General features: G+C 52.7%; 54 protein-coding genes, 2 tRNA genes and 1 pseudogene (2 of these 57 only partly in view). 35 read left to right on the plus strand and 22 right to left on the minus strand.

The window, feature by feature from the left end:
* The 4 genes and pseudogenes from codB to gltB all read right to left on the minus strand — a co-directional run.
* Positions 1-937, minus strand: partial view of a cytosine permease gene (gene codB / locus OGV57_RS08705; protein WP_003844832.1) — the 5' portion only. Its footprint begins 314 nt before the window's first position; 937 of the gene's 1251 nt are visible here — the first part of the coding sequence; the start codon lies at positions 935-937; its stop codon lies beyond the left edge, outside the window.
* A gap of 102 nt (positions 938-1039) precedes the next feature.
* Positions 1040-1195: pseudogene (locus OGV57_RS08710) on the minus strand (DUF1016 domain-containing protein); the annotation flags it as partial.
* 95 nt (positions 1196-1290) lie between these two features.
* Positions 1291-2709 carry a glutamate synthase small subunit gene (locus OGV57_RS08715; RefSeq protein ID WP_003025096.1) on the minus strand — a complete coding sequence of 473 codons (1419 nt, stop codon included), beginning with the start codon at positions 2707-2709 and terminating at the stop codon, positions 1291-1293.
* 12 nt (positions 2710-2721) lie between these two features.
* Positions 2722-7182 carry a glutamate synthase large subunit gene (gene gltB / locus OGV57_RS08720; protein ID WP_003839922.1) on the minus strand — a complete coding sequence of 1487 codons (4461 nt, stop codon included), beginning with the start codon at positions 7180-7182 and terminating at the stop codon, positions 2722-2724.
* Positions 7183-7866: 684 nt separating this feature from the next.
* On the opposite strand from gltB, the gene mnmL reads away from it, so the two are divergent.
* The 4 genes from mnmL (at position 7867) to mtgA (ending at position 12927) form a co-directional block, all read left to right on the plus strand.
* Positions 7867-8796 (plus strand): tRNA modification radical SAM protein MnmL/YtqA, encoded by a 930-nt coding sequence (gene mnmL, locus OGV57_RS08725; protein WP_003839924.1) that lies wholly within the window; start codon positions 7867-7869, stop codon positions 8794-8796.
* A 195-nt stretch (positions 8797-8991) separates the two neighbouring features.
* On the plus strand, positions 8992-11328 hold the full coding sequence (arcB, locus tag OGV57_RS08730; RefSeq protein ID WP_049015921.1) for an aerobic respiration two-component sensor histidine kinase ArcB: 2337 nt from the start codon (positions 8992-8994) through the stop codon (positions 11326-11328).
* A 229-nt stretch (positions 11329-11557) separates the two neighbouring features.
* Positions 11558-12211: an isoprenoid biosynthesis glyoxalase ElbB gene (gene elbB / locus OGV57_RS08735; RefSeq protein ID WP_016151059.1), complete on the plus strand. Its 654-nt coding sequence runs from the start codon at positions 11558-11560 to the stop codon at positions 12209-12211.
* Complete coding sequence (mtgA, locus tag OGV57_RS08740) at positions 12208-12927, plus strand: monofunctional biosynthetic peptidoglycan transglycosylase (protein WP_054528828.1); 720 nt, start codon at positions 12208-12210, stop codon at positions 12925-12927. Before elbB ends, mtgA begins: the two co-directional genes overlap by 4 nt.
* A gap of 130 nt (positions 12928-13057) precedes the next feature.
* Here mtgA and npr read toward each other — a convergent pair whose 3' ends face one another.
* The 11 genes from npr to OGV57_RS08795 all read right to left on the minus strand — a co-directional run bounded on the left by npr (position 13058) and on the right by OGV57_RS08795 (position 20977).
* Positions 13058-13330: a PTS phosphocarrier protein NPr gene (gene npr, locus OGV57_RS08745; RefSeq protein WP_003025086.1), complete on the minus strand. Its 273-nt coding sequence runs from the start codon at positions 13328-13330 to the stop codon at positions 13058-13060.
* Positions 13327-14181: an RNase adapter RapZ gene (rapZ, locus tag OGV57_RS08750; protein ID WP_003025085.1), complete on the minus strand. Its 855-nt coding sequence runs from the start codon at positions 14179-14181 to the stop codon at positions 13327-13329. The genes npr and rapZ overlap by 4 nt, the downstream gene beginning before the upstream one ends.
* Before the next feature lie 45 nt (positions 14182-14226).
* On the minus strand, positions 14227-14718 hold the full coding sequence (ptsN, locus tag OGV57_RS08755) for a PTS IIA-like nitrogen regulatory protein PtsN (protein ID WP_003025083.1): 492 nt from the start codon (positions 14716-14718) through the stop codon (positions 14227-14229).
* Positions 14719-14801: 83 nt separating this feature from the next.
* Positions 14802-15089: a ribosome hibernation promoting factor gene (hpf, locus tag OGV57_RS08760; protein ID WP_003025078.1), complete on the minus strand. Its 288-nt coding sequence runs from the start codon at positions 15087-15089 to the stop codon at positions 14802-14804.
* 22 nt (positions 15090-15111) lie between these two features.
* Entirely contained in the window at positions 15112-16545 is a 1434-nt protein-coding gene (rpoN, locus tag OGV57_RS08765) for an RNA polymerase factor sigma-54 (protein WP_003025074.1), read from the minus strand.
* Between the two features lie 46 nt (positions 16546-16591).
* Positions 16592-17317 carry an LPS export ABC transporter ATP-binding protein gene (lptB, locus tag OGV57_RS08770; RefSeq protein WP_003025073.1) on the minus strand — a complete coding sequence of 242 codons (726 nt, stop codon included), beginning with the start codon at positions 17315-17317 and terminating at the stop codon, positions 16592-16594.
* 6 nt (positions 17318-17323) lie between these two features.
* Complete coding sequence (gene lptA / locus OGV57_RS08775) at positions 17324-17872, minus strand: lipopolysaccharide ABC transporter substrate-binding protein LptA (protein ID WP_003025070.1); 549 nt, start codon at positions 17870-17872, stop codon at positions 17324-17326.
* The gene (gene lptC, locus OGV57_RS08780; RefSeq protein ID WP_003025068.1) at positions 17841-18416 is read right to left on the minus strand and encodes an LPS export ABC transporter periplasmic protein LptC; all 576 of its coding nucleotides are present in this window, start codon (positions 18414-18416) and stop codon (positions 17841-17843) included. The genes lptA and lptC overlap by 32 nt, the downstream gene beginning before the upstream one ends.
* Positions 18413-18979, minus strand: coding sequence for a 3-deoxy-manno-octulosonate-8-phosphatase KdsC (kdsC, locus tag OGV57_RS08785; protein WP_003025065.1), 567 nt, complete (start codon positions 18977-18979; stop codon positions 18413-18415). The genes lptC and kdsC overlap by 4 nt, the downstream gene beginning before the upstream one ends.
* A gap of 20 nt (positions 18980-18999) precedes the next feature.
* Positions 19000-19986, minus strand: coding sequence for an arabinose-5-phosphate isomerase KdsD (gene kdsD, locus OGV57_RS08790; RefSeq protein ID WP_003025063.1), 987 nt, complete (start codon positions 19984-19986; stop codon positions 19000-19002).
* Between the two features lie 13 nt (positions 19987-19999).
* Positions 20000-20977 (minus strand): calcium/sodium antiporter, encoded by a 978-nt coding sequence (locus tag OGV57_RS08795; RefSeq protein ID WP_003839941.1) that lies wholly within the window; start codon positions 20975-20977, stop codon positions 20000-20002.
* A 215-nt stretch (positions 20978-21192) separates the two neighbouring features.
* Between OGV57_RS08795 and mlaF the strand changes: the two genes are divergently transcribed.
* The 7 genes from mlaF (at position 21193) to murA (ending at position 26041) form a co-directional block, all read left to right on the plus strand.
* Positions 21193-21993 carry a phospholipid ABC transporter ATP-binding protein MlaF gene (mlaF, locus tag OGV57_RS08800; RefSeq protein ID WP_003025057.1) on the plus strand — a complete coding sequence of 267 codons (801 nt, stop codon included), beginning with the start codon at positions 21193-21195 and terminating at the stop codon, positions 21991-21993.
* Between the two features lie 19 nt (positions 21994-22012).
* A complete protein-coding gene (gene mlaE / locus OGV57_RS08805; RefSeq protein WP_003025053.1) occupies positions 22013-22795 on the plus strand; it encodes a lipid asymmetry maintenance ABC transporter permease subunit MlaE in 783 nt (260 codons plus the stop codon).
* Between the two features lie 4 nt (positions 22796-22799).
* Positions 22800-23357 carry an outer membrane lipid asymmetry maintenance protein MlaD gene (gene mlaD, locus OGV57_RS08810; protein WP_003025050.1) on the plus strand — a complete coding sequence of 186 codons (558 nt, stop codon included), beginning with the start codon at positions 22800-22802 and terminating at the stop codon, positions 23355-23357.
* Positions 23358-23375: 18 nt separating this feature from the next.
* Complete coding sequence (mlaC, locus tag OGV57_RS08815) at positions 23376-24011, plus strand: phospholipid-binding protein MlaC (RefSeq protein WP_003025047.1); 636 nt, start codon at positions 23376-23378, stop codon at positions 24009-24011.
* Positions 24011-24304, plus strand: coding sequence for a lipid asymmetry maintenance protein MlaB (gene mlaB / locus OGV57_RS08820; protein ID WP_003025045.1), 294 nt, complete (start codon positions 24011-24013; stop codon positions 24302-24304). Before mlaC ends, mlaB begins: the two co-directional genes overlap by 1 nt.
* Before the next feature lie 169 nt (positions 24305-24473).
* Complete coding sequence (ibaG, locus tag OGV57_RS08825) at positions 24474-24728, plus strand: BolA family iron metabolism protein IbaG (protein WP_003025040.1); 255 nt, start codon at positions 24474-24476, stop codon at positions 24726-24728.
* A 53-nt stretch (positions 24729-24781) separates the two neighbouring features.
* Positions 24782-26041 (plus strand): UDP-N-acetylglucosamine 1-carboxyvinyltransferase, encoded by a 1260-nt coding sequence (murA, locus tag OGV57_RS08830; protein WP_003839949.1) that lies wholly within the window; start codon positions 24782-24784, stop codon positions 26039-26041.
* A 56-nt stretch (positions 26042-26097) separates the two neighbouring features.
* Here the strand turns inward: murA and sfsB are convergent, their stop codons facing one another.
* Positions 26098-26382 (minus strand): DNA-binding transcriptional regulator SfsB, encoded by a 285-nt coding sequence (gene sfsB, locus OGV57_RS08835; protein WP_003839952.1) that lies wholly within the window; start codon positions 26380-26382, stop codon positions 26098-26100.
* Positions 26383-26604: 222 nt separating this feature from the next.
* Positions 26605-27576 (minus strand): octaprenyl diphosphate synthase, encoded by a 972-nt coding sequence (ispB, locus tag OGV57_RS08840; RefSeq protein WP_003025033.1) that lies wholly within the window; start codon positions 27574-27576, stop codon positions 26605-26607.
* 258 nt (positions 27577-27834) lie between these two features.
* On the opposite strand from ispB, the gene rplU reads away from it, so the two are divergent.
* From rplU to cgtA, 4 genes are all read left to right on the plus strand, one after another.
* A complete protein-coding gene (gene rplU / locus OGV57_RS08845) occupies positions 27835-28146 on the plus strand; it encodes a 50S ribosomal protein L21 (RefSeq protein WP_003025032.1) in 312 nt (103 codons plus the stop codon).
* Between the two features lie 19 nt (positions 28147-28165).
* Positions 28166-28423, plus strand: coding sequence for a 50S ribosomal protein L27 (rpmA, locus tag OGV57_RS08850; protein WP_003025030.1), 258 nt, complete (start codon positions 28166-28168; stop codon positions 28421-28423).
* A 127-nt stretch (positions 28424-28550) separates the two neighbouring features.
* Positions 28551-29516 carry a DMT family transporter gene (locus tag OGV57_RS08855; RefSeq protein ID WP_054528827.1) on the plus strand — a complete coding sequence of 322 codons (966 nt, stop codon included), beginning with the start codon at positions 28551-28553 and terminating at the stop codon, positions 29514-29516.
* Positions 29517-29531: 15 nt separating this feature from the next.
* Positions 29532-30704 (plus strand): Obg family GTPase CgtA, encoded by a 1173-nt coding sequence (gene cgtA, locus OGV57_RS08860; protein ID WP_003025024.1) that lies wholly within the window; start codon positions 29532-29534, stop codon positions 30702-30704.
* 105 nt (positions 30705-30809) lie between these two features.
* Here cgtA and dacB read toward each other — a convergent pair whose 3' ends face one another.
* The gene (dacB, locus tag OGV57_RS08865) at positions 30810-32243 is read right to left on the minus strand and encodes a serine-type D-Ala-D-Ala carboxypeptidase (RefSeq protein WP_003839958.1); all 1434 of its coding nucleotides are present in this window, start codon (positions 32241-32243) and stop codon (positions 30810-30812) included.
* Between the two features lie 248 nt (positions 32244-32491).
* On the opposite strand from dacB, the gene greA reads away from it, so the two are divergent.
* Entirely contained in the window at positions 32492-32968 is a 477-nt protein-coding gene (gene greA, locus OGV57_RS08870; protein WP_003025019.1) for a transcription elongation factor GreA, read from the plus strand.
* Positions 32969-33121: 153 nt separating this feature from the next.
* On the opposite strand, the gene yhbY is transcribed toward greA, so the two are convergent.
* The gene (gene yhbY / locus OGV57_RS08875; protein ID WP_003025016.1) at positions 33122-33415 is read right to left on the minus strand and encodes a ribosome assembly RNA-binding protein YhbY; all 294 of its coding nucleotides are present in this window, start codon (positions 33413-33415) and stop codon (positions 33122-33124) included.
* Positions 33416-33540: 125 nt separating this feature from the next.
* On the opposite strand from yhbY, the gene rlmE reads away from it, so the two are divergent.
* From rlmE to glmM, 4 genes are all read left to right on the plus strand, one after another.
* Complete coding sequence (rlmE, locus tag OGV57_RS08880) at positions 33541-34170, plus strand: 23S rRNA (uridine(2552)-2'-O)-methyltransferase RlmE (RefSeq protein ID WP_003025015.1); 630 nt, start codon at positions 33541-33543, stop codon at positions 34168-34170.
* Positions 34171-34269: 99 nt separating this feature from the next.
* Positions 34270-36204 carry an ATP-dependent zinc metalloprotease FtsH gene (gene ftsH, locus OGV57_RS08885; protein WP_003025013.1) on the plus strand — a complete coding sequence of 645 codons (1935 nt, stop codon included), beginning with the start codon at positions 34270-34272 and terminating at the stop codon, positions 36202-36204.
* Between the two features lie 98 nt (positions 36205-36302).
* Positions 36303-37151: a dihydropteroate synthase gene (gene folP / locus OGV57_RS08890; RefSeq protein WP_003025010.1), complete on the plus strand. Its 849-nt coding sequence runs from the start codon at positions 36303-36305 to the stop codon at positions 37149-37151.
* On the plus strand, positions 37144-38481 hold the full coding sequence (gene glmM / locus OGV57_RS08895) for a phosphoglucosamine mutase (RefSeq protein WP_003025008.1): 1338 nt from the start codon (positions 37144-37146) through the stop codon (positions 38479-38481). Before folP ends, glmM begins: the two co-directional genes overlap by 8 nt.
* 47 nt (positions 38482-38528) lie before the next feature.
* On the opposite strand, the gene dcuC is transcribed toward glmM, so the two are convergent.
* Together dcuC and iadA are read right to left on the minus strand one after the other, a co-directional pair.
* A complete protein-coding gene (dcuC, locus tag OGV57_RS08900; RefSeq protein ID WP_048217104.1) occupies positions 38529-39992 on the minus strand; it encodes a C4-dicarboxylate transporter DcuC in 1464 nt (487 codons plus the stop codon).
* 10 nt (positions 39993-40002) lie between these two features.
* Positions 40003-41136, minus strand: a complete 1134-nt coding sequence (gene iadA, locus OGV57_RS08905; RefSeq protein WP_048217105.1) for a beta-aspartyl-peptidase — start codon at positions 41134-41136, stop codon at positions 40003-40005.
* A gap of 148 nt (positions 41137-41284) precedes the next feature.
* Here iadA and OGV57_RS08910 point away from each other — a divergent pair, with 148 nt between their 5' ends.
* The 3 genes from OGV57_RS08910 to OGV57_RS08920 all read left to right on the plus strand — a co-directional run bounded on the left by OGV57_RS08910 (position 41285) and on the right by OGV57_RS08920 (position 42774).
* Entirely contained in the window at positions 41285-42178 is an 894-nt protein-coding gene (locus OGV57_RS08910) for a LysR family transcriptional regulator (protein ID WP_054528826.1), read from the plus strand.
* Between the two features lie 167 nt (positions 42179-42345).
* The gene (secG, locus tag OGV57_RS08915) at positions 42346-42678 is read left to right on the plus strand and encodes a preprotein translocase subunit SecG (protein WP_003025000.1); all 333 of its coding nucleotides are present in this window, start codon (positions 42346-42348) and stop codon (positions 42676-42678) included.
* A 9-nt stretch (positions 42679-42687) separates the two neighbouring features.
* Positions 42688-42774 (plus strand) — tRNA-Leu (locus tag OGV57_RS08920).
* 202 nt (positions 42775-42976) lie between these two features.
* Here the strand turns inward: OGV57_RS08920 and argG are convergent.
* Positions 42977-44320 carry an argininosuccinate synthase gene (gene argG, locus OGV57_RS08925; protein WP_003024998.1) on the minus strand — a complete coding sequence of 448 codons (1344 nt, stop codon included), beginning with the start codon at positions 44318-44320 and terminating at the stop codon, positions 42977-42979.
* Positions 44321-44653: 333 nt separating this feature from the next.
* Between argG and OGV57_RS08930 the strand changes: the two genes are divergently transcribed.
* The 12 genes from OGV57_RS08930 to mtr form a co-directional block, all read left to right on the plus strand.
* Positions 44654-44730, plus strand: a tRNA-Met gene (locus OGV57_RS08930).
* A 207-nt stretch (positions 44731-44937) separates the two neighbouring features.
* A complete protein-coding gene (gene rimP / locus OGV57_RS08935; RefSeq protein ID WP_003024996.1) occupies positions 44938-45390 on the plus strand; it encodes a ribosome maturation factor RimP in 453 nt (150 codons plus the stop codon).
* Positions 45391-45418: 28 nt separating this feature from the next.
* Positions 45419-46906 (plus strand): transcription termination factor NusA, encoded by a 1488-nt coding sequence (nusA, locus tag OGV57_RS08940; protein ID WP_003024992.1) that lies wholly within the window; start codon positions 45419-45421, stop codon positions 46904-46906.
* A gap of 24 nt (positions 46907-46930) precedes the next feature.
* Positions 46931-49621: a translation initiation factor IF-2 gene (infB, locus tag OGV57_RS08945; protein WP_286530969.1), complete on the plus strand. Its 2691-nt coding sequence runs from the start codon at positions 46931-46933 to the stop codon at positions 49619-49621.
* A gap of 146 nt (positions 49622-49767) precedes the next feature.
* Positions 49768-50172 (plus strand): 30S ribosome-binding factor RbfA, encoded by a 405-nt coding sequence (gene rbfA, locus OGV57_RS08950; RefSeq protein ID WP_003024988.1) that lies wholly within the window; start codon positions 49768-49770, stop codon positions 50170-50172.
* Complete coding sequence (truB, locus tag OGV57_RS08955) at positions 50172-51116, plus strand: tRNA pseudouridine(55) synthase TruB (RefSeq protein ID WP_003024986.1); 945 nt, start codon at positions 50172-50174, stop codon at positions 51114-51116. The genes rbfA and truB overlap by 1 nt, the downstream gene beginning before the upstream one ends.
* Positions 51117-51389: 273 nt before the next feature.
* Positions 51390-51659 carry a 30S ribosomal protein S15 gene (gene rpsO, locus OGV57_RS08960; protein ID WP_000059465.1) on the plus strand — a complete coding sequence of 90 codons (270 nt, stop codon included), beginning with the start codon at positions 51390-51392 and terminating at the stop codon, positions 51657-51659.
* Between the two features lie 246 nt (positions 51660-51905).
* Positions 51906-54035, plus strand: a complete 2130-nt coding sequence (pnp, locus tag OGV57_RS08965; protein ID WP_054528825.1) for a polyribonucleotide nucleotidyltransferase — start codon at positions 51906-51908, stop codon at positions 54033-54035.
* A gap of 112 nt (positions 54036-54147) precedes the next feature.
* A complete protein-coding gene (gene nlpI / locus OGV57_RS08970) occupies positions 54148-55032 on the plus strand; it encodes a lipoprotein NlpI (RefSeq protein ID WP_003024982.1) in 885 nt (294 codons plus the stop codon).
* A gap of 106 nt (positions 55033-55138) precedes the next feature.
* A complete protein-coding gene (gene yrbN, locus OGV57_RS08975; protein ID WP_010723222.1) occupies positions 55139-55219 on the plus strand; it encodes a protein YrbN in 81 nt (26 codons plus the stop codon).
* A complete protein-coding gene (locus OGV57_RS08980; protein ID WP_016151048.1) occupies positions 55212-57140 on the plus strand; it encodes a DEAD/DEAH family ATP-dependent RNA helicase in 1929 nt (642 codons plus the stop codon). Before yrbN ends, OGV57_RS08980 begins: the two co-directional genes overlap by 8 nt.
* A gap of 137 nt (positions 57141-57277) precedes the next feature.
* Positions 57278-57403: the start of a tryptophan permease gene (gene mtr / locus OGV57_RS08985; RefSeq protein ID WP_054528824.1), read on the plus strand. It continues 1119 nt past the right edge of the window; only the first 126 of its 1245 coding nucleotides appear in the window; it begins with the start codon at positions 57278-57280; the stop codon falls past the right edge of the window.

The raw sequence follows: 57403 nt of genomic DNA on the forward strand, positions 1-57403 counted from the left end.
ACAATGTGCCGATAATACCGTTAGCCACCGACAGCGTACGGCTGGAAAGGCCGGTAATATTGGCAAATCCCAGACCTGAGGCATACAGCGCATTGTCGTTAGTCGTCCAGATGTTCAGACCGAGCACTACAATCGCGGGCAGCAGCAGTCCCTGGGCAATCATCACGTCAGAGATATCCGCCTGTCCAACCGCAGCCGCGCCCGCAGCGCCGAAGATGAACATCAAGGAGTTGCCAAGGAAAAACGCCACCATGGCAATCAGCACCGCGCCTTTGGCGTTGCGACCAAAGCGCACGAAGTCGGCGGTTAATGTTCCTGCGCTGACAAACGAACCGACCACCAGCGCCAGGGCGGTGGAGAAATTCAGCGGCGTCTGCGGCACTATCGCTTTTAAATGGTCTAAACCGCCGACATCACTCACCGCCAGCCAGACGGAGTAGCTGCCAAGAACGACGATGGCAGGCACGGCGATGATAGATAAAACGGTCAGCGCCGAGATGCCAAAAAAGATGGTCAGGGTCATCAACAGACCGGAAACCGCAATCAGGATATTGACGTCAATTCCTGTCGCTTTGCCCACCGGGATAGCAAACATAGCCACACCCACGCCAAACCAGCCTACCTGCGTACCGCCTAACAACAGTGAGGGAAGCCATGAACCTTTCAAACCAAATGAGTAACGCGCCAGAAGGTGGGTTGAGAGCCCTGTTTTTGCGCCGATAAAACCGAGAAATGCAGTGTAAATACCGAGGAGAAGATTACCGAAGAGAACTGCCAGGAAGAAATCATTATAGGAAAGACCGGTACCGAGTGTGCCACCGGTCCACATACTGGCGGAAAAAAATGTAAGCCCCAACATGACAAATGTTAGTGGAACCACGCCTTTCCGCGCCGCCAGAGGGACGGGGCCCTGGCTATAATTGTTGTCCTGCGACACAACGCCTCCATGAATTTTGCCCAAAAAATCCGCCGCATAATATACAGTTCTCAGAATAAAGCAAACGATTACGTATAATCTTTACATGGTTATTATTTATGGTGTTGATGATTGCGTTGATTTTCGGGCATCGGCATTTTTAACCGACAAGAGGCGGACATACACCGACCAGGGTTGTGTGAAAGATTTAGCCAGTTGCGCCAAATGGTAAGATTCTGCAGACACTGTCTGCGGAATTTCAATGTACTGAATATACAGCTGTATTTGTGAGCGGTTTTCGAAAAATGATACCGCATGTATTTAGTGGAGGAATATTGGCTCCCCATCGATCAGCGTCAGGGGAGCCAGATGTATTACACTTCCAGGTAATTCAGAATCCCGTCTGCCGCTTTACGACCTTCGGCAATCGCGGTGACCACCAGATCCGAACCGCGTACGATGTCGCCGCCTGCGAAGATTTTCGGGTTGCTGGTCTGGAAAGCGTTGTCGCTACGTTCCGGGGCAATAATGCGCCCCTGTGAATCCAGCTCGACGCTGTGCTCTTTCAACCATTCCATGCTATGTGGGCGGAAACCAAACGCCAGGACCACGGCATCAGCCGGAACAACGTGCTCGGAGCCAGCGACGATCTCCGCACGGCGACGTCCCTTCGCATCCGGTTCGCCCATTTCAGTGCGCGCCATTTTCACGCCGCACACTTTCCCGTTGGCATTCACTTCCACACCTAAAGGCTGGACGTTGAACTGGAACTCGACGCCTTCTTCGCGCGCGTTTTTCACTTCGCGTTTCGAACCCGGCATGTTCTCTTCATCGCGACGATAGGCGCAGATAACGTGCGATGCTTCCTGACGTACGGAGGTGCGCACGCAGTCCATCGCGGTATCGCCACCGCCGAGCACGACGACACGTTTGCCTTCCATGCTGATATATGGCTCATTGCTGCTTTCGCCAAAGCCCATCAACTGTTTGGTATTGGCAATCAGGAACGGCAGGGCATCAAACACGCCATCAGCGTCTTCGTTTTCCAGCCCGCCGCGCATCGACTGATAGGTTCCTACGCCAAGGAACACGGCGTCGTAATCCTTCAGCAAATCATTGAGCTGTACGTCACGGCCTACTTCCACGTTGAGTTTGAACTCAATGCCCATGCCGGTGAAGATTTCACGGCGACGGGTCATGACCTCTTTTTCCAGCTTGAAGGCTGGGATACCGAAGGTCAGCAAGCCGCCGATTTCCGGGTGACGGTCAAATACCACCGCCTTTACGCCGTTGCGGGTCAGCACATCAGCACAGGCCAGGCCCGCTGGCCCCGCACCGATAATCGCCACGCGCTTGTCCGTCTGGCGAACGCCGGTCATATCCGGACGCCAGCCCATCTCGAACGCTTTATCGTTGATATAGCGCTCGATGTTGCCAATGGTTACCGCGCCAAACTCATCGTTCAACGTACAGGATCCTTCACACAGTCGATCCTGCGGGCATACACGGCCACAGACTTCCGGCAAGGTGTTGGTCTGGTGCGAAAGCTCTGCCGCTTCAAAAATACGTCCCTCATTCGCCAACTTCAGCCAGTTCGGGATGTAGTTATGCACCGGACACTTCCACTCGCAGTACGGGTTACCGCAGGACAGGCAGCGATCTGCCTGTGCTTTGGCCTGACCTTCAGAAAACGGCTCGTAGATCTCGATAAATTCGATCTTACGGATCTTCAGCGGCTTCTTCGGCGGATCAACACGCTGCAGGTCGATAAATTGGTATACGTTCTGACTCATTGCTGCTACCCCTTACTGCGCCTGCACACGCAGCTCTGCTGCGCTACGACTACGGTGACCCAACAGTGCTTTCACATCACTGGATTTTGGTTTTACCAGCGCGAATTTCGCCGAGAATGCTGGCCAGTTCGCCAGGATCTCTTCGCCGTGAGAAGAACCGGTATGCTGTACGTGCTCGGTAATCAGGCCACGCAGGTGCTCTTCGTGGATCGCCAGCGAGTCCACGCTCAGCACTTCGACCAGTTCCGGGTTTACGCGTTTGCGGAATTCACCGTCTTCGTCGAGCACGTAGGCGAATCCGCCGGTCATGCCCGCGCCGAAGTTAACGCCGGTTTTGCCGAGAATACAGACGATGCCGCCGGTCATGTATTCACAGCCGTTGTCGCCAATACCTTCAACCACGGTGATTGCGCCAGAGTTACGCACTGCAAAGCGCTCACCCGCACGACCCGCAGCAAACAGGCGACCACCGGTGGCGCCATACAGGCAGGTGTTACCGATGATGCTCGCCTCATGGCTACGGAAAGCAGAGCCAACCGGAGGACGTACCGCCAGCAGGCCGCCCGCCATGCCTTTACCGACATAGTCGTTGGCATCGCCGGTCAGATACAACTCCACGCCGCCCGCGTTCCATACGCCAAAGCTCTGGCCTGCAGTACCGCTGAAGTGCGCTTTGATCGGGTCAGACGCCAGCCCCTGATCGCCATGCGTCTGAGCGATATAGCCCGACAGCGATGCGCCGACGGAACGGTCGGTGTTGCGGATATCGAACCAGAAGGTTTTGCTCTGGCGCTCGTCGACGAACGGCTTCGCCTGCTGTAACAGCTGGGCGTTCAGCACGCCATTATCAAACGGCGGGTTGTTCTCGGTGCAATGCAGCGCTTTACCCGGATGCGGTTCGGCGGTTTCCAGCAGACGAGACAGCTCCAGCTTTTGCTGCTTGGCGGTAAACCCTTCCAGCTCTTTGAGCAGGTCGGTGCGACCAATCAGATCCACCAGGCGGGTAACGCCCAGCGAGGCCATCAGCTCGCGCACTTCACGGGCGATAAATTCAAAGTAGTTGGTCACTTTGAACGGCAGGCCGTGATAGTGATTCTTACGCAGTTTCTCATCCTGAGTTGCAACACCGGTTGCGCAGTTGTTCAGGTGGCAAATACGCAGATATTTACAGCCCAGCGCCACCATCGGGCCGGTACCGAAGCCAAAGCTTTCTGCACCCAGAATTGCCGCTTTAATGATATCGACGCCGGTTTTCAGACCGCCATCGACCTGCAGACGAATCTTGTGACGCAGACCGTTAGCCACCAGCGCCTGCTGGGTTTCCACCAGGCCGAGTTCCCACGGGCAGCCCGCATATTTCACTGATGAGAGCGGGCTTGCGCCAGTGCCGCCATCGTAGCCAGCAATGGTGATCAGATCCGCATAGGCTTTCGCTACGCCAGTGGCGATGGTACCAACGCCTGGTTCGGAAACCAGCTTCACCGAGATCATCGCCTTCGGGTTGACCTGTTTCAGGTCGAAAATCAGCTGCGCTAAATCCTCGATAGAGTAGATATCGTGGTGCGGCGGCGGGGAGATCAGCGTCACACCCGGTACGGAATAGCGTAGTTTGGCGATGTACGGGGTGACTTTATCACCCGGTAACTGACCACCTTCGCCAGGTTTCGCGCCCTGAGCGACTTTAATCTGAATGACATCGGCATTGACCAGGTATGCCGGGGTTACGCCAAAGCGACCGGAAGCAACCTGCTTAATCCGTGACACTTTATTGGTGCCATAGCGCGCCGGGTCTTCGCCGCCTTCACCGGAGTTCGAATTGCCGCCGATGCTGTTCATGGCTTCGGCCAGCGCTTCGTGTGCTTCCGGGCTTAATGCGCCGATAGACATGGCGGCGGTATCAAAGCGTTTAAACAGTTCGGTCGCGGGTTCTACTTCGCTAATGCTTACGGCTTCATCGCCAGGCGTAATCGCCAGCAGATCGCGCAGCGTGGCCGCCGGACGCTCATTAACCAGCTTGGCGTATTCCTGATAGTCGCTGTACTCGCCGCTTTGTACCGCCTGCTGCAGAGTGCGTACCACGTCCGGGTTGTAGGCGTGGTATTCGCCGCCGTGGACGTACTTCAGCAAACCGCCCTGGCTGATAGGTTTACGCGCCAGCCATGCATGTTTGGAGAGGTTCAGCAGATCCTGCTGGAAGTCGGTAAACCCTGCACCGCTAATACGGCTGACCACGCCCTGGAAGCACAACGCAACCACATCATCGTGCAGACCAACGGCTTCAAACAGCTTCGAGCAGCGGTAGGAGGCAATGGTCGAGATGCCCATTTTGGACATGATTTTGTACAGACCTTTGTTGATGCCGTTACGGTAGTTCAGCATCACGGTCCGGTAATCTTTGGCAATCGCCTGAGTGTCGATCAGACGTCCCAATGTTTCATACGCGAGATACGGATAGATTGCCGTCGCGCCAAAGCCGAGCAGGACGGCAAAATGGTGCGGATCGCGGGCACTGGCGGTTTCAACGATGATGTTGGCGTCGCAGCGCAGGCTTTGTTCTACCAGACGCGTTTGCACTGCGCCCACGGCCATCGGCGCCGGAACCGGCAGACGATTTTTAGCGATGTTGCGGTCAGAGAGTACCAGTAGTACCGTGCCGTTGCGCACCATCTGTTCCGCCTTATCGCACAATGCTTTGACGGTCTCTTCGAGCGTAGTTTCGGTCGCGTCGAAGGTGATATCCAGACGGTCAGCGCGATAATGCTCCTCTTTCATGGTGGTGAGCTGGGTGAAATCGGAGTACAGCAGGATCGGCGATTTAAAGCTCAGGCGGTGTGCCTGACCTTCAGCTTCGCAGAAGACGTTCATCTCACGACCGATGCTGGTGGCCAGCGACATGACGTGCGCTTCACGCAGCGGGTCGATCGGCGGGTTGGTGACCTGCGCGAACTGCTGGCGGAAGTAGTCATAAATGATGCGCGGCTGGCTGGAGAGTACGGCAAACGGGGTATCGTCACCCATTGAACCGACCGCTTCCTGGCCGTTTTCACCGAGCACGCGGATCACGGAATCCAGCTCTTCAGCGCTGTAGTTAAACTGTTTCTGATAGCTGGCGAGGGTGTCATCGTCCAGTTCACGGCTGCCGACCTGATCGTCAGCCAGGTCTTCGAACGGTACCAGGCGGCGGACGTTTTTCTCCATCCACTCTTTGTATGGGTGACGACTTTTCAGGTCATCATCGGTTTCGGCGGAGTGGAGAATGCGCCCGCTGCGAGTATCGATAACCATCAGCTCGCCAGGGCCGACGCGGCCTTTCTCTACCACTTCATCCGGCTGATAATCCCAGATCCCGACTTCAGAGGCGCAGGTAATCAGCTTGTCTTTGGTGATGACGTAGCGTGCCGGACGCAAGCCGTTACGGTCAAGGTTACAGGCGGCAAAGCGGCCGTCGGACATGACGATGCCTGCCGGACCATCCCATGGTTCCATGTGCATGGAGTTGAAGTCAAAGAACGCGCGCAGCTCCGGATCCATATCAGGGTTGTTCTGCCATGCCGGTGGAACCAGTAAGCGCATGGCGCGGATGATGTCCATCCCGCCTGCCAGCAGCAGTTCTAGCATGTTGTCCATCGAGCTGGAGTCAGAGCCGGTTTCGTTAACAAACGGCGCGGCGTCGTGCAGATCCGGGATCAACGGGGTCTGGAACTTATAGGTACGGGCTCGCGCCCATTGGCGGTTGCCGGTGATGGTGTTGATTTCACCGTTGTGCGCCAGATAGCGGAACGGCTGCGCCAGCGGCCAGCGCGGTACGGTGTTGGTGGAGAAGCGCTGATGGAACAGGCAGATGGCCGATTCCAGACGCAGGTCTGCCAGGTCCAGGTAGAAGCGCGGCAGATCCGCCGGCATACACAGACCTTTATAGATATTGACCAGATTCGACAAGCTACAGACGTAGAAATCTTTGTCTTGCAGGAGGCGTTTTTCAATACGACGACGCGCGATGAACAGGCGACGCTCCATATCACGCGGACGCCAGCCCGCAGGGGCGTTAACAAAAATTTGCTCGATACGAGGCAGGGAGGAGAGCGCAATTTCACCGAGAACACCTTCGTTGGTCGGCACGTCGCGCCAGCCGACAATCGACAGGGTTTCCTGCTGTAATTCTTCTTCAACAATGCGACGAGAAGCCGCAGCCAGCTCAGGGTCTTTATTTAAAAAGATCATGCCGACGGCGTAGTTTTTGGCTAAACGCCAGCCGCGCTCTTGCGCCACGATGCGGAAAAAGCGGTCAGGTTTTTGTAACAGCAGGCCGCAACCATCGCCGGTTTTTCCATCGGCAAGAATTGCGCCACGGTGCTGCATACGGGCCAGTGCGTGTATGGCGGTACGCACTACCTTGTGGCTAGGTTCGCCTTCTATGTGGGCGATCAGGCCGAAACCACAGTTATCCCTCTCAAGGGATTTATCGTACAACATATCAGTGAACCTCCCCAGGCTCTGAGGGATTCCCATCTGGACCGTTGCGCACGGGCACACCAAGAGCATGGCGACGGGGTTTGCGTGTCATACGCTTACCTCGCATTCGCCCTCTTTATCCTTTTCGCACAGGTCAAACAAGTTTGAGGACTTGCTTCAGAGGGAATCTCAATTACTGCATAAATATGATGAGCAGACTGCTCATCCAGAAAGCTTCCAGCGGATTTCCAAGTTATCGGGAATCCACACACAGGTCAAATGGCAATCTTATTTATGCAAAAATGTGCTATAGGGCAATTAACTTTATGAAAATATTGAAATAAAAGGATTTTTTACATTGATTTAACCTAAGGGGAATCCCCCAGGAAGTGTGATCTGTCTCACTGTCAGAAAGGCTGGATATCCCTCGTCCTCCCTTTATTTATCGAGATGACTGGCATTTTATGCTGGTTTTTAGAGTTCAGGCGTCTTAAAGATACTGTTTTTACGCTGAGAGTATAAGAAGATAAAAAAAACCGCTGAATATAAGGAAAAGTAATTAGATTTTGAGTGAATGAAATTTCAATTATTTTGATTTGTTATGCAATAAATAAAGGCTCGCCAGGGCGATTGATCCAGGTCATCGCCGACTGGGGCAAAAAATGGCAGGCTTTGGCCTCTTTTCAAGGCGCGGTCTACCAGATTATGCAGTTACAGAAATTAGTCAATATGTTTGGTGGGGATCTTTCTCGCCGTTATGGACAAAAGGTTCATAAACTCACGCTGCACGGCGGCTTTAGCTGTCCAAATCGCGATGGCACCATCGGACGTGGCGGATGTACTTTCTGTAATGTCGCCTCGTTTGCCGATGAAACTCAGCAGCATCATTCCATTGCCGAGCAGCTTGAACATCAGGCGCAGTTGGTCAATCGCGCCAGACGCTATCTGGCCTATTTTCAGGCCTATACCAGCACCTTTGCTGAAGTACAGGTGCTGCGGTCGATGTATCAGCAGGCGGTCAGCCAGGCCAGTATCGTCGGGTTATGCGTTGGGACGCGCCCCGACTGCGTGCCGGATGCGGTACTCGATCTGCTTTGCGAGTATAAAGACCTGGGTTATGAGGTATGGCTGGAACTTGGTCTGCAAACCGCACATGACAAAACCCTGCACCGTATTAACCGCGGTCATGATTTTGCCTGCTACCAGAACACCACGCGACTGGCGCGTGAACGCGGGCTGAAAGTCTGTTCGCACCTGATTGTCGGTCTGCCGGGAGAAGGGCAGGCAGAATGCCTACAAACCATGGAGCGTGTGGTGGAGACGGGTGTTGACGGTATTAAGCTGCATCCGCTGCATATTGTGAAAGGCAGTACGATGGCGAAAGCCTGGGAAGCCGGGCGGCTGAACGGAATTGAACTGGACGATTATACGGTTACCGCCGGGGAGATGATCCGCCATACGCCGCCAGAGGTGATTTATCATCGCATTTCCGCCAGCGCGCGTCGCCCAACGCTGTTAGCACCGCTATGGTGTGAAAATCGCTGGACTGGGATGGTTGAACTGGATAAGTACCTTAACGAGCACGGCGTGCAAGGCTCGGCGCTAGGTACGCCATGGGTGCAGCCGGGGATCTAACCCTCCGTAGGCCGGATAAGGTAAAACCGACATCCGGCAATCTGCGCCTGCTTGCCTGATGGCGCTTCGCTTATTAGGCCTACGATTAACCTTCTACGGTCATTTCACTGATAACCTCCGCATTTCTTGCACATTCTCAAACGTCACGCCAAGAATTGAGTATTATTGTGCCAAGTTGTCGTGAAGGAACCCTCTATGAAGCAAATCCGTATGCTGGCGCAATATTACGTCGACCTAATGATGAAGTTGGGTCTGGTGCGCTTTTCGCTGCTGTTGGCGCTGGCTCTGGTCGTGTTGGCAATTGTGGTGCAGATGGCTGTCACCATGGTGCTGCATGGCCAGGTAGAAAGCATTGATGTTATCCGTTCTATCTTTTTTGGTCTGTTAATTACCCCTTGGGCTGTCTATTTCCTGTCAGTGGTGGTGGAGCAACTGGAAGAGTCCCGGCAACGCCTGTCACGACTGGTACAAAAGCTGGAAGAGATGCGCGAGCGCGATCTCAAGCTCAATGTGCAATTGAAAGATAATATAGCCCAGCTCAATCAGGAAATTGTTGAGCGCGAAAAAGCCGAAGCGGAGCGCCAGGAAACGTTCGAGCAACTGAAGGTTGAAATCAAAGAGCGCGAAGAAACGCAGATCCAGCTCGAGCAACAGTCTTCCTTTTTACGCTCTTTCCTTGATGCCTCGCCGGATCTGGTTTTTTATCGCAATGAAGATAAAGAATTTTCCGGCTGTAACCGTGCCATGGAGCTGCTGACTGGCAAAAGCGAAAAGCAACTGGTGAACTTAAAACCGGCTGACGTTTACTCTCCTGAAGCGGCTGAAAAGGTAATTGAAACCGACGAGAAGGTATTCCGTCATAACGTCTCACTCACCTACGAACAGTGGCTGGACTACCCGGACGGGCGCAAAGCCTGCTTTGAAATTCGTAAAGTGCCGTACTATGACCGCGTAGGTAAGCGACATGGCCTGATGGGCTTTGGGCGCGATATTACCGAGCGTAAGCGCTATCAGGACGCGCTTGAACGTGCCAGCCGTGATAAGACCACCTTCATTTCCACCATCAGCCACGAGCTGCGCACTCCGCTTAACGGCATTGTCGGCTTAAGCCGCATCCTGTTGGATACAGACCTGACCGCTGAGCAGGAAAAATACCTGAAAACCATCCATGTCTCTGCCGTGACGCTGGGGAATATTTTCAACGATATCATAGATATGGATAAGATGGAGCGACGTAAAGTCCAGCTCGATAACCAGCCTGTTGATTTCACCAGCTTTATGGCGGATCTGGAAAACCTTTCTGGCCTGCAGGCGCAGCAAAAAGGGCTGCGTTTTGTACTTGAGCCAACGTTACCGCTACCGCATAAGGTCATTACCGACGGCACGCGTTTGCGCCAGATTCTGTGGAATCTGATCAGCAACGCCGTGAAGTTCACTCAGCAGGGACAGGTGACCGTGCGGGCGCGCTATGACCAGGGCGATATGCTGCATTTCGAGGTTGAAGATTCTGGGATCGGCATTCCGCAGGATGAGCAGGATAAAATCTTCGCCATGTATTATCAGGTGAAGGACAGCAACGGCGGTAAACCGGCCACAGGAACCGGGATTGGTTTGGCCGTGTCGAAGCGTCTGGCGAAAAATATGGGCGGCGATATTACGGTTTCCAGCCAGGCAGGTAAAGGCTCCATCTTTACGCTGACCGTACATGCGCCTGCGGTAGCGGAAGAGATTGAAGACGCCTTTGAAGACGATGACATGCCGCTGCCAGCCCTGAATGTGCTGCTGGTGGAAGACATTGAACTGAACGTTATTGTTGCGCGTTCCGTGCTGGAAAAATTAGGCAACAGCGTGGATGTCGCGATGACCGGGAAAGCCGCGCTGGAAATGTTTACGCCGGGTGAATATGACCTGGTGCTGCTGGATATTCAGCTACCGGATATGACCGGTCTCGATATCTCGCGGGAGCTCACGCAAAAATACGCTCGTGAGGACCTTCCGCCGCTGGTTGCACTCACCGCTAACGTACTGAAAGATAAAAAAGAGTATTTGGACGCGGGGATGGATGACGTGCTGAGTAAGCCGCTGTCGGTTCCGGCGCTAACCGCCATGATCAAAAAATACTGGGATACCAGAAACGAAGAGGAGAGCACTGTGACATCTGAAGAAAGCAGTAAATCGCAAGCGCTGTTAGATATTCCTATGTTGGAACAATACCTCGAGCTGGTGGGACCGAAGTTAATTACCGACGGGCTGGCGGTGTTTGAGAAGATGATGCCGGGATATTTGAGCGTGCTGGAGTCAAACTTGACCGCACGGGATAAAAAAGGCGTGGTTGAGGAAGGTCATAAAATTAAAGGCGCAGCAGGTTCTGTGGGGCTGCGTCACCTGCAACAGTTAGGTCAGCAAATCCAGTCTCCGGACCTTCCCGCCTGGGAAGATAACGTTGCTGAATGGATTGAAGAGATGAAGCAGGAGTGGCAGCACGACGTGGCGGTATTAAAAGCCTGGGTGGCGAGCGTGGAAAAAAAATGACCCCGGCTTGACCGGGGTGCGCGAATACTGCGCCAACACCAGGGAAATCGTGGCTGCGCCGTAAATTATTATCATTGTTTACAAGGGCGCAGCCCTAATTTTCAGGCCGCACGCAGTTAAGATAGCAAATCTTAAATAATTTGTTACATGAATCAGTTAAATGTGTGAAGCGTAGCATTTAAATCATAATAACTAATATGTTTCAGCCAGTTGAGAAAGGAGTATCACGATGAAAAAAGTGGGTGTAGTGCTCAGTGGATGCGGCGTGTATGACGGTGCAGAGATCCATGAAACTGTTCTCACGCTTCTGGCCATTGCCCGCAACGGCGCTCAGGCCGTCTGCTTTGCTCCGGATAAACAGCAAGCGGATGTGATTAATCATCTGACCGGCGAGCCGATGCTGGAAACGCGTAATGTACTGATTGAAGCCGCACGTCTAACACGCGGTGAAATTCGCCCGCTCGCTCAGGCAGTCTCAGCGGAACTGGATGCGTTGATCGTGCCGGGTGGGTTTGGTGCGGCCAAAAATCTGAGCAATTTTGCCAGTCAGGGCAGCGAATGCCGGGTTGATAGCGACTTAGCCGCGCTGGCGGTGGCCATGCATCAGGCGGGTAAGCCGCTAGGATTTATGTGCATTGCGCCCGCTATGTTACCTAAAATTTTTGATTTCCCGCTGCGTCTGACCATCGGTACTGATATCGATACGGCAGAGGTGCTGGAAGAGATGGGCGCTGAACATGTGCCTTGTCCGGTTGATGACATTGTCGTCGATGAAGACAATAAAATCGTTACCACGCCCGCCTATATGCTGGCGCAGGACATTGCTCAGGCTGCGAGTGGCATCGATAAACTGGTATCGCGTGTGCTGGTGCTGGCTGAATGAGAACAGGAGTTACCGCCTTTCTGCGGCGTATCTTTCTGCGGGCGGTCATTGTCCTCGGCGTATTCTGGGGCGGGGGCATCGCACTTTTCTGCGTGATGCCTGTACCTTTCTCTGCGGTGATGGTTGAACGGCAACTGGGCGCATGGCTGTCCGGTGATTTTGGTTATGTGGCGCACTCAGACTGGGTGAGCATGGACGAGATCTCACCGTGGATGGGGCTGGCTGTCATTGCCGCGGAGGACCAGAAGTTTCCCGAGCACTGGGGATTCGATGTCTCCGCCATAGAGAACGCGCTGGCGCACAATGAACGCAATGAAAACCGTATTCGCGGGGCGTCGACGTTATCGCAACAGACGGCGAAAAATCTCTTTCTGTGGGATGGGCGTAGCTGGGTACGTAAAGGTCTTGAAGCCGGGCTAACGCTGGGTATGGAAACCGTCTGGAGCAAGAAACGTATTCTGACCGTTTATCTGAATATCGCTGAGTTTGGCGATGGGGTTTTCGGCGTAGAGGCGGCGGCGCAGCGCTATTTCCATAAACCTGCCAGTCGGTTGAGTCTGTCTGAAGCGGCCTTGCTGGCGGCGGTATTACCCAATCCTTTGCGTTTTAAAGCGAATGCGCCTTCTGGTTATGTGCGTAGCCGTCAGGCGTGGATCATGCGTCAAATGCGCCAGTTAGGCGGTGAGTCGTTTATGCGGGAAAATAAGCTGTATTAATTGCTGCTGTCGCTGTTTTTGTAGGCCTGATTTAAGTGCAGCGCATCAGACACAATACGACACAATGGCATTGCCGGATACGGCGTAAACGCCTTATCCGACCTACTGGCTACGTGTTAAAACTACTTGATTAATCTTCATCAAAACCTGAATTAAACAGGGCAACCACTGCGGCAAGGGCTTCAACTTCCTGCGGACCCGTGGCTTCAACTTCTATCTGACGCCCTTTGGCTGAATCCAGCATCAGCAGAGCGATAACGCTGTTGGCCTCGGCTTCCGTTCCTTCATCATTACGCAGCAAAACTTCTGCTTCGAAACCCTGCATCAATTCAAACAGTTTCATAGCTGGACGGGCATGCATGCCCAGCTTATTAGTGATTTCAACGGTTTGCTTCACGGTCATGATTTACGTTTTTCCAGCGTACGATGGCGTGACTGCACGTTTTTACCGCGTGAGCGGAAGTAGTCTGCCAGCTGCTCTGCAATATACACCGAACGGTGCTTCCCGCCGGTACAACCGATGGCTACGGTGAGGTAGCTGCGGTTGTTGGTCTCCAGCATGGGTAACCATAGCTCAAGATAGCTGCGCGTCTGGTAGATAAAATTGTGTACTTCTGTGTGCCTGTCGAGGAACGCGGCGACGGGGCGGTCAAGACCGGTCATTGGGCGCAGCTTCGGATCCCAGTGCGGGTTAGGCAGGAAGCGCACGTCAAAGACGTAATCCGCATCAATCGGGATACCGTGTTTGAAGCCAAAGGATTCGAAAACCATCGTCAATTCACGTTCACGTTTGCCCAACAGTCGGGTACGCAACATTTCCGCCAGTTCGTGCACGGACATTTCGGAGGTATCAACGATCAGGTCAGCGCGAGAGCGCAAAGGCTCAAGCAAATCGCTTTCCTTATCGATAGCGCTTTCCAGAGACAAGTTCTTGCTGGAGAGTGGGTGCAGGCGACGCGTGTCACTGTAGCGACGAATCAGCGTGTTACGGTCAGCATCAAGGAACAGCAGCTGTGGTGAGAAGCCTTCAGGCAGATTGTTCATTGCCTGCTCGAAAATCTCCGGGGACTCAGGCATGTTGCGCACATCAATGCTGACGGCCGCAGAAATCTGGCGATCGGCCAGAGTACGAGCCAGATCGGGCAACAGCACTACGGGAAGGTTATCCACGCAGTAAAAACCCATATCTTCCAGCGCACGCAGAGCGACAGATTTACCTGACCCTGAACGGCCGCTGACGATCATCAGTACCATGTACTGTTTCTCCTCACAACGACAAAAAAGGATGCCATTGGGTTGTTATGCTTCATCCTGTCCACCTTCGGTGTCCGTGATGATTTGATACAACTCCTGGTCACTCTGTGCGGCGCGCAGACGACGACAGATGGTTTTATCCGCCAGACGTTTTGCGACCAGTGACAACGTATGCAAATGCGTCTTGGTTTGGTCCGCCGGAACCAGCAGGGCGAACAGCAGATCGACTGGCTGATTATCAATAGCGTCGAAGGCGATAGGCGTTTCAAGTTGCACAAACACACCAACCGCGCGCATCGTGTCTTCTTCCAGCTTTCCATGCGGGATAGCAATACCATTACCGATGCCGGTACTGCCCATTTTCTCACGCGTCAGAATGGCCTCAAATACCACCTGAGAAGGCAAGCTGAGCTGTTTTGCCGCCAGTTCACTGATGATTTCCAGTGCGCGTTTCTTGCTTTGGCAGTGAACACCTGCGCGTGTACATTCCTGGTTAAGAACAGTGCTCAGTTGTAGAGTCGTATCGTTATTTGTCATAATTTCACCTAAGCGCTAACTGTACAAATGGCCCGTTGTGCTACACAACAGGCCGTCCTGCACCCGCTAACTGCCCGGACAAGTTAGTGCTGTTTCAGTTTATCTTTATGTTTTGTTAACTGCCGAGCCAGTTTATCAATTAAACCGTCAATGGCTGCGTACATATCCTGACCTTCCGCGCTGGCATGAATTTCGCCACCGTTCACATGCAGCGTTGCATCCGAGATATGTGTAACCTTCTCCACTTTCAACACAATATAGACCTGATTAATCCGGTCGAAATATTGTTCAAGCTTGGCAAATTTTGTATTAACAAAATCGCGCAGGGCTTCAGTGATTTCGACGTTGTTTCCAGTGATGTTGAGCTGCATAGTGTCTTCCTTATCGGTTGGGTCAGACCAGCTGTTTGCGCTGGTTAGACGGCGGAATGGATAAAGACTCTCGGTACTTCGCAACGGTGCGGCGTGCCACCATGATACCCTGTTCTGACAGCATAGAGGTTAACTTGCTGTCACTCAGTGGTTTCGCGGGGTTTTCCGCAGCAATTAATTTCTTCACCAGCGCACGGATCGCCGTGGATGAGGCTTCGCCTCCACCTTCAGTGTTAACGTGACTGGAAAAGAAATACTTCAATTCAAAAATGCCGCGCGGACTGTGCAGATACTTTTGCGTGGTCACACGGGAAATGGTCGATTCGTGCATCTCGACGGCCTGGGCGATATCCGCCAGCACCATCGGTTTCATAAACTCTTCACCTTGCTCAAAGAAGGCTTGCTGTTGCTCCACGATGCAGCGACTTACGCGCAGCAGTGTATCATTGCGGCTTTCCAGGCTTTTAATCAGCCACTTCGCATCCTGTAGATTGCTACGTATAAACTGACTGTCGGCATCGTTGCGCGCGCTATTGCACATAGCGGCGTAGTGCTGGTTGATCTGCAGTCGTGGGATGCTGTCGCTGTTGAGTTCGACCACCCAGCGATCGTTATGCTTACGCACCAGCACATCCGGAATAACGTATTCTGGTTCACCAGTCTGGATCGACTGCCCAGGCCTTGGATCCAGTGACTGAATAAGATTGACGGCTTCTTTTAGCACGTCTTCTTTCAGTCGGGTCACGCGCATCAGCGTGCGGAAGTCATGGTTGGCTAACAGATCGAGATGATCGCTGATGATCAGACGCGCTTCTTCCAGCCACGGTGTGGCTTTATCAAACTGCGAAAGTTGGATTAGTAAGCAGTCGCGGAGATCTTTGGCGGCCACGCCTACGGGATCAAAGCGCTGAACGCGTTTAAGCACGGCTTCGATTTCGTCCATACCGACGTCGTCATCGCCCATGCTTTCGAGAATATCGTCCAGGGTCACGGTGAGATAACCGGTTTCGTCTACCGCATCCACAATGGATGTCGCAATGGCGCGATCGGTATCCGAGAACGGGGTCAGCTCCACTTGCCACATCAGGTAATCCTGTAGTGATTGCGTGGTCTCACCCTGATACACAGGCAGCTCGTCGTCGATGTAATCTCCGCTGGTGCCCGAAGGCGTCCCGGCGGTGTAAATCTCATCCCAACTGGCATCAAGCGGCAGCTCCTCAGGCATCTCTTTTTGTTCGAGAGCATCGGCGGTGTCGAGGGTTTCGCTGTCCTGTTTTTCCTGGGTATCAATTTCGTCGTGAAGATCGGTTTGCTCGAGCAGTGGGTTACTTTCCAGCGCTTGCTGAAGTTCTTGCTGAAGTTCCAGCGTGGACAGCTGCAACAGACGGATAGCCTGTTGTAGCTGAGGCGTCATCGCCAGTTGTTGGCTAAGCCTGAGTTGCAAACCTTGCTTCATGTTCAGAGTTGTTTTCTCCTGCGGTGACGTGAAGTCTTCTACCCTATCAGAGTCTGAAGTCTTCCCCAAGGTATACGCGCTTAACGTGCTCATCCTGCAGTATTTCTGTTGGCGTGCCGTGCGCGATCAGGTGCCCCTGACTCACGATATAGGCGCGCTCACACACAGCCAGCGTTTCGCGGACGTTATGGTCGGTAATCAGCACGCCAAGGCCGCTGTCGCGCAGGTGTTCGATGATCCGTTTGATATCAATAACGGAAATCGGGTCAACACCGGCAAACGGTTCATCCAGCAGGATAAATTTCGGATTAGCGGCCAGTGCGCGGGCGATCTCCACGCGGCGTCGTTCACCACCGGAGAGCGACTGCCCCATACTGTCACGCAGGTGCTCGATGTGGAATTCTTCCATCAGCTCGTTGGCGCGATCTTCCCGCTGCTCGCTGGTCAGATCGTCACGAATTTGCAGTACCGCCATCAGGTTATCAAACACGCTCAGGCGACGGAAAATCGATGCTTCCTGCGGTAAGTAGCCGATGCCGCGACGCGCGCGCGCATGCAGAGGCAGCAGGCTGATGTCTTCGTCATCAATGATAATGTTACCCGCATCGCGCGGGACAATGCCGACCACCATGTAAAAGGTTGTTGTCTTGCCTGCACCGTTAGGACCGAGCAGACCGACGATCTCCCCGGAGTTGACGGTCAGACTGACATCTTCCACCACACGACGGCCTTTATAGGCTTTTGCAAGGTTCTTTGCAGTTAATGTTGCCATAACGAATCAGTTACCTTTTTTCTCTGCCGGAGCCTTGTTTTTGTCCTGCAACTGCGACGGAACCAGAACGGTGGTGACGCGTTTGCCTTTATCGCTGAAGGCCTGCATTTTCTGCTCTTTTACCAGATAGGTGATCTTATCGCCCGTGATGTTGCTATCGAGCTGTTCCAGATACGCCTTGCCGGTTAGCACGACAAAGTCTTTCGCCAGTTCATAGTGCATCTGCGAGGCGCGGCCTTTAACCGGTTTACCGTTGTCCTGCATCTGGTAAAACGTCGCTGGATTGCCATAGCCGTCAATCACTTCTTTGCCGTCTTCGCCGCCAGGACGGGTCACGACGACTTTATCGGCGTTAATTTTGATGGTGCCCTGAGTCACAATCACGTTGCCAGTAAACGTTACCACGTTGCCCTGCATATCCAGGGACTGCTGGTCCGACTCAATGTGAATCGGCTGCTCGGTATCGCCGGTGACGGCAAATGCCGGAATGCTGGCGGCCAGAAGTGAGCTGGCAAGTACAAGATTAAGGCTGAGTTTGTTTGTTTTGGATTTCATATGAGGTTCTAACCTTTTCAATCAGCTCGGCGTTCTTGCTGCGTAAGTTGCCGCGCATCTTCAGTCCGCTGGAGTTAAATGTTGTGCCATACAACGTCACCAGATCATCGGAAGTGACATCTTGTGTCACCAGGTTAATCTGCGCGTTATCGGTCGTAATTCTGCGTAGTTGAGAGTCAGGCACCAGGGCGTTAACCTCAACATGGCCGTACAGATACAGCATCCGATCGTTGGTCAATTTGGCTTTATCGGCCTTGATCGTCCAGGTCGGTACTTTATCCTTATCAAATGTGGTTAATACTGGTTGAGTAAACCACGAAACCGCTTGTTCCGAATAATATTCAACGTGTTGTGCGATCAAGTGATAGCTCAGCGCGCCTTCCGGACTATACACGACGGTATCAGTATGTTCGCTCTTATAGGTTGGCTCGTTGTTATTGACGACGACCTGAGCGGTGTCCTCTTTGTCTGCCAGATTAATACCAATCATCACAAGGACAGCCAGCGACAGTAGAATGATAACCCAACGTCTGGTTTTGCTCATATCGATTGCCCTTTGGCCTCGTCCAGTTTGCCCTGCGCCAGGAGTAATAAATCGCAGACTTCACGCACAGCGCCACGTCCCCCATTAATACGGGTGACATAATCGGCCCGCGGGATCAGCAAAGGGTGGGCATCTGCCACCGCGACACTCAATCCCACTTGTGCCATCACCGGCCAGTCGATCAGGTCATCGCCAACGTAGGCGACATTCTCCGGTGCGATCGCCAGTTTGCTAAGGAGATCGCCAAAGGCAACCAGTTTGTCTGACTGCCCCTGATACAGGTGGGTGATCCCCAAAGTGGCACAGCGATCTTCTACAAGTTTAGCCTTTCGTCCGGTAATAATGGCAACCTCAATACCGGAAGTGAGCGCACAGCGAATTCCGTAACCATCGCGGACGTTAAAAGCCTTCAGCTCTTCACCGTTGTTGCCCATATAAATCAGACCATCAGACAGTACGCCATCCACATCCAGGATCAGCAAACGGATGTTTTCTGCCCGGGTGATAACGTCTGCGCTGACGGGTCCATAACAGGTCGCAAGCGACGCACCTGCTTTACTCATTTTCGTTATCCTTGAGTTTCTTACACTACACCTGCACGTAGCAGATCATGCATATGTAACACACCGAGTAACTGGTCGCCATCAGCAACCATTACCGAGGTGATATGGCGGGACTGCATTAAGTTCAGGGCATCGACGGCAAGAATACCCGGACGCACGCGAATGCCTCCAGGGGTCATCACATCGGCAATGCCTAACTGGCGTACATCAACGCCCATATCGAAGACACGACGTAAATCACCATCGGTGAAAATACCGTCAATCTTCATGGCATCATCGCAAATGACGGTCATGCCGAGATTTTTACGCGTGATCTCAATTAAGGCGTCACGCAGGCTGGCGTTTTTGGTTACATGCGGGATCTCGTCGCCCGTATGCATAATATCGTTAACGCGCAGTAAAAGCTTACGGCCCAGTGCACCACCGGGATGAGACAACGCAAAATCTTCCGCGGTAAAGCCGCGCGCTTTTAATAATGCCACCGCAAGGGCATCGCCCATCACCAGTGTTGCTGTCGTGCTGCTGGTCGGCGCCAGGCCTAACGGACAAGCTTCCTTGGGCACTTTAACACACAGATGCACATCTGCTGCACGCGCCATACTGCTTTCCGGACGACCGGTCATGCAGATAAGCGGTACATGAAGACGTTTTAATACCGGGATCAGCGCCGCTATCTCATTGGATTCACCGGAGTTAGAGATGGCGATGACCACATCCTGCGGCGAGACCATACCCAGATCGCCATGTGCGGCTTCGCCTGGGTGTACAAAAAATGAGGGGGTGCCGGTGCTGGCAAATGTGGCTGCCATTTTCCGCCCGATATGGCCGGATTTCCCCATTCCCATCACCACGACTTTGCCCGGGCAACTGAATATTTTCTCGCATGCCAGGGTAAAATTTTGGTTGATGTACTGATCAAGCTCCGCCAGGCCTTCACGTTCAATTGCCAGGACTTCCTTGCCTGCTTGCTGAAAGTCAAAACCCGGTTGCAACTCTAAGTGCGACATAATGCGTTTCCAGTTATCCAACGAGAAGTGGCGATAACCAATACAGCATCGCCAGCCATATGATAAAACCGCCGGTCAGCAGCGCGCCCGCGCCGCGACCAATCTGGCGCGGACGTCGCCAGCAGAGTAATGCAAAAATAACGCTCACCAGCAGCATGACGCTGTAGTCCCGGACGAAGGCCATCGGATTGACTTCGCCCGGCGTAATCAACGCCGGTAGCCCGAGGACGATAACAATATTAAAAATGTTCGCGCCGATAATGTTACCGACGGCAATATCGTTTTCACCTTTACGCAGACCCGCAATCGCCGTTGCCAGTTCCGGCAGGCTGGTACCAATGGCGACCACCGTCAACCCGATGGTGAGTTCGCTCATGGCGAAATAGTTCGCCAGTACGGTAGCGTTATCTACCACCATACGCGTAGCCATAGGCATAATAATCAGCGCAATACCCAACCACAAAAATGCGACGGGTAACCCGCCTTCGCGCGGCAGCTCAGCTATCTGCTCGCGTGTCAGGCTGTCATTGCCTTGTCGCTCGGCCAGACGAGCGATTTTAACAATGAATAGCAGCCATAGCACGGCCAGGAGCAGAAGAAAGAAACCGTCGCTGCGGCTCAACTGCCCGTCATACAGGACGGATGCAGCTAAAATACTTACCAGCAACATTAGCGGTAATTCACGACGCAGAACATCAGAATGCACGGTAAAAGGATGAATCAGCGCCGACAGGCCTAAAATAAGCAGAATGTTGGTGATGTTAGAACCTATGGCGGTCCCGACAGCCAGATCGAGTTGCCCATTCATCGATGCGGCAACGGATACAATGATCTCGGGTAACGACGTACCAATGCTGACCACGGTCATTCCGATGATAATGGGTGGAATACCGACGTTTCGACATAAAATGGATGCGGCAAATACCAGACGGTCGGCACCGTAGACCACCAGAAGTAAACCAATTATTAACAGCGCCGTCGCTAAAAGCATCTAAAGTCCTTTCTTCAGGTATACTCGCCGGTCCTCTTGAAGGATCTTCTGGAAGCCGTAACGAAGTCTTAATTTTGACTTTATGCGGCTAAAAAGTAAAACAAATGCCAGCTTTCGCTAACCAGGACAGGCAATAATCTGTAAATATGTTGAGTTCAGGGCTAAATTGAGCGCCAAACTCTTCGATCAACAAGGCAATAGTAAAGGATGAATCAATGGGGCAGTCTGTGGCGAATCTAGTCGATATGCGCGATGTCAGCTTTTCCCGGGGCGACCGCTGCATCTTTGATAATATTTCCCTGACGGTACCGCGCGGTAAGGTGACGGCAATCATGGGGCCATCAGGCATCGGCAAAACGACGCTGTTGCGTCTGATTGGCGGACAGATCTCACCGGATAAGGGCGAGATTCTGTTTGACGGTGAGAACGTCCCGGCCATGTCCCGTTCGCGTTTATTTACCGTGCGTAAGCGCATGAGTATGCTGTTTCAGTCAGGTGCGCTATTTACCGACATGAATGTGTTTGACAACGTTGCGTACCCTCTGCGCGAGCATACGACGTTGCCAGCGCCGTTGCTGAAGAGCACGGTGATGATGAAGCTCGAGGCGGTCGGCCTGCGGGGTGCGGCCAAATTAATGCCTTCTGAATTATCCGGTGGGATGGCGCGCCGCGCTGCGTTAGCGCGTGCTATCGCGCTGGAGCCTGACCTCATTATGTTTGATGAGCCGTTCGTCGGTCAGGATCCCATCACCATGGGCGTGCTGGTGAAGTTGATTTCAGAACTGAACAGTGCGCTGGGTGTCACCTGTGTGGTGGTATCCCATGATGTGCCTGAAGTACTGAGTATTGCGGATTACGCCTATATAATGGCGGACAAAAAAATAGTGGCCTACGGTAGTGCTCAGGCACTACAAGAAAATGCCGATCCGCGCGTACGCCAGTTCCTTGACGGCATTGCCGATGGACCGGTTCCGTTCCGTTACCCGGCGGGTGACTACCATATCGATTTACTCTAAACAGGGAGTTAAGCCACCCATGTTGTTAAATGCGCTGGCATCACTCGGACATCGAGGAATAAAAACCCTCAGGACGTTCGGGCGAGCCGGATTAATGTTGTTCAATGCGGTTGTCGGCAAACCGGAGTTTCGCAAACATGCGCCGCTGCTGATACGCCAGCTTTATAATGTCGGTGTCTTATCGATGCTGATCATTATTGTGTCAGGCGTATTCATCGGTATGGTGTTGGGATTGCAGGGATACCTGGTGCTGACGACCTACAGTGCGGAAACCAGCCTCGGTATGTTGGTGGCGCTGTCATTGTTACGTGAGCTGGGGCCGGTTGTTGCGGCGCTGCTGTTTGCCGGGCGGGCCGGATCGGCCTTAACTGCAGAGATTGGCCTGATGAGAGCGACCGAGCAGCTTTCCAGCCTGGAAATGATGGCCGTCGATCCACTGCGCCGGGTGATCTCTCCGCGTTTTTGGGCCGGTGTCATTTCATTGCCGCTGCTAACGATTATATTTGTCGCCGTGGGGATCTGGGGTGGTTCACTGGTTGGCGTAAGCTGGAAGGGTATTGATGCGGGCTTTTTCTGGTCGGCTATGCAAAATGCCGTCGACTGGCGTCTGGACCTGGTCAACTGTCTGATTAAGAGCGTGGTGTTCGCCATTACGGTCACCTGGATTGCATTGTTCAATGGTTATGATGCGATCCCGACCTCTGCCGGGATTAGCCGGGCAACGACACGCACCGTTGTGCACGCCTCTCTTGCCGTTCTGGGGCTGGATTTTGTGCTGACCGCACTGATGTTTGGGAATTGAGTTCATGCAAACGAAAAAAAATGAAATTTGGGTCGGGTTATTCCTGCTGGTTGCGCTGCTGGCTGCGCTGTTTGTCTGCCTGAAGGCGGCGAACGTTACCTCAATGCGTACTGAACCGACTTACACGATTTATGCGACCTTTGATAATATCGGCGGCCTGAGAGAGCGTTCTCCGGTGCGGATTGGCGGGGTGGTAGTTGGACGCGTATCGGACATCTCGTTAGATCCGAAAACGTACCTGCCGCGCGTGACGCTGGAAATCGAATCGCGTTTTAACCATATTCCTGACACCAGTTCTCTGAGCATCCGTACTTCCGGTCTGCTGGGCGAACAGTATCTGGCATTGAACGTGGGTTTTGAAGATCCTGAGCTGGGAACGTCTATCCTCAAAGATGGCGGTACGATTCAGGACACGAAATCCGCGATGGTGCTGGAAGATATGATTGGTCAGTTCCTTTACAACAGCAACAGCAAAGGTGATGACAATAAGAATTCTGGCGATGCGCCAGCCGCAACTGAAGGCAATAATGAAGCCACTACGCCTGCGGGCGCAACGAAATAATATCAGGAGAATCGACGTATGTTTAAACGATTGATGATGGTGGCTATGCTGGTGATTGCTCCACTTAGCGCGGCAACCGCAGCAGACCAGACTAACCCGTACAAACTGATGGATGAGGCGGCGCAAAAGACCTTTGACCGTCTGAAGAACGAGCAACCAAAAATCCGTTCCAACCCCGATTACCTGCGTCAGGTCGTCGATCAGGAACTGCTGCCTTATGTGCAGGTTAAGTATGCCGGCGCGCTGGTGCTGGGCCGCTACTACAAAGATGCGACTCCTGCCCAACGTGAAGCCTATTTTGCTGCATTCCGTGAATATCTGAAGCAGGCTTACGGCCAGGCACTGGCGATGTACCACGGCCAGACCTATCAGATTGCCCCTGAGCAGCCGTTGGGTGATGCGACCATCGTACCTATCCGCGTAACCATCATCGATCCAAACGGTCGTCCTCCGGTACGTCTGGATTTCCAGTGGCGTAAAAACTCCCAGACCGGTAACTGGCAGGCGTATGACATGATCGCCGAAGGCGTAAGTATGATCACCACCAAACAAAATGAGTGGAGCGACCTGCTGCGTACCAAAGGTATTGATGGCCTGACGGCACAGCTGAAATCTATTTCTCAGCAGAAAATCACTCTGGAAGAGAAAAAATAATGACGCAGTCACTCACCTGGACGCGCGAAGGCGACAAGCTGGTGCTGGTGGGAGAACTGGATCAGGACGTGTTAAATCCCTTATGGGATGCGCGAATTGAGGCGATGAAAGGGGTATCCTGCATCGATCTGAACCAGGTATCCCGGGTAGATACCGGCGGTCTGGCGTTACTGTTGCATCTGATTAATCAAGGCAAGCAGCAGGGAAACAGCGTTTCGCTCACTGGTGTTAACGATAAAGTGTACACGCTGGCGCAGCTTTACAATTTGCCTGACGACGTCCTTCCGCGTTAATTTTTCCAGGCCGGATAAGGTCTTGTGCCGCTATCCGGCAAAACCCCTGAGGGGGATCTGCCACTAAAGCCTTGTCTGATTTATCAGCGAGGCTTTTTGCTTATTTATGACAGCGCCACTTTGCTCTAAGATGTTGGGCTGTTTTCACTATCTGACGAATGAAGAGCCCATGGAAAATAATGAAATTCAGAGCGTGCTGATGAATGCACTCTCCCTCCAGGAAGTCCACGTTTCTGGCGACGGCAGTCACTTTCAGGTTATTGCCGTGGGTGAGATGTTTGAAGGCATGAGCCGGGTCAAGAAGCAGCAATCGGTCTATGGCCCGTTGATGGAGTACATTGCGGACAACCGCATTCATGCCGTGTCGATTAAGGCGTTTACCCCAGCGGAATGGGCGCGCGATCGCAAACTTAACGGTTTTTGAGCTACGGGTGATGTGCCGGTAGCGAAGATAAATTCTAAACAGAGAACAGAATAATGGATAAATTTCGTGTTCAGGGGCCAACCAAGCTCCAGGGCGAAGTCACAATTTCAGGCGCTAAAAACGCCGCACTGCCGATCCTGTTTGCGGCGCTGCTGGCTGAAGAACCTGTAGAGATCCAAAACGTCCCGAAACTGAAGGACGTTGACACATCAATGAAGCTGTTGAGCCAGTTGGGTGCGAAAGTTGAGCGTAATGGTTCCGTGCACATTGATGCGCGTGATGTGAACGTCTTCTGTGCGCCGTACGATCTGGTGAAAACCATGCGTGCATCCATTTGGGCGCTCGGGCCGCTGGTTGCCCGCTTTGGTCAGGGCCAGGTTTCGCTGCCGGGCGGCTGCACCATCGGCGCGCGTCCGGTGGACCTGCACATTACCGGTCTGGAGCAGTTAGGCGCGACTATCAAGCTGGAAGAAGGCTATGTGAAAGCGTCCGTTGATGGCCGTCTGAAAGGCGCGCATATTGTCATGGACAAAGTGAGCGTCGGTGCGACTGTCACCATCATGTGTGCAGCAACGCTTGCCGAAGGCACCACCATCATCGAAAACGCTGCGCGCGAGCCGGAGATTGTGGATACCGCGAACTTCCTGATTGCGCTGGGCGCGAAGATCACTGGCCAGGGCACCGATCGTATTACCATCGAAGGCGTTGAGCGTCTCGGCGGCGGTGTGTATCGCGTTCTGCCAGACCGCATCGAAACCGGTACCTTCCTGGTGGCGGCGGCAATTTCTCGTGGCAAAATTATCTGCCGTAATGCACAACCGGACACACTGGATGCCGTTCTGGCGAAACTGCGTGATGCGGGTGCGGATATCGAAGTCGGCGACGACTGGATCAGCCTTGATATGCACGGCAAACGTCCGAAAGCGGTTAATGTGCGTACTGCGCCGCATCCGGCGTTCCCTACCGATATGCAGGCCCAGTTCACGCTGCTGAACCTGGTGGCAGAAGGGACCGGCTTCATCACGGAAACCGTGTTTGAGAACCGCTTTATGCACGTGCCTGAGCTGAGCCGTATGGGCGCTCACGCAGAAATCGAAAGCAATACCGTGATTTGCCACGGCGTGGAAACACTCTCAGGCGCACAGGTTATGGCGACCGATCTGCGTGCATCTGCAAGTTTAGTGCTGGCAGGTTGTATTGCTGAAGGTACAACAGTGGTCGATCGTATTTATCACATCGATCGCGGCTATGAGCGCATCGAAGATAAACTGCGTGCGCTGGGCGCAAACATTGAGCGCGTGAAAGGCGAGTAATCGTCAACGTCTCTTGTAACCCCCAGTTCAGTTGGCCGGGGGTTACAGCTCAATGTTCATTCCGGATTCTTTTTCTCTCTGCGACTCCTCATCATCCGCGTTCTGTCGATGAACTCATGCGTTTTGGCATCGTGATAGCGTGACGGCCAAATCACCCAGGGATCAGTTCCCAGTGCCCGGGCGATAATCAACTCACCTTTTGGCCATGGTCTCGTTAACGCATTTGCCAGCGTTGATGAACTCAATCCATTTTTACGTGATTCAGCGGCCATTGAGGTCCCTTTCTTGCGCAGTCCGGCGATGATGTCGGCCGGATGCCAGTCAATCAGCTTGTTTTCCATAAATTCATCTCTCCTTTGGTTAACGACTTACGGTTCCACGATCGGTTGTGGCGACACTATAACGCCCGAAGAACGAATGTTCTAAAATGTTCATGTAAAGTGTCTGTATATTCAGAATATGCCAAGGTTCTGCGTGATTATCCGGAGGAGAGTGGGGGGGTTACTAGAACTTATAAAAAAATCCCGTGCAGAGCACGGGATGAGGGAGGATGCTGTAGGGAATTAACGGTCGCGCTGTACGGCGATATGTGCCAGACCAATCAGCGCTTCTCTCCACGGCGTATCAGGCAGCACCTGCAACGCAGCGATGGCCTTATCTGCCTCTTCTTCTGCACGTTGGCGCGTCCACTCCAGGGAACCACAGGCGTTCATCGCTTCCAGAACCGGCTCCAGAAGGTGACGACCATTACCTTGCTCAATGGCCTGGCGGATCATTTGCGCTTGTTCTGGAGTACCGTGGCGCATGGCATGCAGCAGCGGCAGCGTAGGTTTACCCTCGTTGAGGTCATCACCGACGTTTTTACCCAACTGCTCGCCATCTGCGCTGTAATCCAGCAAATCGTCAATTAACTGGAAAGCTGTACCGAGATAACGGCCATAATCCTGCAACCCTTTTTCTTGTTCTTCGCTACAGCCAGCCAGAATGCCTGAACATTGGGCTGCCGCTTCAAACAACCGCGCCGTCTTACTGTAGATGACGCGCATATAGTTTTCTTCGGTGATGTCTGGGTCGTTGACGTTCATCAGCTGCAAGACTTCACCTTCGGCGATGACGTTGACTGCTTTCGACATGACTTCCAGCACTTTCAACGAGCCAAGGCTGGTCATCATCTGAAATGCGCGGGTATAGATAAAATCGCCAACCAGCACGCTGGCCGCATTACCAAACGCCGCATTTGCCGTAGCTTTCCCACGGCGCATGTCTGACTCATCCACAACATCATCGTGCAGCAGGGTCGCTGTGTGGATAAACTCGATGAGGGCCGCAATCGTAACGTGCGCATTTTCCTGGTAACCAACGGCCCGCGCTGCGAGGACGGCGATCATTGGGCGAATGCGTTTTCCGCCACCGCTAACGATGTAGTACCCCAGTTGATTGATCAACTGAACGTCAGAATTGAGCTGTTCAAGGATTGTCGCATTGACCCCCGCCATATCTTGCGCGGTTAACTCATTGATTTTTTCTAAATTCATCGCAAAAGCCGGGCTTCTCGCCCCGATTACCTTACTGTATGAGAAGGTAACGTCGGGTTTAGGGTTATAAATATATGCTGATTGTACTGAAAAAACGCCGTAGATAAACGTTACCGTACGTGTTGTGTTTTTTTTCTTCATGTATTGACGGTAGCACTTGTCAAAGGCTCGCGTTTTGCGTAATATTCGCGCCCTATTGTGAATATTTATAGCGCACTCTGAATCATCAAAAAGGTGTGCGCGGAAGCGGAGTTTTTTATGTACGCGGTTTTCCAAAGTGGTGGTAAACAACACCGAGTAAGCGAAGGTCAGACCGTTCGCCTGGAAAAGCTGGACATCGCAACTGGCGAATCTGTTGAATTCGCAGAAGTTCTGATGATCGCAAACGGTGAAGAAGTCAAAATCGGCGTTCCTTTCGTTGATGGCGGCGTTATCAAAGCTGAAGTTGTTGCTCACGGTCGTGGCGAGAAAGTTAAAATTGTTAAGTTTCGTCGTCGTAAACACTACCGTAAGCAGCAGGGCCATCGTCAGTGGTTCACTGATGTGAAAATCACTGGCATCAGCGCTTAAGTTAAGGGGAGCAGATTAAATGGCACATAAAAAGGCTGGCGGCTCGACTCGTAACGGTCGCGATTCAGAAGCTAAACGTCTGGGCGTAAAACGCTTCGGCGGTGAAACAGTTCTGGCTGGTAGCATCATCGTTCGTCAACGTGGTACTAAATTCCACGCTGGCTCTAACGTTGGTTGCGGCAAAGACCACACTCTGTTTGCTAAAGCAGACGGTAAAGTGAAATTTGAAGTGAAAGGCCCGAAAAACCGTAAATTCATCAGCATCGTTGCTGAATAAGTTTTTCGCGTCCCGGTAACGGATAAAAGCCCCGCAACACGTTGCGGGGCTTTTTACATTCGACGGCCGGTAAATACGCTCGTCACGCCGTGACAACCCGGAAACGAGCCCTTGCAGGGAATACGGCATGAAGCAACAGGCAGGCATTGGTATTCTGTTAGCACTCACAACGGCAGTATGTTGGGGGGCTTTGCCAATAGCAATGAAGCAAGTGCTGGAGGTGATGGAGCCTCCTACCGTGGTGTTCTACCGTTTTTTAATGGCAAGCGTTGGCCTTGGCGCTATTCTTGCGGTTAAAAAAAAGCTCCCTCCATTGCGTATTTTTCGCAAAGCGCGTTGGCTGGTGTTGCTGGCTATCGCAACCGGTGGGCTGTTCGGTAACTTCATTCTGTTTAGTTCATCCTTGCAGTATTTGAGCCCAACGGCTTCGCAGGTTATCGGTCAGTTGTCACCGGTTGGTATGATGATCGCCAGCGTCTTTATCCTGAAAGAAAAGATGCGCGGCACGCAGGTGATTGGCGCCATTATGCTTCTGAGCGGCCTGGTCCTGTTTTTTAATACCAGTCTGATCGAAATTTTTACCCGACTCACCGATTACACCTGGGGCGTTATCTTTGGTGTCGGTGCGGCGATGGTTTGGGTGAGCTATGGGGTCGCGCAAAAGGTGTTATTGCGCCGCCTGGCATCACCGCAGATCCTGTTTTTACTGTACACTTTATGTACGATTGCGTTGTTGCCGCTGGCTAAACCCGGTGTCATCACGCAGCTCAGCGACTGGCAACTGGCATGCCTGGTATTCTGCGGCCTGAATACGCTGGTAGGATACGGCGCTCTTGCGGAAGCGATGGCGCGTTGGCAGGCGGCGCAGGTGAGCGCTATTATCACGCTCACACCGCTGTTTACGTTGTTATTTTCAGATTTATTATCACTGGCCTGGCCCGATTTCTTCGCCAGACCGATGCTAAACCTATTAGGTTATCTCGGTGCGTTTATCGTGGTTGCGGGCGCGATGTATTCCGCCATTGGTCATCGATTTTGGGGCGGTTTACGTAAGCATGAAACGGTGGTTTCGCAACCCCGCTCAGGCGAATGATTTACGGAGAGTAAAATGAAGTTTGTTGATGAAGCATCGATTCTGGTCGTTGCAGGTGATGGCGGTAATGGTTGCGTCAGCTTCCGCCGCGAAAAGTACATCCCAAAAGGCGGTCCGGACGGTGGTGATGGTGGTGACGGTGGTGACGTTTGGCTGGAAGCCGACGAAAACCTGAACACACTAATCGATTACCGTTTTGAAAAATCATTCCGTGCGGAACGTGGTCAGAATGGCGCGAGCCGTGATTGCACCGGTAAGCGTGGCAAAGACGTCACGATTAAAGTGCCTGTTGGTACGCGTGTTATCGATCAGGGCACGGGCGAAACCATGGGCGACATGACCAAACACGGTCAGCGTCTGATGGTCGCTAAAGGCGGCTGGCATGGTCTGGGCAACACCCGTTTCAAATCATCGGTTAACCGTACTCCGCGTCAGAAAACAATGGGTACGCCGGGTGATAAGCGCGATCTGATGCTGGAGCTGATGCTGCTGGCAGACGTGGGTATGCTGGGTATGCCAAACGCCGGGAAATCGACGTTTATCCGTGCAGTATCTGCGGCGAAGCCGAAAGTCGCTGATTATCCGTTCACCACCCTGGTGCCGAGCCTGGGCGTGGTGCGTATGGACAACGAAAAGAGCTTCGTGGTTGCCGACATTCCGGGTCTGATTGAAGGTGCGGCTGAAGGCGCAGGCCTGGGTATCCGCTTCCTGAAGCATCTGGAACGTTGCCGCGTGTTGCTGCACCTCATCGATATCGATCCGATTGACGGTTCCGATCCGGTAGAAAACGCCCGTATCATTATTGGCGAACTGGAAAAATACAGTCAGGATCTGGCATCTAAACCGCGCTGGTTAGTGTTCAACAAAATTGATTTGATGGACAAGGCTGAAGCGGAAGAGAAAGCGAAAGCGATCGCCGAAGCGCTGGGCTGGGAAGGTAAATATTACCTGATCTCTGCCGCCAGCCAGTTGGGCGTGAAGGATCTTTGCTGGGATGTGATGACCTTTATCATCGAGAACCCGATTGTTCAGGCTGAAGAAGCGAAACAGCCAGAGAAAGTTGAGTTCATGTGGGATGATTATCACCGCCAGCAGCTCGCTGAAGTCGAAGACGAAGCGGAAGATGACTGGGATGACGATTGGGACGAAGAAGACGACGAAGGCGTCGAGTTCATCTACAAGCGTTAATCGCATGAAAAACCCCGGCCAAGTTGCCGGGGTTATTGTTTTCAGGTTTCTCTGTAGGCCGGATAAGGCACGTTAGTGCCACCATCCGGCAATCAAACTACCCATCTAATTGTTCTGATAAATATCCTTGTACAACCGGCTCTCGAAGCGCACCAACGGAATACGGCGATTACGCTGGTCAGCCGGCTCTACCGCATAACCAGACAAATACTGCACGAATGCCATGCGTTGGCCGCTTGCCGTGGTAATGAAGCCGGCAAGGTTATAGACTCCTTGCAGCGAACCTGTCTTCGCCGATACTTTGCCATCCACACCAGCCTGATGCAGACCCGCACGGTATTGCAGGGAGCCGTCGTGCCCCGCCAGAGGCAGCATAGTGATAAAGTTCAGCTCGTTATCGTGTTGAGCGATATATTGCAGCACCTGCATCATGGTTGCCGGGGCAATCAGGTTATGCCGGGAGAGGCCTGAACCGTCGGCAATAATGGTGTTGCCGATATCAACGCCCGCCTGCTGACGCAAAATCTGGCGTACGGCATCAGAACCCGCCCGCCAGGTGCCTGGCACGTTAAATCGGACATGACCAATCATACGGAAAACGGTATCGGCAATCATGTTGTCCGATTTTTTCAGCATAATCTTAAGCAGGTCATGCAGTGGCGCTGACTGCTTACTGGCGACCACCGTTCCCGGCTCGTTGACCAGCGTCTGGCGCAGCAGCGTACCGCTGTAGGTGATACCTGCTTGTTTTAGCTCATCTTTGATAATCGCCCCGGCATAGCTGGCTCCGTCCTGAATGGCGAACGCCAGCGGCAGCGGATCGGCTCGTTGGGGCAGGCATCCGGTCAGCGTATAGCGGTTGAGATCGCCGGGAACCACATCCAGTTCACAATATTGCGCTTCCGCAGAACCTCGGGCGAGAGTACGCACCTGACTGAACATGGTGACCGGGTAATAAGAGGCCACGCGAATAAAGGCGAGATCGTTGGGTTTTTGCGCGCTGTAGAGTGAAACCGAGAAACAGTTTCTATCGACAATAGCCGCTGCGGGCGGTGCGCTAAAACACTGCGTCATGTCGTTCCAGGGCCAACCGGGCGCTTTATCATGACTGGCGAAAATAGAGGTGTCGATCAGGACATTTCCGGCAATTTGCGTCACGCCTGATTTTTTCAGGGTTGCCACCATATTGCGAATATCCTGGCGTTTTAGCGTCGGATCAGCACCAAATCGTGCCACTAAGTCACCTTTCAATACGCCGCCTTCCACGTTGCCTTTAGTCTCAAGCGTAGTGGTAAAACGAAAGTCAGGCCCGAGCTGAATCAATGCCGCCAGCGCGGTGATCACTTTCTGGGTACTGGCCGGCAGCGCCATCTGCTGGCTATGAAAATCAATAGCGGGTGCAGGTGCGCCAACCTTCTGTACCATAAGGGCGAGGTTGGCCCCGGCAGGGAGCTGATTGATATACTCGTCGACGTTCGCAGCCTGAACACTGAACGCTATACTGGCAGTCAATCCGATGGTAAATCTGGAAAATCGCATAATCTCGCGCTAACAACCTGGAAACAGGCCGTCATACTACGGCGCAACGCCCCAAAAAGTAAACGATGACCCATAAGGAACTCCAGGGTAAAATGATCATCAAATAGAGAATTGTAGCTGACCTGGGACCTTGAGCCCCGGGTCGGTATTTTTTTGCTTCTGACTCTGGCATGACATTCGCCAGGGTGGGCTTAGCAGCCGGGGTGAGAGCAACTGCCCCCTACAGGAATGTTCAAGAGGTATAACAAATGCAAGCTATCCCGATGACCTTACGTGGTGCTGAAAAACTGCGCGAAGAGCTGGATTTTCTGAAATCTGTGCGCCGTCCTGAAATTATTGCCGCTATCGCTGAAGCGCGTGAGCACGGTGACCTGAAAGAGAACGCGGAGTATCACGCGGCGCGCGAACAGCAGGGTTTCTGCGAAGGACGCATTAAAGATATCGAGGCTAAACTGTCCAACGCGCAGGTAATCGACGTTACTAAAATGCCGAACAATGGCCGCGTTGTTTTCGGCGCGACGGTTACCGTGTTGAATCTCGATAACGATGAAGAGCAGACCTGGCGTATTGTCGGCGATGATGAAGCCGATTTTAAACAGAACCTGATTTCAGTGAACTCGCCTATCGCTCGTGGCCTTATCGGTAAAGAGCAGGATGACGTCGTGGTTATCAAAACGCCGGGCGGCGAAGTGGAATATGAAGTGACGAAGGTAGAATACCTGTAATTCGCATCTTGGTTAAGATGTTGATACATTGTAAAGAAAGGAAAAAGGCCGCATAGCGGCCTTTTATCAACGAAGAGAGCGTGGCATTTTGCTCTCCTGCTAGCGGAAAACCCCGCGTTTTACACAAACTTCGTGTTCAACTTTGGGATATTCTTAGCGTGGCAGCGAGATTTTACGTTCTTTAGTCGGGCGATACAGTACCAGCGTTTTGCCGATGACCTGCACATTACAGGCGCCGGTTTCGCGTACGATAGCTTCCACGATCAAGGTTTTAGTATCGCGATCTTCCGAGGCGATTTTCACCTTGATAAGTTCATGGTGCTCTAACGCTTGTTCAATCTCGGCCAGTACCCCTTCGGTCAAACCATTGTTGCCAAGCATAACTACAGGCTTGAGCGGATGTGCCAGACCTTTCAGGTGCTGTTTTTGTTTAGTACTCAGATTCATCGTATATTTTTGCTTACGTTGGGATTGAAAACGGGTCATTCTACCGCCATCTCCCATATATCACCAAATAGCTGTGTAGAAATTTACACCATTGGTTACGATGAACTGCCCTTTGGGAATGTGAAATGACAGGTAAAAAGCGTTCTGCCAGCTCGAGTCGCTGGCTTCAGGAACACTTTAGCGATAAATATGTTCAACAGGCGCAGAAAAAGGGGTTACGTTCCCGTGCCTGGTTTAAACTTGATGAAATACAGCAAAGTGACAAAATTTTTAAACCGGGGATGACGATAGTTGATCTCGGTGCTGCACCCGGTGGCTGGTCGCAATATGCAGTTACGCAGATCGGCAACACCGGCCGCATTATCGCTTGCGATCTTTTACCTATGGATCCAATCGTTGGTGTGGACTTCCTTCAGGGCGACTTTCGTGATGAATTAGTCCTGAAAGCGTTACTTGAACGCGTAGGTGACAGTAAAGTACAAGTTGTCATGTCTGATATGGCGCCAAATATGTGTGGAACACCGGCGGTGGATATTCCCCGGGCCATGTATCTGGTAGAGCTGGCGCTTGGAATGGCTCGTGATGTATTAGCGCCAGGTGGTAGTTTTGTAGTGAAGGTGTTCCAGGGCGAAGGCTTCGATGAGTATCTAAGAGAGATTCGCTCCCTGTTTACGAAGGTCAAAGTTCGTAAGCCGGACTCTTCTCGCGCCCGTTCGCGTGAAGTGTATATTGTAGCGACCGGGCGTAAACCATAACCGGCAGATTTCAAACGAAAGTTTGAAAGAAACTGGATATAGAGTATCCTGACGCTGTTTTTAACACAGTTGTAATATGAGGTTAATCCCTTGAGTGACATGGCGAAAAACCTAATTCTCTGGCTGGTCATTGCCGTTGTGCTGATGTCAGTATTCCAGAGCTTTGGGCCCAGCGAGTCTAATGGCCGTAAGGTTGATTACTCTACCTTCCTGCAAGAGGTCAATCAGGACCAGGTTCGTGAAGCGAAGATCAACGGACGTGAGATTAACGTTACCAAGAAAGATAGTAACCGTTACACGACCTACATCCCGGTTAACGATCCGAAGCTGCTTGATAACCTGCTGACCAAAAACGTCAAGGTTGTTGGCGAACCACCTGAAGAGCCGAGCCTGCTGGCTTCTATCTTCATTTCCTGGTTCCCAATGCTGCTGCTGATTGGTGTCTGGATCTTCTTCATGCGTCAGATGCAGGGCGGTGGTGGCAAAGGTGCCATGTCGTTCGGCAAGAGCAAAGCGCGCATGCTGACGGAAGATCAGATCAAAACGACTTTTGCTGACGTTGCGGGTTGTGACGAAGCAAAAGAAGAAGTCGCTGAGCTGGTTGAGTATCTGCGCGAACCGAGCCGTTTCCAGAAACTGGGCGGTAAAATCCCGAAAGGCGTCCTGATGGTCGGTCCTCCGGGTACGGGTAAAACCCTGCTGGCGAAAGCTATCGCAGGTGAAGCGAAGGTTCCATTCTTCACAATTTCCGGTTCTGATTTCGTGGAAATGTTCGTGGGTGTCGGTGCATCTCGTGTGCGTGACATGTTCGAACAAGCCAAAAAAGCGGCACCGTGCATCATCTTCATCGATGAAATCGACGCCGTAGGCCGCCAGCGTGGCGCAGGTCTGGGCGGTGGTCACGATGAACGTGAACAGACGCTGAACCAGATGCTGGTTGAGATGGACGGCTTCGAAGGTAACGAAGGTATTATCGTTATCGCAGCGACTAACCGTCCGGACGTTCTTGACCCTGCGCTGCTTCGTCCAGGCCGTTTCGACCGTCAGGTTGTGGTTGGTCTGCCGGACGTTCGCGGTCGTGAACAGATCCTGAAAGTGCATATGCGTCGCGTGCCGCTGTCTCCGGATATCGATGCGGCAATCATTGCACGTGGTACGCCTGGCTTCTCCGGTGCGGACCTCGCGAACCTGGTCAACGAAGCGGCACTGTTTGCTGCTCGTGGCAACAAGCGCGTAGTGTCGATGGTTGAGTTCGAAAAAGCGAAAGACAAAATCATGATGGGTGCGGAACGTCGCTCCATGGTGATGACGGAAGCGCAGAAAGAATCTACCGCGTATCACGAAGCTGGCCACGCGATTATCGGTCGCCTGGTGCCGGAACACGATCCGGTGCACAAAGTGACGATTATCCCGCGCGGTCGTGCGCTGGGTGTGACCTTCTTCCTGCCTGAAGGCGATGCAATCAGCGCCAGCCGTCAGAAACTGGAAAGTCAGATCTCCACATTGTACGGTGGCCGTCTGGCGGAAGAGATCATCTACGGTGCTGAACATGTTTCTACCGGTGCGTCGAACGACATTAAAGTCGCGACTAACCTGGCGCGTAACATGGTTACTCAGTGGGGCTTCTCCGATAAACTCGGTCCGTTGCTGTACGCTGAAGAAGAAGGCGAAGTGTTCCTGGGACGTTCTGTGGCGAAAGCGAAACACATGTCCGATGAAACCGCTCGCATTATCGATCAGGAAGTTAAACTGCTGATTGAGCGTAACTATGACCGTGCACGTCGTTTGCTGAACGAAAACATGGACATTCTGCACTCAATGAAAGATGCGCTCATGAAATATGAGACTATCGATGCGCCGCAGATTGACGATCTGATGGCTCGCCGCGATGTGCGTCCGCCTGCGGGTTGGGAAGAACCGGGTTCTTCTAACAACAACTCTGGCAGCACCGGCAAGCCGAGTGCACCGCGTCCGGTTGATGAACCGCGTGCGCCGGACTCTGGCACTATGTCAGAGCAGCTGGGCGACAAATAAGTTATCGTTGATGATGACCGTGTTTTAATTGAAAACCCTGGGGCTTGCTCCGGGGTTTTTCTTATCTGCATATTCAAGATTTTACCAGGGATAAAACTATGAAACTCTTTGCTCAGGGTTCTTCACTGGATCTCAGCCATCCGCACGTCATGGGGATTTTGAACGTCACGCCAGACTCATTTTCCGATGGTGGAGCGCACAACTCTTTGGTTGAGGCGGTAAAACACGCAAACCTGATGATTAACGCCGGGGCGACTATCATTGATGTGGGTGGTGAGTCCACGCGTCCGGGCGCGGCTGATGTGAGTGTTGAAGAAGAGTTGCAGCGAGTGATCCCTGTGGTAGAGGCGATTGCTCAGCGTTTTGAAGTGTGGATTTCGGTTGATACCTCAAAGCCCGAAGTGATCCGCGAATGCGCCAGGGTTGGCGCGCATATCATCAATGACATTCGCTCACTCTCGGAGCCTGGAGCGTTGGAAGCCGCAGCGGAGACCGGATTGCCAGTTTGCCTGATGCATATGCAGGGGCAGCCGAAAACCATGCAGGAAGCGCCAAAGTATGAGGATGTTTTTGCTGAGGTAGATCGTTACTTTGTTGAGCAAATAGCACGTTGCGAGCGGGCTGGAATCACAAAAGATAAATTGTTGCTCGACCCCGGGTTCGGATTCGGTAAAAATCTCACTCACAACTACACATTACTGGCACGTCTGGCGGAGTTTCATCATTTTAATCTGCCGCTGCTGGTTGGGATGTCACGAAAATCAATGGTCGGTCAGTTACTGAATGTGGGGCCATCTGAACGCCTGAGCGGTAGTCTTGCGTGCGCGGTGATTGCCGCAATGCAGGGGGCGCAGATCGTTCGTGTCCATGACGTCAAAGAAACCGTAGAAGCGATGCGTGTGGTGGAAGCCACATTGTCTGCAAAGGAAAAAAAACGCTATGAGTAATCGTAAATATTTTGGCACTGATGGGATCCGCGGTCGCGTAGGTGATGCCCCAATTACTCCTGACTTTGTGCTCAAGCTGGGCTGGGCTGCAGGGAAAGTGCTGGCTCGTCATGGTTCACGTAAAATTATTATCGGTAAAGATACGCGTATTTCCGGCTATATGCTGGAGTCCGCGCTGGAAGCGGGCCTGGCAGCCGCCGGACTCTCAGCCTCATTCACAGGGCCAATGCCAACACCTGCCGTTGCTTATCTGACGCGTGCTTTCCGTGCTGAGGCCGGGATTGTTATCTCCGCTTCGCACAACCCATTCTATGACAATGGGATTAAATTCTTCTCCATCGATGGGACCAAACTGCCGGATGCGGTTGAAGAAGCTATCGAAGCCGAAATGGAAAAAGCGATCACCTGCGTGGACTCGGCTGAACTGGGTAAAGCTACCCGTATCGTTGATGCTGCCGGTCGCTATATCGAGTTTTGCAAAGGCACCTTCCCGAACGAACTGAGTCTGAGTGAGCTTAAAATTGTGGTGGATTGCGCTAACGGTGCAACGTACCACATTGCACCAAATGTACTGCGTGAGCTGGGTGCAAACGTGATTGCCATTGGCTGTGAGCCAAACGGTGTGAACATCAATGAAGAAGTCGGCGCCACTGACGTCCGTGCCCTGCAGGCGCGCGTGATTGCGGAAAAAGCCGATCTGGGTATTGCACTGGACGGCGATGGCGACCGCGTCATTATGGTTGACCACGAAGGCAATAAGGTTGATGGCGATCAGATCATGTACATCATCGCCCGTGAAGCCCTGCGTCAGGGACAGCTGCGTGGTGGTGCGGTAGGTACGTTGATGAGCAACATGGGCCTCGAGCTGGCGCTGAAACAGCTGGGTATTCCTTTTGCTCGGGCGAAAGTTGGCGACCGCTATGTGCTGGAAAAAATGCAGGAAAAAGGCTGGCGTATCGGTGCCGAAAACTCTGGTCATGTGATCCTGCTGGACAAAACCACCACTGGTGACGGCATCGTGGCGGGGCTGCAGGTGCTGGCGGCGATGGTGCGCAACCATATGAGTTTGCACGACCTGTGCAGCGGCATGAAAATGTTCCCACAGCTGCTGGTTAACGTACGTTACACCGCAGGTAGCGGCGATCCGCTGGAACATGAAAACGTGAAAGCGGTGATGGCGGAAGTGGAAGCGGCGCTGGGTAACCGTGGACGCGTCCTGCTGCGTAAGTCTGGTACCGAACCGTTAATTCGTGTGATGGTTGAAGGTGAAGACGAAGCGCAGGTGACTGAATTCGCCCACCGTATTGCCGATGCTGTGAAAGCGGCGTAATCCCGAAGAAAGTGAGAGCCGGAGTCTGAGACTCCGGCTTTTTTTTACTATACGGCAAGCGGCTGTTTACGTCGGCGCTGCCAGAAATAACCACCGACCATCAGTAGTACAAGGACTGCCAGCCACGGCAGAACCGCCAGCAAATGCCCAGACCGGGCAAAGGTTAGCGCAATCATCAGTAGCCAACCGCCCAGCATCGGAATCGCGGTGCGCTTAACAATATCCACAGGCGAGACGCCTGCAATCCCTGCGATAGCAATGATGACGCCGGCAATCGGCGATAACGTACGACCAATACCCGCCGATATCTGGATAGGCAACATCATGACTGCGATATCGCTACCGATATGACGGCTGATGTCCGGCACCATGGGGGCGAAGGAGAAAAATGCCGCATTCCCGGAGCCCATCAGCGCTGAAATTGCGAAGGTGATTAGGGTCATCAGCAGGATAATAGAGGCTGCGCTGAGGCCAAATTCGCCAGAAAGCGACAGCAGCGCGTCGACGGCACCAATGGCTTTCAGCCCGGCGGAAAAAACTTCACCGGCGATAATCAGCGTCACGACGGTGGCAAAAACGCTGCCCATGCTGTCGAAAACCTTTTGTACGCCAGCCATCACCTCGCGCGCTTTGCGATGACGGCAGTACTCACAAACCAGCGTAATAGCGAGGCTTATCAGTACGGCGGTATCCAGCGTAATCTTAAGCGAGCTAAATACTAAATCGCTACACACCAACATCAATACCAGCGGCAGCATAGGCAGAAACAGCCAGGCGATAGGTGCGTCGGCTTCATCAGTTGCCGTTAATGTCTGCATCTGCTGAGCTGCATTGTCGCCACTTTCCCGACGGTCAAAAAAGCGCTGCACAACAATATGCAACAGGGCGATGAAAAGAATGACGGGCACAACGATCGGCAACTGATCCTGCACAAAATAGTTCACCACCTCAATACCTGCGGTTTTGGCGGCGAGAACCGAGTTGCCGGATCCTGGGCCAAACTCAACCGCACAGGTACTGGCGATAACTGCGGCAACTGCGGCGCGGCTACAGCCAAGACGGGTAAGCAATGGGTAAAGCGTCGCCATCAACAGCAGACCCAATCCGGTGGCGCTGCTGATAAACAGCGACAGGAATTGGCCTAATAGCAGTGCCAGTCCCAGCAGCAGATAAGGCGAGTTCAGCCGTTGTAGAGGACGAGATGTTACCCGAACCAGTACCTGGCTTGCGCCAATGGCTGACATGTACGTGGCGAAACCACCAATCAGCATAATTTGCAGCCCGAGGCCGCCGAGACGCACACTCAGGGTATCGCGGATAAACTCAAAGGCGTCAAAGGGGCCAAATCCGGTGCTCTTTTTCACCAGGCCACTGAGTGAGGTCATTCCGCTAAAATGCGCGATAAGCAACAGCACAATCCCGGTCAATAACAGTACCGACTGGGGGTGATATTTTTTGAGGATCAGACGTCCGGCAAAAATGATGGCGATTAGCGCCAGTAGTAATGACATTCTTGCCCCCTTACTCGAAGTTGCCGGTAACCAGGCACTCTCCATCCCGCAGCAACGGTTTACCCGCGGCAAACAGATGGGCCAGCGAGAGGTCATCATTGAGTACACAGATATCGGCACGTTCTCCGGCGCAGAGCATGCCCCCGGAAATACCCAGCGAGCGTGCAACGTTTGCCGTCAACATTGCGATGGCCTGCGGCACCGGAATACCGACATCAATCAGGCGAGGAAGTAGGTTAAGATTGCCTGCGACCGGTGCCGCGCTTAAACCTTCAACGATACCCTGAGCGTTAAAGCGCGGAACGCTGCCATTGCCGTCAGAACTGATCGTGATGCGCTCCGCCGGAACCTGTGCTTCGAGTGCGTGGAGAATCGCTTGCTCCTGAGGCATAAAACGACTGCCACCGGACGTAACATCGATATGGCCGCCGCGATGGGCGAAAGCAATAGCCTGTTCGAACAAGGGCTCTGTTCTTGCAACATGGGTCGGTGAAATATGGTGAATCGGAATACCCGCATCACACAACTCAATAAGTTGCGACATCCCTTCCGGCAGATTCCCCAGGTGCACATGCAGCAAGCCTTTTTTCCCTGCCAGCAGGGAAGCGACGCGAATATCGCTCACTATCCTCAGCAACTCCTGGAAAGAGGGGTAAGAGCCGCGGTGATCGGCGAGGGCGATTTTTACACCAAGAATTGCCGGAATGAAGGCCATATCATCGCGGATGGATCGCGTAATGGTTGGGCTGGGAACGGCGTAGGCTCCCGTATGCATAAACGCGCGTAATCCCTCAAGGTTGAGAGACTGCATTTTAGCGTAGAGGTCTTTGGGCGAACGAGAAATGGCATCGGTGCCTAACACGCCAACCACCGTGGTAATACCCGCCTGAATCAGATCGCGCAGCTTGACGGCGGGTGTCCGACTGGCAAATCCGGCTTCGCCACCGCCACCGGTAAGATGAACATGCTGATCGATGATGCCAGGGATAACCCATTTACCCCGACAATCGATGACCTCGTTGACGCCATCAAACAGTGAAATATCTTTTTCTACCGCCACAATTCGGTCGGCATGAATGAGCAGGGAGCAGAGGCCTAAATCCTCAGGAGAAAAAACACGGGCATTGGTCAATAAAGTAAACATAGCGGTCCTGTCAAACGTCGAAGGTGAGAGTCGGCAGGTGAAACGGAATATTGTTGTTATGATGCCCACCATAAAGCCATTACTATAACTATGACTATTACCGATTTGTTATTGGAGGATGCGGTTATGGCATGGCGGAGAGCACAACGTGGATTGTAAGTGGCTGGAAGATTTTCTGGCCTTGAGCCAGCATGGAAACTACTCTCAGGCCGCGGCGCAGCGGCATATTACTCAACCTGCGCTGAGTCGGCGTATAAAGGCGCTGGAAGAGGTGCTGGGCGTGCCTTTGTTTGATCGGACAACGACCCCCGTCACGCTGACGCGCTATGGTGAACGCTTTGAACCTTATGCCCGGCACGTCCTCAGTACGTTAACAGAGGCACGCCATGAGCTGTCGGCGATGACGCCAGCAACGGATAACACGCTGGTGATGGTCAGCCTGCATACGCTGTCGGTGAATATCCTGCCGGATATGATCAACTACCTGCGACAGAGTGAGCCGCAGTTAAACTTTACGGTAAACGCCAGTATCCAGGGGATAGACAACCACTTCAATGCCCTGATAAACCGGCAAATTGATATGCTGGTGACTTACGATTTACCCTCTTCACAACCAGGGTTGGAGATTGCCGGAGGGTTAAAACGTTCACTATGGCGGTATGAGCGATTTATTCCTGTGATTTCTGCACAGTTGGTGGATACGCTGGACGATCCGCATACCCCGATCCCCTGGCTATGTTACAGCGACTATACCTTTGTCAGACGTATTATTGAGCTGGCAGAACAACGAGTGCGACCACGGTTGAAAAAAGTGTTTGAGAGTGGTTTAAGCGAAACGATACGAGAAATGGTGTTGCGCCATATGGGAATGGCCTGGTTACCTGAATCGATGGTGGCGGAAGAGTTGGTTAATCAGCAAATTATTCACTGCTGGCCACAAAATGCAGATCTGATTTGTGAAATCCCTGTTGTGGTATGGGCGAATCTTGACGAACAACGCGCCGTCATGCAGAGATGCTGGGAGAAATTGCTGCGTTTTTGATTGATGTGGCGATTTTTTCCGCAGTTGATACAATGCTAACAAATTGCCCTTGCGAAGGTTATTCGCTTTGGTTAGTATTCACACCCGCTTCAGTGGGAAACAGTAAATATTCCCGCTTTAATGGTCGAAGCATTGTACGCGGCAACTCCGCAAGGAACAGGTTGATTATGCACGAAGCTCTTTTAGTAGTTTTCCTTATTGTGGCAATTGGCCTGGTAGGCTTGATCATGCTGCAGCAAGGCAAAGGCGCTGATATGGGAGCCTCTTTTGGCGCAGGCGCTTCTGGTACTCTGTTTGGTTCAAGTGGTTCTGGTAACTTCATGACCCGTATGACAGCTGTATTGGGAACCTTGTTCTTCATCATCAGTCTGGTGCTGGGTAACATGAACAGCAACAAGACCAATAAAGGAAGTGAGTGGGAAAATCTGAGCGCACCGGCGAAAACCGAGCAAACTCAGCCAGCTGCTCCGGCTCAGCCGACCAGCGATATCCCACGCTAAGTATTCTGTACCGAGGTGGTGGAATTGGTAGACACGCTACCTTGAGGTGGTAGTGCCCTAACGGGCTTGTGGGTTCGAGTCCCATCCTCGGTACCAAATTCCAAAAAAAAGACGCTGCAAAGCGTCTTTTTTTTCGTCTGCTATTTGTGGCTGTCCTGTAGGTCGGATAAGGCGTTTACGCCGCCATCCGACATTATTACAACGCCTGATGGCGCTACACTTATCAGGCCTACGGGGCCGCAGAGCTATATTCCGCACATAAAAAAGGCCGCTTTCGCGGCCTTAAGATGGTGTATCTTTACTTCGCCTTATTTTCCAGATTCTCAACCTGCGGCAGGCCGGTTGTGGAAGAAGCGGTCAGTAGACCAGACTGCGCATAGCCGAACAGCTTCTCGCGGGTATCGGTGATATCCAGATTACGCATGGTCAACTGACCGATACGGTCGTCCGGAGAGAATACGGAATCGCCTTTTTCCATCGTCAGACGTTCTGGTTTATAAGTCAGATTGTCAGATACGGTGTTGAGGATCGAGTAGTCATTACCACGGCGCAGTTCCAGCGTCACTTCACCGGTAATCTGGCTGGCAACCCAACGCTGCAGACCGTCACGCAGCATCAGCGCCTGAGAGTCGAACCAGCGGCCCTGATACAGCAGACGACCAAGCTGGCGACCATGTGCGTGATACTGCTCGATGGTATCCTCGTTGTGAATACCGGTCAGCAGACGCTCGTATGCGATATGTAACAATGCCATCCCCGGGGCTTCGTAGATGCCACGGCTCTTCGCTTCAATGATGCGGTTTTCAATCTGATCGCTCATACCCAGACCGTGACGACCGCCGATACGGTTGGCTTCCAGCATCATCTCAACGTCGTCGCTGAAGGTTTTACCGTTCAGTGCAACCGGATGACCCTGTTCAAAACGCACAGTCACTTCTTCTGCCGGGATCTTCACGCTCTCATCCCAGAACTTCACGCCCATAATTGGGTTGACGATTTTGACGCTTGAGTTCAGGAATTCCAGATCTTTTGCTTCGTGGGTCGCCCCGAGCATATTGGAGTCTGTTGAGTACGCTTTCTCAACGGACATCTTGTAGTCGAAACCACAGGCAATCATAAATTCGGACATCTCATGGCGACCGCCGAGTTCATCGATAAAATCGGTATCCAGCCATGGTTTATAAATCTGCAGTTCGGCGTTGGTCAGCAGACCGTAACGATAGAAACGTTCAATATCGTTACCTTTATAGGTGCTACCGTCACCCCAGATATTTACGCCATCTTCTTTCATGGCGGCAACCAGCATGGTGCCGGTCACGGCACGGCCCAGCGGGGTGGTATTGAAGTAGGTCAGTCCGCCAGTGGTGTTGTGGAATGCACCGCACTGAATGGCAGCGATCCCTTCGGCAACGAGCTGCTTACGGCAATCTACCAGGCGAGCATTCTCAGCACCATATTCCATTGCACGGCGAGGAATGGCGTCATAGTCATCCTCATCCGGCTGGCCCAAATTCGCAGTATATGCATATGGGACAGCCCCTTTTTGTCGCATCCACAGCAGTGCTGCACTGGTGTCCAGGCCGCCGGAAAAAGCGATACCAATACGTTGACCTACCGGGAGATGCTTGAGAATCGTCGTCATAAAATAAAACCCTGCTTGATAGACTGGTGAAGAGGTCGCTTATTATGCTAATTGCATTTTTATGCAAAATAAATGAGTTTTCATTTAATCATCTTTTCTGGATGACAGGAAGAGTTTAGTGATAATTTCGTTAAATAACGGCGTGGGTGGCATATTTATCTTGCTGGGCTAGCGCTGGGCAGCATTCATTGATTTGCATAGTCGTAACAAGGTTGACATAACGCATAGTGAATCAATATACTGTGCGCAGATTTTACGTCCCGTCCTCGGTACCAAATCCCAGCAGTATTTGCATTTTTTACCCAAAACGAGTAAAATTTGCCACGTTTCAGGCGCGGGGTGGAGCAGCCTGGTAGCTCGTCGGGCTCATAACCCGAAGGTCGTCGGTTCAAATCCGGCCCCCGCAACCACTTTCCCTTAGAGTTCTTTTTCAAATATACTGTGAAGACTTAGGCCTTCGTAGCTGGATTTGAAAAAAATTCTTTCGGAAGGTTCTCCGAACCGCAGGTGCGGTTATAGGGTTCAGTTATCTAAAGCCCCGATTTATCGGGGTTTTTTGTTATCTGACTACAGAATAACTGGGCTTTAGGCCCTTTTTTTATGTCTTGGGGGTGGGCTTGTCCACATTAGAGCAAAAATTAACAGAGATGATTACAGCGCCAGTTGAAGCCCTGGGCTACGAACTGGTCGGCATCGAATTTATTCGTGGTCGCACATCCACACTGCGCATCTATATTGATAGTGAAGATGGCATCAATGTTGATGATTGTGCTGATGTGAGCCATCAGGTAAGCGCCGTGATGGATGTCGAAGACCCAATCACCGTTGCCTATAACCTGGAAGTCTCCTCTCCGGGTCTCGACCGTCCTCTGTTCACAGCTGAACACTACGTGCGTTTCCTGGGTGAAGAAGTCACGCTGGTTCTTCGTATGGCGGTACAAAACCGTCGTAAATGGCAGGGCGTTATCAAAGCGGTGGACGGTGAGATGATCACGGTCACAGTCGAAGGCAAAGATGAAGTGTTCGCGCTGAGTAATATCCAGAAGGCGAACCTGGTTCCCCACTTTTAACAGTCTGGATTGAGGTGAAAAGCCCGCGATGAACAAAGAAATTTTGGCTGTTGTTGAAGCCGTATCCAACGAAAAAGCGCTGCCACGCGAGAAAATTTTTGAAGCACTGGAAAGTGCGCTGGCTACAGCAACAAAGAAAAAATATGAGCAAGAGATCGACGTTCGCGTAGAAATCGATCGTAAAAGCGGTGATTTCGATACCTTCCGTCGTTGGGTAATCGTAGAAGAAGTTACTCAGCCGACCAAAGAAATTACGCTGGAAGCGGCACGCTTCGAAGACGAAAGTCTGAACGTGGGCGAATATGTTGAAGATCAGATTGAATCTGTCACCTTTGACCGTATCACCACCCAGACCGCGAAACAGGTTATCGTACAGAAAGTACGTGAAGCTGAACGCGCAATGGTTGTCGATCAGTTCCGCGAACACGAAGGCGAAATCGTCACCGGTGTGGTAAAGAAAGTAAACCGCGACAACATTTCTCTGGATCTGGGCAGCAATGCTGAAGCTGTTATCCTGCGTGAAGACATGCTCCCGCGTGAAAACTTCCGCCCAGGTGACCGTATTCGTGGTGTTCTGTACTCTGTACGCCCGGAAGCGCGCGGTGCGCAGCTGTTTGTAACCCGTTCCAAACCGGAAATGCTGATTGAGCTGTTCCGCATTGAAGTACCGGAAATTGGCGAAGAAGTTATCGAAATTAAAGCGGCTGCCCGTGATCCGGGATCGCGTGCGAAAATCGCCGTTAAGACCAACGACAAGCGTATTGATCCGGTCGGCGCCTGTGTTGGTATGCGCGGTGCGCGCGTTCAGGCGGTTTCTACCGAACTGGGCGGCGAGCGTATCGATATCGTCCTGTGGGATGATAACCCGGCGCAGTTCGTGATTAACGCAATGGCGCCAGCAGACGTTGCTTCTATCGTGGTGGATGAAGACAAGCACACCATGGATATCGCGGTTGAAGCCGGTAACCTGGCTCAGGCGATTGGACGTAATGGTCAGAACGTCCGCCTGGCTTCACAACTGAGCGGTTGGGAACTCAACGTGATGACCGTTGATGACCTGCAGGCGAAGCATCAGGCTGAAGCACATGCAGCCATCGATACCTTCACCAAATATCTCGATATCGATGAAGATTTCGCGACCGTTCTGGTGGAAGAAGGTTTTGCGACGCTGGAAGAACTGGCCTACGTGCCAATGAAAGAGCTGCTGGAAATTGACGGCCTGGATGAACAGACCGTTGAAGCGCTGCGCGAGCGTGCTAAAAACGCACTGACCACTCTGGCACTGGCCCAGGAAGAAAGCCTCGGTGATAACAAACCGGCTGACGATCTGCTGAATCTGGAAGGATTGGATCGTGAGATGGCCTTCAAACTGGCGGCCCGTGGTGTTTGTACGCTGGAAGATCTCGCTGAACAGGGCATTGATGATCTGGCTGATATCGAAGGGTTGACCGACGAAAAAGCCGGTGAGCTGATTATGGCTGCCCGTAATATTTGCTGGTTCGGCGACGAAGCGTAATAAACTGTAGCAGGAAGGAACAGTATGACAGATGTAACCGTAAAAACGCTGGCTGCAGAGATACAGACTTCCGTGGATCGCCTGGTACAGCAATTTGCTGATGCCGGTATCCCGAAGTCTGCTGACGACTCTGTGTCCGCACAAGAGAAACAAACCTTACTGGCGCATTTGAACCGTGAAAACGGCTCAGCGCCGGATAAGTTGACATTGCAGCGTAAAACGCGCAGTACTCTCAATATTCCAAGTACCGGTGGAAAAAGCAAATCGGTACAAATCGAAGTCCGCAAGACACGCACCTTTGTGAAACGCGATCCGCAAGAGGCTGAACGCCTTGCCGCGGAAGAGCAGGCGCAGCGTGAAGCGGAAGAGCAAGCCCGTCGTGAGGCAGAAGAAGCTGCCAAACGCGAGGCGCAACAAAAAGCCGAACGTGAGGCCGCAGAACAAGCTAAGCGTGAAGCCGCTGATAAAGCGAAACGTGAAGCTGCGGAAAAAGACAAAGTGAGCAATCAACAGACCGACGATATGACTAAAACCGCCCAGGCCGAAAAAGCCCGCCGTGAAAATGAAGCCGCAGAACTGAAGCGTAAAGCGGAAGAAGAAGCACGTCGCAAGCTTGAAGAAGAAGCGCGCCGCGTAGCGGAAGAAGCTCGCCGTATGGCGGAAGAAAACGAGAAAAATGGTGTGAATAACGTTGAACCTGTCGAAGACACCAGCGATTATCACGTCACCACTTCTCAGCATGCTCGCCAGGCTGAAGACGAGAACGATCGTGAAGTCGAAGGCGGTCGTGGTCGTACTCGCAGCACTAAAGCAGCGCGTCCGGCGAAGAAAGGCAACAAACACGCTGAATCTAAAGCTGACCGTGAGGAAGCACGTGCAGCGGTTCGCGGCGGTAAAGGCGGTAAGCAGCGTAAAGGTTCCGCTCTGCAGCAGGGCTTCCAGAAGCCAGCTCAGGCCGTTAACCGTGACGTTGTGATCGGCGAAACCATCACCGTTGGCGATCTGGCGAACAAAATGGCAGTTAAAGGCTCTCAGGTCATCAAAGCGATGATGAAACTGGGCGCAATGGCTACCATTAACCAGGTCATCGACCAGGAAACCGCACAGCTGGTTGCCGAAGAGATGGGCCACAAAGTTATCCTGCGTCGTGAAAACGAGCTGGAAGAAGCGGTAATGAGCGACCGTGACACCGGTGCTGCGGCTGAACCGCGCGCACCAGTTGTGACCATCATGGGTCACGTTGACCACGGTAAAACCTCTCTGCTGGACTACATTCGTTCTACGAAAGTGGCCTCTGGCGAAGCAGGCGGCATTACTCAGCACATCGGTGCGTACCACGTTGAAACTGACAACGGTATGATCACCTTCCTGGATACCCCGGGTCACGCCGCGTTTACCTCCATGCGTGCTCGTGGTGCTCAGGCAACGGATATCGTTGTTCTGGTTGTTGCAGCAGACGACGGCGTGATGCCGCAGACCATCGAAGCTATCCAGCACGCGAAAGCGGCGGGTGTACCGGTGGTGGTTGCAGTCAACAAAATCGATAAGCCGGAAGCGGATCCGGATCGCGTTAAAAACGAACTGTCCCAGTACGGCATCATGCCGGAAGAGTGGGGCGGCGAGAGCCAATTCGTTCACGTTTCTGCGAAAGCGGGTACCGGTATCGACGAGCTGCTGGACGCTATCCTGCTGCAGGCCGAAGTACTGGAACTGAAAGCTGTGCGTAAAGGTATGGCGAGCGGTGCGGTTATCGAATCCTTCCTGGATAAAGGTCGTGGTCCGGTTGCTACCGTACTGGTGCGTGAAGGTACGCTGCACAAAGGCGACATCGTACTGTGTGGCTTCGAATACGGTCGCGTTCGTGCTATGCGTAACGAACTGGGTCAGGAAGTACTGGAAGCAGGTCCGTCCATTCCGGTGGAAATCCTCGGTCTGTCCGGTGTTCCGGCTGCAGGTGACGAAGTTACTGTCGTTCGTGACGAGAAGAAAGCCCGTGAAGTTGCACTGTATCGTCAGGGCAAATTCCGTGAAGTTAAACTGGCTCGTCAGCAGAAATCTAAACTCGAGAACATGTTCGCTAACATGACCGAAGGCGAAGTTCACGAAGTGAACGTCGTCCTGAAGGCTGACGTTCAGGGTTCTGTAGAAGCGATTTCCGACTCTTTACTGAAACTGTCTACCGACGAAGTCAAAGTGAAGATCATCGGTTCTGGCGTAGGTGGTATCACCGAAACCGACGCGACCCTGGCTGCGGCATCCAACGCGATTCTGGTTGGCTTCAACGTCCGTGCTGATGCCTCTGCACGTAAAGTTATCGAATCTGAAAGCCTGGATCTGCGTTACTACTCCGTCATCTATCATCTGATCGACGAAGTGAAAGCAGCGATGAGCGGCATGCTGTCTCCGGAGCTGAAACAGCAGATCATTGGTCTGGCTGAAGTTCGTGATGTGTTCAAATCACCGAAATTCGGCGCTATCGCAGGCTGTATGGTTACCGAAGGCACGATTAAACGTCACAACCCAATCCGCGTTCTGCGCGACAACGTGGTTATCTATGAAGGCGAGCTGGAATCCCTGCGTCGCTTCAAAGATGACGTTAACGAAGTCCGTAACGGCATGGAATGTGGTATCGGCGTTAAGAACTACAACGACGTTCGCGTTGGCGATATGATCGAAGTGTTCGAGATTATCGAGATCCAACGTACTATCGCTTAATCTTCGTCGTCTTTTGGGCCGCAATTTGCAGCCCAAAATCCTTAGAAGATGATTAGGTGTAGGCCGGGTAAGCGAAGCGCCACCCGGCAAGAAATTTAAAAAGGGGCTGATAGCCCCTTTTTTGTCTTTATTCTGGAGAATTTATTATGGCGAAAGAATTTGGTCGCCCGCAGCGTGTCGCGCAAGAGATGCAGAAAGAGATCGCACTTATCCTGCAACGCGAAATCAAAGACCCGCGTGTTGGTATGATGACCACCGTATCGGGTGTTGAGATGTCTCGTGATCTGGCATATGCCAAAGTATTCGTGACTTTCCTCAACGATCAGGACGAAGCTGCTGTGAAAAACGGCATCAAGGCACTGCAGGAAGCCTCTGGTTTTATCCGCTCTCTGCTGGGTAAAGCCATGCGTCTGCGTATCGTGCCTGAGCTGACCTTCTTCTACGACAACTCGTTGGTTGAAGGGATGCGCATGTCCAATCTGGTGACCAGCGTGGTGAAACATGACGATGAGCGTCGTGTGAACCCAGCGGACGACAGCAAGGAGGACTGATGAGTCGTCCTCGTCGTCGTGGTCGCGATATTCACGGTGTCCTGCTGCTGGATAAGCCGCAGGGCATGTCCAGCAATGATGTACTGCAAAAAGTAAAGCGCATCTACAATGCCAACCGCGCGGGACATACCGGCGCACTGGATCCGCTGGCGACAGGCATGCTGCCAATCTGCCTCGGTGAAGCGACTAAGTTTTCACAGTATTTGCTGGATTCTGACAAACGCTATCGCGTGGTTGCCCGTCTGGGCCAGCGTACAGACACTTCCGATGCCGATGGGCAAATCGTGCAGGAACGTCCGGTAACCTTCACCGCAGAACAACTGGCGAGCGCGCTGGAAACTTTCCGCGGCGATATCGAGCAGATCCCGTCAATGTATTCGGCGCTGAAGTATCAGGGTAAGAAGCTGTACGAATATGCGCGTCAGGGTATTGAAGTGCCGCGTGAAGCGCGACCGATTACCGTCTATGAGCTGCTGTTTATCCGTCACGAAGGTAACGAACTGGAGCTGGAAGTTCACTGTTCCAAAGGCACCTATATTCGCACCATTGTTGACGATCTGGGTGAGAAGTTGGGCTGCGGCGCGCACGTCACGTATCTGCGTCGTTTGACGGTCAGCAAGTATCCGGTGGATCGAATGGTGACGCTGGAACATCTGCGTGAGCTGGTTGAACAGGCCGAGCAGCAGAACATTCCGGCGGCACAGCTGCTTGATCCTTTGCTGATGCCAATGGACAGTCCAGCATCGGACTATCCTGTTGTTAATTTGCCTTTAACATCCTCGGTTTACTTTAAAAATGGTAACCCGGTACGGACGTCAGGCGCGCCGCTGGAAGGGCTGGTCCGCGTGACGGAAGGCGATGACGGCAAGTTTATCGGCATGGGGGAGATGGACGATGAAGGTCGTGTCGCCCCCCGTCGCCTGGTGGTTGAGTATCCTGCATAGCGCTCTCTGTCTTGCGATAAAAGGGCGCTGCGAGTAGAATACTGCCGCTTAACGTCGCGTAAATTGTTTAACAATCTACGCGACGTATACACAAAATCATTCGAGCTGCATCAAGGCGGCAAGTCTGAGAATCCTCAGGAGCTTACTTAGGTAAGTGACTGAGGTGAGCGGACGCAGCCAACGCAGAGTCAGTTTGAAGGATAAAGTGTATACACTGGGATAGCTGAATTAGAGATCGGCATCCTTTCATTCTTAACACTTTGGAGTTTTAAAATGTCTCTAAGTACTGAAGCTACCGCTAAAATCGTTTCTGAGTTTGGTCGTGATGCAAACGACACCGGTTCTACCGATGTTCAGGTTGCACTGTTGACTGCACAGATTAACCACCTGCAGGGCCACTTTGCAGAGCACAAAAAAGATCACCACAGCCGTCGTGGTCTGCTGCGCATGGTTTCTCAGCGTCGTAAACTGCTCGACTACCTGAAACGTAAAGATGTTGCACGTTACACCGCGCTGATCGAGCGTCTGGGTCTGCGTCGCTAATTCTTTCGAGTTTCAGAAAGAGGGGGCCTTCATGGCCCCTTTTTTCCAGCAGATGGCAGCAATTCGCTGGAAACTAATGTATTGTTGCTATGAATGATCTTCCGTTGCAGAGGTTCGCGCGGCTAATGAGAGGCTTTACTCATGCTTATGGGTTAGGGTTGTCATTAGTCGCGAGGATGCGCAGAAGATCGGGTATTAACGATGGCGCAAAATGTGCCGTCAAAAAAATAGAGAAAGGATATTATTTTGCTTAATCCGATCGTTCGTAAATTCCAGTACGGTCAGCATACCGTTACGCTGGAAACCGGCATGATGGCGCGTCAGGCGACTGCCGCTGTTATGGTTAGCATGGATGACACCGCGGTATTCGTTACCGTTGTTGGCCAGAAAAAAGCGAAACCAGGCCAGGACTTTTTCCCGCTGACCGTTAACTATCAGGAGCGTACCTACGCTGCTGGCCGTATCCCGGGTAGCTTCTTCCGTCGTGAAGGCCGTCCGAGCGAAGGCGAAACCCTGATCGCGCGTCTGATTGACCGCCCGGTTCGCCCGCTGTTCCCGGAAGGCTTCGTGAACGAAGTTCAGGTTATCGCGACCGTTGTTTCCGTTAACCCGCAGGTTAACCCGGACATCGTGGCAATGATTGGTGCATCTGCTGCGCTGACTCTGTCTGGTATTCCATTCAACGGCCCGATCGGTGCTGCACGTGTTGGTTACATCAATGACCAGTACGTACTGAACCCGACTCAGGACGAACTGAAAGAAAGCAAGCTGGACCTGGTTGTTGCGGGTACTGAAGCAGCCGTACTGATGGTTGAATCCGAAGCAGAACTGCTGAGCGAAGATCAGATGCTGGGTGCTGTTGTGTTCGGTCACGAACAGCAGCAGGTTGTGATTCAGGCTATCAACGAGCTGGCGAAAGAAGCTGGCAAACCGCGTTGGGACTGGCAGCCAGAAGCCGTCAACGAAGCGCTGAACGCACGCGTTGCCGCACTGGCAGAAGCTCGCCTGAGCGATGCTTACCGCATCACCGACAAACAAGAGCGTTATGCTCAGGTTGACGTAATCAAATCTGAAACCATCGCGACTCTGGTGGCTGAAGACGAAACCCTGGACGCTAACGAACTGGGTGAAATCCTGCACGCTATCGAGAAAAACGTTGTTCGTAGCCGCGTACTGGCAGGCGAGCCGCGCATCGATGGCCGTGAAAAAGACATGATCCGTGGTCTGGACGTGCGTACTGGCGTTCTGCCGCGTACCCACGGCTCCGCACTGTTCACCCGTGGCGAAACTCAGGCGCTGGTTACTGCGACCCTGGGCACCACTCGTGATGCGCAGAACCTTGACGAACTGATGGGCGAGCGCACTGACAACTTCCTGTTCCACTACAACTTCCCTCCGTACTGCGTAGGTGAAACCGGTATGGTCGGTTCTCCGAAGCGTCGTGAGATTGGTCACGGCCGTCTGGCGAAACGTGGCGTACTGGCAGTAATGCCGGAACTGGATAAATTCCCGTACACCGTGCGTGTGGTTTCTGAAATCACCGAATCTAACGGTTCTTCTTCCATGGCTTCCGTATGTGGTGCTTCCCTGGCGCTGATGGACGCAGGCGTGCCGATCAAAGCCGCTGTTGCGGGTATCGCGATGGGTCTGGTGAAAGAAGGCGACAACTTTGTTGTTCTGTCTGACATCCTGGGCGACGAAGACCACCTGGGCGATATGGACTTCAAAGTGGCGGGTTCCCGCGACGGTATCTCTGCACTGCAGATGGATATCAAAATTGAAGGTATCACCAAAGAGATCATGCAGGTTGCTCTGAACCAGGCTAAAGGTGCGCGTCTGCACATCCTGGGTGTGATGGAACAAGCGATCAACGCACCGCGTGGCGATATCTCTGAATTTGCTCCGCGTATCCACACCATCAAGATCAGCCCGGACAAGATCAAAGACGTTATCGGTAAAGGCGGTTCTGTTATCCGTGCTCTGACCGAAGAAACCGGCACCACCATTGAAATCGAAGATGATGGTACCGTGAAGATTGCTGCGACCGACGGCGAAAAAGCGAAATATGCTATCCGTCGTATCGAAGAGATCACCGCAGAGATCGAAGTAGGCCGTATCTACAATGGTAAAGTGACCCGTATCGTTGACTTTGGCGCATTCGTTGCCATCGGTGGCGGTAAAGAAGGTCTGGTACACATCTCTCAGATCGCTGATAAGCGCGTTGAGAAAGTGACCGACTACCTGCAGATGGGCCAGGAAGTACCGGTCAAAGTTCTGGAAGTTGATCGCCAGGGCCGTGTACGTCTGAGCATTAAAGAAGCAACTGAGCAGTCTCAGCCTGCAGGCGAACCGGAAGCTCCGGCAAGCCAGGGCTAGTAAGGTTGCCATTGCCCTCCGTGAAAGCGGAGGGCCTTTAACCCGGCAGGATGCCTTGTTAGCAACCGGGGAACCTGGACGTTCATTCAATCGTTGTCTTCGGGAGTGGGAAATGAAGCCTTTTTTGCGCTGGTGTTTCGTTGCGACAGCACTCACGCTGGCTGGATGCAGTAATTCCGCCTGGCGAAAGAGTGAAGTCCTCGCAGTACCATTGCAACCGACTTTGCAGCAGGAAGTGATTCTGGCACGTATGGAACAAATTCTTGCCAGTCGGGCTTTAACCGATGACGAACGCGCACAGCTTTTATATGAGCGCGGAGTGTTGTATGATAGTCTCGGTCTGAGGGCACTGGCGCGAAATGATTTTTCACAAGCGCTGGCAATCCGACCAGATATGCCTGAAGTATTCAATTACTTAGGTATATATTTAACGCAGGCAGGCAATTTTGATGCTGCCTATGAAGCGTTTGATTCTGTACTTGAGCTTGATCCAACTTACAACTACGCGCACTTAAATCGCGGTATCGCATTGTATTACGGCGGTCGCGACAAGTTAGCGCAAGATGATCTGCTAGCGTTTTATCAAGACGATCCCAATGATCCTTTCCGTAGTCTGTGGCTTTATCTCGCCGAGCAGAAGCTCGATGAGAAGCAGGCGAAAGAAGCGTTGAAGCAACGCTTTGAGAAATCGGATAAAGAGCAATGGGGATGGAACATTGTCGAGTTCTACCTGGGCAACATTAGCGAAGCAACGCTGATGGAACGCCTGAAGGCGGACGCAACGGATAACACCTCGCTCGCTGAGCATCTCAGTGAAACCAACTTCTATTTAGGTAAGTACTACCTAAGTCTGGGGGATTTGGACAACGCTACGGCATTGTTCAAACTGGCGGTGGCTAACAACGTTCATAACTTTGTTGAGCACCGATACGCATTGTTGGAATTATCGCTCCTGGGCCAGGACCAAGATGACCTGGCAGAATCGGACCAGCAATAGCTGACGTACACATCAGCCCGTAATCTTTTTTGATTGCCATCACCTTCACGGGTGAGGGCGTTGTTGTTCGTTAATACACCTACTTTGAGCCGGTTCACACTTTTCAATGAAAATTGCAGATCAATTTCATGATGAGTTATGTAGACTGGCCGCCATTAATTTTGAGGCACACGTACTACATGGCTGAATTCGAAACCACTTTTGCAGATCTGGGCCTGAAGGCTCCTATCCTTGAAGCCCTTAACGATCTGGGTTACGAAAAACCATCTCCAATCCAGGCAGAGTGCATTCCGCATCTGCTGGGCGGCCGCGATGTTCTGGGTATGGCCCAGACAGGTAGCGGCAAAACTGCAGCGTTCTCTTTACCGCTGCTCAACAATCTTGATCCTGAGCTGAAGGCACCTCAGATTCTGGTGCTGGCACCGACCCGCGAACTGGCGGTTCAGGTAGCAGAAGCCATGACGGATTTCTCTAAACACATGCGCGGCGTGAACGTGGTTGCCCTGTACGGCGGCCAGCGTTATGACGTGCAATTACGTGCCCTGCGTCAGGGACCACAGATCGTCGTCGGTACGCCGGGCCGTCTGCTGGATCACCTGAAGCGCGGTACTCTGGACCTCTCCAAACTGAGCGGTCTGGTACTGGACGAAGCTGACGAAATGCTGCGTATGGGCTTCATCGAAGACGTTGAAACCATCATGGCGCAGATCCCGGAAGGTCATCAGACCGCTCTGTTCTCTGCAACCATGCCGGAAGCGATTCGTCGTATTACCCGTCGCTTTATGAAAGAGCCGCAGGAAGTACGCATTCAGTCCAGCGTTACCACGCGTCCTGACATCAGCCAGAGCTACTGGACTGTGTGGGGCATGCGTAAAAATGAAGCGCTGGTGCGTTTCCTGGAAGCAGAAGATTTTGATGCGGCGATTATCTTCGTTCGTACCAAAAATGCGACCCTGGAAGTGGCAGAAGCGCTGGAGCGTAGCGGTTATAGCAGCGCTGCACTGAACGGCGACATGAACCAGTCCCTGCGTGAGCAGACTCTGGAACGTCTGAAAGATGGCCGCCTGGATATCCTGATTGCTACCGACGTTGCGGCCCGTGGCCTGGACGTTGAGCGTATCAGCCTGGTTGTTAACTACGACATCCCGATGGATTCCGAGTCTTACGTTCACCGTATCGGCCGTACCGGTCGTGCGGGTCGTGCTGGCCGTGCGCTGCTGTTCGTTGAGAACCGTGAGCGTCGTCTGCTGCGTAACATCGAACGCACCATGAAGCTGACGATTCCGGAAGTAGAACTGCCGAACGCAGAACTGCTGGGCAAACGCCGTCTGGAAAAATTCGCCGCTAAAGTACAGCAGCAGCTGGAAAGCAGCGATCTGGATCAGTACCGTGCTCTGCTGGCGAAAATGCAGCCGGAAGAAGAGCTGGATATCGAAACGCTGGCAGCCGCACTGCTGAAAATGGCTCAGGGCGAACGTCCGCTGATCCTGCCGCCAGATGCACCAATGCGTCCGAAACGCGAATTCCGCGATCGTGATGACCGTGGTCCGCGCGATCGTAACGATCGTGGCCCTCGTGACCGTAATGACCGTGGTGGTGAAGATCGTCCGCGTCGTGAACGTCGTGACGTTGGTGACATGCAGCTGTACCGCATTGAAGTGGGCCGTGATGACGGTGTTGAAGTTCGTCATATCGTTGGCGCGATTGCTAACGAAGGCGATATCAGCAGCCGTTACATCGGTAACATCAAGCTGTTTGCTTCCCACTCCACCATCGAGCTGCCGAAAGGTATGCCGGGCGACGTGCTGCAGCACTTTACCCGTACTCGCATCCTGAACAAGCCGATGAACATGCAGTTGGTTGGCGATGCAGTTCCGCACACCGGTGGTGAGCGTCGTGGCGGTGGCCGTTTCAGCGGCGAGCGTCGTGAAGGCGGTCGTGGCGAAGGTCGTAATTTCAGCGGTGAGCGTCGTGAAGGCGGTCGTGGCGATGGTCGTCGTTTCAGCGGCGAACGTCGTGAAGGCAACCGTGGTCCGCGTCGTGACGATTCTTCTGCCCCGCGTCGTGATGACTCCGCTGGTCGTCGTCGTTTCGGCGGTGACGCATAAGTTTCGCTGCGTAAAGTAATATATACAGCCCCGATCTCAACAATCGGGGCTTTTTTTATTTCATTTGTACTCGTGTACTGGTACAGTGCAGCACATTGAGATGTAGTCACAATATAAATGACTGGAGAGATGGCTAAATGGCAACACTAACCACCACCCAAACGTCACCTTCGCTGCTCGGCGGCGTGGTGATTATCGGCGGCACCATTATTGGCGCGGGGATGTTTTCTCTGCCAGTGGTCATGTCCGGGGCGTGGTTTTTC

Source organism: Citrobacter sp. Cf087 (genome assembly GCF_030334285.1).
In the GTDB taxonomy this organism is placed as follows: domain Bacteria; phylum Pseudomonadota; class Gammaproteobacteria; order Enterobacterales; family Enterobacteriaceae; genus Citrobacter; species Citrobacter freundii.

Excerpts from the sequence above, each read along its gene's own strand:
- yrbN (WP_010723222.1), top strand. The coding sequence starts at position 55,139 with ATGAAAATTGCAGATCAATTTCATGATGAGTTATGTAGACTGGCCGCC.
- OGV57_RS08795 (WP_003839941.1), bottom strand. The coding sequence starts at position 20,977 with ATGCTTTTAGCGACGGCGCTGTTAATAATTGGTTTACTTCTGGTGGTC.
- iadA (WP_048217105.1), bottom strand. The coding sequence starts at position 41,136 with ATGTTTACTTTATTGACCAATGCCCGTGTTTTTTCTCCTGAGGATTTA.
- rlmE (WP_003025015.1), top strand. The coding sequence starts at position 33,541 with ATGACAGGTAAAAAGCGTTCTGCCAGCTCGAGTCGCTGGCTTCAGGAA.
- gltB (WP_003839922.1), bottom strand. The coding sequence starts at position 7,182 with ATGTTGTACGATAAATCCCTTGAGAGGGATAACTGTGGTTTCGGCCTG.
- mtgA (WP_054528828.1), top strand. The coding sequence starts at position 12,208 with ATGAGAACAGGAGTTACCGCCTTTCTGCGGCGTATCTTTCTGCGGGCG.
- ftsH (WP_003025013.1), top strand. The coding sequence starts at position 34,270 with ATGGCGAAAAACCTAATTCTCTGGCTGGTCATTGCCGTTGTGCTGATG.
- kdsC (WP_003025065.1), bottom strand. The coding sequence starts at position 18,979 with ATGAGTAAAGCAGGTGCGTCGCTTGCGACCTGTTATGGACCCGTCAGC.
- OGV57_RS08715 (WP_003025096.1), bottom strand. The coding sequence starts at position 2,709 with ATGAGTCAGAACGTATACCAATTTATCGACCTGCAGCGTGTTGATCCG.
- sfsB (WP_003839952.1), bottom strand. The coding sequence starts at position 26,382 with ATGGAAAACAAGCTGATTGACTGGCATCCGGCCGACATCATCGCCGGA.
- cgtA (WP_003025024.1), top strand. The coding sequence starts at position 29,532 with ATGAAGTTTGTTGATGAAGCATCGATTCTGGTCGTTGCAGGTGATGGC.
- OGV57_RS08855 (WP_054528827.1), top strand. The coding sequence starts at position 28,551 with ATGAAGCAACAGGCAGGCATTGGTATTCTGTTAGCACTCACAACGGCA.
- glmM (WP_003025008.1), top strand. The coding sequence starts at position 37,144 with ATGAGTAATCGTAAATATTTTGGCACTGATGGGATCCGCGGTCGCGTA.
- greA (WP_003025019.1), top strand. The coding sequence starts at position 32,492 with ATGCAAGCTATCCCGATGACCTTACGTGGTGCTGAAAAACTGCGCGAA.
- nusA (WP_003024992.1), top strand. The coding sequence starts at position 45,419 with ATGAACAAAGAAATTTTGGCTGTTGTTGAAGCCGTATCCAACGAAAAA.
- elbB (WP_016151059.1), top strand. The coding sequence starts at position 11,558 with ATGAAAAAAGTGGGTGTAGTGCTCAGTGGATGCGGCGTGTATGACGGT.
- ispB (WP_003025033.1), bottom strand. The coding sequence starts at position 27,576 with ATGAATTTAGAAAAAATCAATGAGTTAACCGCGCAAGATATGGCGGGG.
- rbfA (WP_003024988.1), top strand. The coding sequence starts at position 49,768 with ATGGCGAAAGAATTTGGTCGCCCGCAGCGTGTCGCGCAAGAGATGCAG.
- rpsO (WP_000059465.1), top strand. The coding sequence starts at position 51,390 with ATGTCTCTAAGTACTGAAGCTACCGCTAAAATCGTTTCTGAGTTTGGT.
- rpoN (WP_003025074.1), bottom strand. The coding sequence starts at position 16,545 with ATGAAGCAAGGTTTGCAACTCAGGCTTAGCCAACAACTGGCGATGACG.
- mnmL (WP_003839924.1), top strand. The coding sequence starts at position 7,867 with ATGCAGTTACAGAAATTAGTCAATATGTTTGGTGGGGATCTTTCTCGC.
- argG (WP_003024998.1), bottom strand. The coding sequence starts at position 44,320 with ATGACGACGATTCTCAAGCATCTCCCGGTAGGTCAACGTATTGGTATC.
- arcB (WP_049015921.1), top strand. The coding sequence starts at position 8,992 with ATGAAGCAAATCCGTATGCTGGCGCAATATTACGTCGACCTAATGATG.
- lptC (WP_003025068.1), bottom strand. The coding sequence starts at position 18,416 with ATGAGCAAAACCAGACGTTGGGTTATCATTCTACTGTCGCTGGCTGTC.
- nlpI (WP_003024982.1), top strand. The coding sequence starts at position 54,148 with ATGAAGCCTTTTTTGCGCTGGTGTTTCGTTGCGACAGCACTCACGCTG.
- mlaC (WP_003025047.1), top strand. The coding sequence starts at position 23,376 with ATGTTTAAACGATTGATGATGGTGGCTATGCTGGTGATTGCTCCACTT.
- folP (WP_003025010.1), top strand. The coding sequence starts at position 36,303 with ATGAAACTCTTTGCTCAGGGTTCTTCACTGGATCTCAGCCATCCGCAC.
- rapZ (WP_003025085.1), bottom strand. The coding sequence starts at position 14,181 with ATGGTACTGATGATCGTCAGCGGCCGTTCAGGGTCAGGTAAATCTGTC.
- hpf (WP_003025078.1), bottom strand. The coding sequence starts at position 15,089 with ATGCAGCTCAACATCACTGGAAACAACGTCGAAATCACTGAAGCCCTG.
- truB (WP_003024986.1), top strand. The coding sequence starts at position 50,172 with ATGAGTCGTCCTCGTCGTCGTGGTCGCGATATTCACGGTGTCCTGCTG.
- mlaE (WP_003025053.1), top strand. The coding sequence starts at position 22,013 with ATGTTGTTAAATGCGCTGGCATCACTCGGACATCGAGGAATAAAAACC.
- mlaF (WP_003025057.1), top strand. The coding sequence starts at position 21,193 with ATGGGGCAGTCTGTGGCGAATCTAGTCGATATGCGCGATGTCAGCTTT.
- secG (WP_003025000.1), top strand. The coding sequence starts at position 42,346 with ATGCACGAAGCTCTTTTAGTAGTTTTCCTTATTGTGGCAATTGGCCTG.
- dcuC (WP_048217104.1), bottom strand. The coding sequence starts at position 39,992 with ATGTCATTACTACTGGCGCTAATCGCCATCATTTTTGCCGGACGTCTG.
- dacB (WP_003839958.1), bottom strand. The coding sequence starts at position 32,243 with ATGCGATTTTCCAGATTTACCATCGGATTGACTGCCAGTATAGCGTTC.
- OGV57_RS08980 (WP_016151048.1), top strand. The coding sequence starts at position 55,212 with ATGGCTGAATTCGAAACCACTTTTGCAGATCTGGGCCTGAAGGCTCCT.
- lptA (WP_003025070.1), bottom strand. The coding sequence starts at position 17,872 with ATGAAATCCAAAACAAACAAACTCAGCCTTAATCTTGTACTTGCCAGC.
- ibaG (WP_003025040.1), top strand. The coding sequence starts at position 24,474 with ATGGAAAATAATGAAATTCAGAGCGTGCTGATGAATGCACTCTCCCTC.
- yhbY (WP_003025016.1), bottom strand. The coding sequence starts at position 33,415 with ATGAATCTGAGTACTAAACAAAAACAGCACCTGAAAGGTCTGGCACAT.
- infB (WP_286530969.1), top strand. The coding sequence starts at position 46,931 with ATGACAGATGTAACCGTAAAAACGCTGGCTGCAGAGATACAGACTTCC.
- rpmA (WP_003025030.1), top strand. The coding sequence starts at position 28,166 with ATGGCACATAAAAAGGCTGGCGGCTCGACTCGTAACGGTCGCGATTCA.
- rplU (WP_003025032.1), top strand. The coding sequence starts at position 27,835 with ATGTACGCGGTTTTCCAAAGTGGTGGTAAACAACACCGAGTAAGCGAA.
- mlaD (WP_003025050.1), top strand. The coding sequence starts at position 22,800 with ATGCAAACGAAAAAAAATGAAATTTGGGTCGGGTTATTCCTGCTGGTT.
- npr (WP_003025086.1), bottom strand. The coding sequence starts at position 13,330 with ATGACCGTGAAGCAAACCGTTGAAATCACTAATAAGCTGGGCATGCAT.
- lptB (WP_003025073.1), bottom strand. The coding sequence starts at position 17,317 with ATGGCAACATTAACTGCAAAGAACCTTGCAAAAGCCTATAAAGGCCGT.
- kdsD (WP_003025063.1), bottom strand. The coding sequence starts at position 19,986 with ATGTCGCACTTAGAGTTGCAACCGGGTTTTGACTTTCAGCAAGCAGGC.
- mlaB (WP_003025045.1), top strand. The coding sequence starts at position 24,011 with ATGACGCAGTCACTCACCTGGACGCGCGAAGGCGACAAGCTGGTGCTG.
- murA (WP_003839949.1), top strand. The coding sequence starts at position 24,782 with ATGGATAAATTTCGTGTTCAGGGGCCAACCAAGCTCCAGGGCGAAGTC.
- ptsN (WP_003025083.1), bottom strand. The coding sequence starts at position 14,718 with ATGACAAATAACGATACGACTCTACAACTGAGCACTGTTCTTAACCAG.